Source organism: Yokenella regensburgei (assembly GCF_051486985.1).
Lineage (GTDB): Bacteria > Pseudomonadota > Gammaproteobacteria > Enterobacterales > Enterobacteriaceae > CBFFRJ01.
Map to the genome: position 1 here is coordinate 1 of NZ_JAHVDV010000035.1, position 55,133 is coordinate 55,133.

The window sequence follows — 55,133 nt, forward strand, 5'->3', positions numbered from 1 at the left end:
AGGAAAATCAGGGAAAGAGCAGGTCTGCGCGGGAATGAGAAAGCTGTTGCAACTGGCTTATGGCGTAGTGAAATCGGGTCGCATATTCGACGCTGAGATACCGCTTGCGGCCTGAACCGCAAGACGGTATCTCTCCCCAAAGGGGCGAGAGGACCGATCGTGCCCGCATTTTTTTCTGGGAATTTCTCAGCCTCTGGGAGAGAGGCGGGGTAAGGGAAAGGGTCCGGCTGAAAGTTGGTGAGCGTTGACGGCTGACCGGTCCGCCCGCCTGAATGGGACACCCCACCACATCACCTGCATTAACCCAGAAATTATACAACTTATATATTATTGATTATAAATAATAAATAAAAAATTATTCATAAAAACTTGGACAGATATTTTATTTTGTGTAAGTTCTAAGTAACCATATAGATCCGGATCTTTTTGCGCACGGGTGAAGGCCATGACCACAATCGGTTCCACCACTGACCACTATTTTGATTTCTATACCGCGCTGAACAGCCAGCCCCTGGCGGCCCCCCCTCAGCTCGGTCATGCCGGGGCCATCTTCATCGATCCTGTCGGTGAACATCGTGGTCTGCGTGCATCTCAACGCTATTGCTCTCTCCTGCCGGTAAACCTGGATCGCTGTCGGTTCGTTATCGATTCGCCGCTTCGCAATGCCGCTCGTTTCCTGGTGAGCTGGACGATGCACTGGTCCCACCCCCGCACGCAATATCCTGAACTGCGTGTACAGTTGATCAGAGAGACAACATGAAACGACTGTTGGCCCCCGGCTGGCACATTCGCCCCACCGCCAGCGATCGGTATAAAGGCACGGCGAGCGACATGGAAGGTGTGGCTCAGGGCCAGTCTGCAGGCAATACTTTCCACTGGCGCTACAGTATGAATGTGAAAAACGGGGGCAACACCAGGCAGCTCCATTTCGGCGACGGGATGTATCTGCGGGACGGCAGCCATCTGTTTACCAGAACGGCGATGAAGAAACCGGGCATTATCGTGGCAACGGTCGCCCTCTTCTTCACCAAAAAAGGGTATTTCGCAGGAGAAGAACAATGACAACGCAACCTGTACTCGGTATCAGCGCATGCCTGACGGGCTCAACGGTACGTTTTGACGGCGGGCATAAGCGCATGGATTTTGTCATGACTGCCCTGGCCCAGTGGGTCACCTTTAAACCTGTCTGCCCGGAGATGGCGATTGGCCTGCCGGTTCCCCGCCCTGCACTGCGGCTTATCAGGACCAAAGACGAGAGCATACAGATGCGTTTCACCCATGCGCCGTATGAGGATGTGACCGCCAGAATGACCGACTTCGCGGAAAGTTACCTGCCCGGCGTTGCGGAACTCGACGGTTTTATCGTCTGTGCAAAATCCCCCAGCTGTGGCATGGAGCGGGTGCGTCTGTACGATGAGAAGGGTAACCGGGGCCGCAAAGAGGGTCAGGGATTGTTCACCGCCGCCATGCAGGAAAAATATCCCTGGCTGCCGGTAGAAGAAGATGGACGGTTGCATGATCCGGTGCTTCGCGAGAATTTTGTTGAGCGGGTGTTTGCTCTGCATGAACTCAATACCCTTCGGGCGAAGGGCCTGACTCGCCACGCCCTGCTGGCATTTCATAGCCGCTATAAGTTACAACTGCTCGCGCACCATCAGGCAGGTTATCGCGAAATTGGCCCCTTCATTGCTCATCTGCATGAATGGGACGATCTGGAGGCGTTTTTCGTGGCCTACCGGGAGAAGCTGATGACGATTCTGAAGCACCCCGCCTCGCGTAAAAATCACACCAACGTGCTGATGCATATTCAGGGTTATTTCAATAAGAAACTCAATAGTCGCCAGCGGGCAGAGCTGCGCAAGGTGATTATCGATTATCGCGCTGGCCTTTTGCCTATTCTCGCCCCGCTCACCTTACTGAAACATTATCTGGCGGAACATCCGGATGACTATTTGCTGACCCAAAACTACTTTTCACCCTATCCGGAAAATCTGGGGCTGCGCCTGGCCGTGAGTTAATTTATTCCTCTATTCCTCTCCTGGTCAGGCCCGATTTTTATAAGGGCGACTATTCTCATCATAGACGGCAAAATTTGCCGTCTTTTTTTTCGTTATTCATGACGGCGAATTTCGGGTCTGGCAGAAGGCCTCCCGATAAATGTTATTGATACTTAAATAGAAAACAGAAGACAACGTCGGTTGCGACAGCGCATTATCGTGTAAACCTGCAATTTGCATTTAACCGGCTGACATAATGAAAAAACGCTGCGTTTTATCGCCCGGATGATGAAACGCACTATAGCCAGGGACGATAACTTCATTTTCATGACTATGCACAGACAACCCGGCGCGATAACGCGTGGCTTATGCTTACTTTTTTTTAGCGCGACCGTTTTTTTCAGCGGCCTGCTTCAGGCGCAGGAACCCCCGGTCGCCCTGAGCGAATATTTCGTTGAATCCTGGTCGACAAAAGAGGGCCTTCCGCATAACAGTATCAATGCCATAGCGCAGACCCGAGAAGGTTACCTGTGGTTTGGGACCTGGGAAGGCTTTGCCCGTTATAACGGTAAAAGCTTCCAGCTGTTTGAGCGTGGCGGAGAGGCGGGACTGCCCGATTCGGGTATTCTGGCTCTGCTTGCCGAGGAGGATGGCAGCCTGCTGGTTGCCGGTGCGCGTGGTGGTATCTCCTCCTGGAACAAGGGTCAATGGCATAACTCTGCACCCGCGCCAACCATGATCGCTTCCGTCACCCGGGACAGCAAAGGTAACCACTGGTTTGGTATGCCCGGTATGGGGCTTGTGTTTCGCCCGGCAAACGAGACCAGCGCACTGCATGATGAGCGGGTCATTGACAATGTCACGGTAAATAAAAGTGTGGAAGATGCGAGCGGAACGATATGGGCGGCCACCGACCAGGGCCTGTATCAGATTCGCCATCGCCAGGCGACACGGGTTTCCCCCGCTACCGGATTGCCGCCGGTACGCGTATTTAGTCTGCTGGTCACGGCTGACAATACCCTGCTGGTCGGCACGGAAAAAGGGGTCTGGAAACGTACAGGTGACGCCTTTGTTCCGTTGCACCCGCAACTCACCGGTGAAGTGGTCGCCACGCTGATGCAGGACAACCGCCAGGATATCTGGCTTGGTACCATCAACCACGGTATTTTCCGTCTAAGCCCCCTGGGGCTTGAGCACCTCAACATTGATAACGGTATTGTGCACAACCGGGTGCAAGCCATCCTGCAGGACAGAGAGCACAACATCTGGATTGGCACTAACTCTGGCTTACTGCGCCTGCGCCGTGCCCCTTTTATTACGGTCAGTCGCCGTCAGGGACTGAACGGAGACTATATTCGCACGGTGATGACCCATTCTGATGGCAGCATCTGGGTCGGCAGCAGTACCGGTCTGAACCGCATCCGGGGCGGTAAGGTCGAGCAAATCAACGACGGCCAGAGCATGCCCCCCTCGGTACTCAGCCTGAGTGAAGCGGCAGACGGCAGCGTATGGGTAGGCACTTACACCGATGGCCTTATGCACTGGAAAGACGGAAAGTTATCGGTGGTCCTGCAGCAAAAGGACGGGCTGCTTAGTAATGAGATCCGCGCCATTCTTCCCGACAGCCAGCAAAATCTCTGGATTGGCACCGCGTCCGGTCTGAGCGTGCTGCGTGCGGATGGCACGCTCCAGAGCTATGCCTCCGCCGACGGACTTCCCGCCGGTTTTATTATGGCCCTGCAGGAAGATGAAGCCCATCGTATCTGGGTAGGCACCGGGCTGGGAGCATCCTTTTTCGACGGTAAGACATTCACACCGGTTCCCCTTACCAATATGGAACATGCTGAGTATGTCTTCGGCTTTTATAACGAACCTGACGATATGTGGATGACGTCGGACCGGGGCCTCATTCGCTACCGTAAGCGTGACGGCGCTCTGGGTATGGTCGGGCGTAAAAACGGGCTTCCCATCGACAAGCTCTTTCAGGTCATACCGGACAAGGCGGGTTATCTCTGGCTCACCTCGAACCGGGGAGTGATTCGCATCAGCAAAGCTGACGCCATTGCGGTCGTTGAAGGACGTAAAAAACAGCTTACCGTGACCCACTTTGGCGAGAGCGATGGCATGATAAGCGCCCAGGCGAACGGGGGATCTATGCCTGCCGCCACGGTCGATAAGCAAGGCGGTATCTGGGTGGCGACGGCACGGGGCGCAGTAAGGGTTCTCCCGCAGCGTTTAAGTGAGTTTACTAAAACCCGTTTAAGGCCGATTGTGGAGTCGGTCAGCAGCAATAGTCCCTCTCCAGGCAATAATTACACCTGGCCTGCCGGAACGACCCGTATCCGTATTGACTATTCCGGGCTGGGATATGTTCTGCCGGAGCGTATTCTGTACCGCACGAAACTTGAGGGGTTTGATCCCCAGTGGGTCGATCGCGGCAATGCTACCTCAGCGGAATATACCAACCTGGCGCCGGGCACCTATCGGTTTAATGTCTCTGCGAGCTATCCGAACAGCGACTGGAATGGCGACACCACGTCCATTACCCTGACCATCAAACCCTTTATCTGGCAGCGTCCCCTTTTTCAGGCGCTGTTAGTGCTGCTCATTGGTCTGTCTGTCTTCCTGCTGTTCCGCTGGCGACTGAACCAGGCGCACCGTAATGAAGAGCGCCTGCGTAAGCTGGTGGCGGCTAAAACGCTGGCCTTGCAGGAACAGGCAGAGATTTTTGAGCGACAGGCCAGGGAAGATCAGTTGACCGGGCTTAATAACCGACGCGTGTTTGATGAACAGCTCACCCTCTGTTTTGACGATGCCCGTGATAATCACTACCCGCTGACGCTGGCGATCTTCGATATCGATAACTTTAAGCACATCAACGATCGCTGGTCGCACGTGGTGGGCGATCAGGTTCTGCAATGCGTTGCCAATATCCTGCGCGATACCCAGCAGTCATCCATGTTAAGCGCCCGCTGGGGCGGCGAAGAGTTTACCCTGCTCTTTCCCCGCATGGCCATCGCAGAGGCGGCCCGCATTTGTGAATCTCTGAGAGTACGCTTGTCACAAAGCGACAATCGGCATATTGCCGAAGGGTTGCAGGTCACGGCAAGCTTCGGACTTGCCGAGTCTTCTGCCGCAAGCGACAGCAACGCGCTCATCAAACATGCGGACCAGGCGCTCTACATCGCCAAGCAAACCGGCAGAAATAAAGTGATATGTTGGGCGGCTGAGAAAAATGGCGTCCCTGAAGAGGCCAGCGTCTAGTGTGGGAAACGCTATCGCCACCATGTTATCTTTTCAATCAGTGCAAAAGGAGGAGTAAAGGGTGACCGGAAAAGTTGACTACCATATTGAAAAATATCTCTTTTCGGAAGCCGGTGAGACGCCACGTATTACCGGTCAGTGGCGTGAAGTATTGGACGAATGCCGCCAGCGTAAAGCGGGTGCTGAGGAGCGTATGCGGCTCGCTTTACTGAATGTCGATTACGTTACCAGCTTCGAGCTCCCCTTCCGCTTGCTGCTTACGCGTGCGCCGCAGCTTATTGCCGGGTTGCGTGAAGCGCTCCAGTTGGCTCAGAAAAATGTCATCTTTAACGGAAAACGCTTTGGCTGCGTTTACAGTTTAAAAACTGACATGAGCCAGATCCCGGATGCATTCCAGTATCGGCTGGTAACGCGTATTCGTCGCGAAGATCCTACGGGCGTCACCGCCGCGCCGTTTCAGCAAATCGCCAGAGAGGTGAAGGCGCCGCGCGAGCGTTTAAAGCAGGCCCTTGACGCAGGACTTCAGGTGACAGCTCTGGACGGGCTATTCTGGTTCGGAATTCAGCGCATGGCTGCCGATATTCAGCGGCTTCGTAAATCAGGTATGAAGATTGCCACGGCGGAGGTAGAAATTTTCGACACTCTCACCGCCAGCACTCGTCGTGTGCCTGTTTATCAGCGCCCGCCGGCGTAACCAGGATTACCCATCACCAACAGAACAGGGAGGTAAGATGAATACCCACAGCGCGCTCCATACCCTATGCGTTCACGGCTATGGAGAACATGTCCAGACCGGGCGACTGACGCTGCGCCCCGTCGCCCCCGCTGACCTCGAAGACTTATTCAGAATTTATGGCGATCCGGCGACAAACATGTTTAATCCCGCCGGGCCTTACCCCGATATCGCTCATGCAAGAGCCGTCCTGACACGCTGGCTGCATCACTGGAATAAATACGCGTTTGGCCAGTGGGCAATAGCCCGCATTGATGCGCCAGAGAACGTGATAGGCTTTGGCGGGCTCAGCATTAGCACCTATGCCGACATCACCATCAACAATCTGGGTTATCGCTTTGCCACCGAGGCATGGGGTAATGGGCTGGCAACTGAATTTTCTCACGCTGCCGTGCGCTATGGTTTTGAAGTACTTAACCTGAATGCCATTTCGGGTGTGGTCAGGCCGGACCATCTGGCGTCGCAAAAGGTACTGACCAAAGCGGGATTCCATCACGCCGGAGAAGTGGATGATGTCGCGGATGAAGAACCCAGCCTGCTGTATACGATAAAGGCGCACGAGTGGCGTGCCAGCAGGTGAGGCTTTCAGGGCGGCGAGCGTAGCGCCAGAATAACGATACGCCACCGCCACCGCGTTCCTCCCTGGGTTGAGGCTTCGCAACAGGCACAACAGCAATTCTTGATGCCCCGATGCAGAGCACCAGAGAACGTATTCTCCTGGGTATATGACCAACGCCCATCGCTGGCAGACAGGATAATTATTTACAGCGGCAGCGTTTTGCATTCACGGTTATGCCACTCTCTTTTATGCCGGGAGTGCAGCCGGAAAAGAGCCGATAAAAATAATCTGCATTACCCTGTTCTATTTCCTGCCACCTGCACAGTTCAATTAACCTCTCTTGCGGATTTTCTCATATGAAATTGAAACGCGCTTTACACCACTGCTTTTTCTGAGCAACAGATAAATGTGAACTACTTCGCAAAAATAAGCCTCTAATTAATGCATTACAAGGTATTCGGCGAACTCTTTTTCGGTGCGCAGATGGCTGGTAATTAAACACAACGCCGTTTAAATGGAAAAACACCTGCCACGGCTACGGCTATTGCGCTACTCACCAAAAGCTGGACAGGAGGGCTATTTAAGCACACTGCTTCAAGGATCACAGGAGTAAAAAAACATAATTAATTAATATAAAAACGTAATAGATTCACACGATAAACTATGTCAGAAAGTACTCCACATTGACAAAACAGGCCGGAGATGTGATTAAATGAGTACAGAAATAATTCAAAATCGACATGATGAATATCATATATTATCTCGTGGTGAGCGTATTGGTTATGGCATGGGCGATTTCGCTCAAAACCTTGTTTTTGGTACGGTAGGTGGGTTTCTTGCTCTGCATATGCTCACGGTAAATACCATCAGCACTGCAACCGCTGGGTTTATTTTTCTGTTTGTCCGCATCATTAATGTTGTCTGGGATCCGATGGTAGGAACCTACGTTGATAAAAGAACCTCCAGCGCTGGAAAATATCGCCCCTGGCTTTTAAGGGCCGGTATTCCCCTCGTTATTCTTTCCGCTTTACTATTTGCCCCCATTCCCGGCGTCAGAGGCTCGGTTCCTTATGCTTTTATTATTTATCTGGCGCTGGATTTAGTGTACTCCGTGGTGAATATTCCATATGGCTCTCTTAATGCTTCCCTGACAAGGGACCCTGCATCTATTGATAAACTTACCAGTACCAGAATGATGCTGGCCAACAGTGCCAATCTTCTCGTCTACACGTTATTCCCCATGTTTGTGCAGATGGCCTCTCCTAAAGATCGCAGCCTCAAGGATACCGGATTTTTTGGGCTTGAGCTCAATATGGGGAACTATACTGACCCGTCTGCAAACCATGCCTGGTTTGGTGTGTACTCGATTTATATGGTTATTGGCGCTGTTGCACTTTTTCTCTGTTATAAATTAACAAAAGAACGCGTTGTGGCTACAGCAGAACAAACGGCCAACGTAAAAACTCTGGATCTTTTTCTTGAACTCAAAAACAATAAACCCCTTGTGATTTTGGGATTTTTCTTCATGCTGGCCTTTACATTCATGTTTGTCATGAACACGGCGAACGGCTTTTTCAACCAGTTTGTTGTCGGTCATTCAGAGTGGATGGGGGCAGTAGGACTTGTTGCCTCAGTTCCGGGTATTTTATTTCCCGTTTTCTGGCCAAAACTGAAAAAGTTTTTTGGTAAAAAGGGCTTCTTCCACCTTTTTTTAGGCATGTTTATCGTTGGTGAATTGTTGACTTATGTCTGGTCTCTTGACGGTATGCATGATGCACTCTGGCTGGCTTATATCGCAACCTTCATTAAACAGTGGGGTTTAACCTCAGCAACCGGATTTATGTGGGCTCTGGTTCCTGAAGTGATTGCTTATGGTGAATTAAAATCAGGCAAGCGAAATGCCGCAATTATTAACGCTATTATGGGTATTTTCTTCAAGATTGGGTTTACCCTTGGTGGGGCGCTTCCGCTTTGGTTGTTGGCCGGATATGGTTTTAACGAAACAAGCGTCTATCAACATGCAAATGCTATTGCGGGTATAAATATGACTGCAATTTGGATTCCCATTTTCTTAGCCGTTGTCTCAATGTTCGCTATTCATTTTTATCCCATCTCCGACAAAAACGTGGAAGATATTAACCGGCAACTCGATGAGATCCGCGTATAGTAAAAACACATTAACCACAACCCATTAAAAATCAAAATTAAAAAAGGATTGATGACATGTCATTTATTCAAAACCCTGTACTACCTGGATTTAACGCCGACCCCAGTATTATCCGTGTAAAAGATACTTACTACATCGCAAACTCGACATTTGAGTGGTTTCCTGGCGTTCGATTACATGAATCAAAAGATCTTGCGCACTGGAATCTTCTGCCTGCCCCGCTGTCAACCACAGCCCTTTTGGATATGAAAGGAAATCCTTCATCAGGCGAGATTTGGGCTCCCGACCTCTCTTATGCCGACGGAAAATTCTGGTTAGTTTATACCGATGTGAAAATCACTGAAGGCGCTTTTAAAGACATGACAAACTACCTGACCACCGCAACAGACATACGCGGCCCCTGGTCAGATCCCATCAAACTTAATGGCGTTGGTTTCGATGCCTCTCTTTTTCATGACGATGATGGCCGTAAATATTTAGTCCAGCAGACATGGGACCATCGAGAATACCATCACCCTTTTGACGGCATTACATTGACTGAATTTGATGTAAACACCCTGAAATTAAAACCAGAAACCGCGCGAACCATTTATCGAGGGACTGCCGTTGCGCTTGTTGAAGGGCCGCATCTCTACAAACTGAACGGATATTATTACCTTTTTGCCGCGCAGGGCGGAACCGTATTTACTCACCAGGAGGTTGTTGCGCGTTCAAAAACGTTAGACGCGCACAGTTTTGAAACCCAGCCAGGGGAAGTGTTCTTAACGAATGTTGATACGCCTGACAGTTACCTGCAAAAACAAGGACATGGCTCTTTGGTTTCTACGCCAAAAGGAGAATGGTACTACGCCTCGCTGTGCGCTCGTCCGTGGAATCATGCAGGTGAATCGGTTTATGACCCGCGCGGTTGGTCAACGCTGGGTAGAGAAACATCCATTCAGAAAGTGGTTTGGGATGAAGATGGCTGGCCCCGTATCGCAGGCGGTCACGGCGGAAAAACCTTTGTCGAAGGGCCAGAGGATGCCATCTTCACTGAAAGCCCCAACGATCATAGCCAGTACGATAAATTTACGACCCCAGTCCTTGATATTAACTGGAATACCCTTCGGGTTCCGTTTACAGAAAAAATGGGCGCTACCGGCGACGGAAAGTTGACGCTAATTGGTCAGGGCTCTTTGGCAAATACGCATGATCTGTCACTTATTGCTCGCCGTTGGCAGGCTTTTTATTTTGATGCGCAGGTTAAAGTTGAATTTAATCCATTCTCCTATCAACAAATGGCGGGACTGACGAATTACTATAATGACCGTCACTGGAGTTTTATTTTCATCACCTGGAATGAAATTAATGGCCCTGTTATTGAAATAGGTGAAAATAACCGTGGAAAATATACCTCGTATCTGAAAGATAAGGCAATCAAGATCCCGGAAGGTATGGAGTATGTTTGGTTCCGCACGAAGGTTCGTAAGGAAAGTTATACTTATGAATACAGCTTCGACGGAAGCAACTTTACTGAAATCCCGGTCAAATTAGATGCCGCCGTTTTATCGGATGATTATGTACTACAAAGTTACGGCGGGTTCTTTACCGGCGCGTTCGTAGGGCTTGCAGCCGTAGATTACGCTGGATACGGTACTGGGGCTGATTTTTATGACTTCAGCTATCATGAGCTTGGCGATTGGCTAGCGGCCAAGGACACCTATAGCTGGGATGCAAGTGAAACGCGCCAGCTCTGACATACATTATGACATGCGGGTAACTATACCCTCATTACATTAATGGAAGCCACACTCAGGGATGATTAAGAAGAACGGGTGTCTGAAACAATGAAGCGGGTGAAGGGAGATCACCCGACTTCAAATATAGCGTAATCCAATGGGTTTATTAACAAAAACTTGATGCACTGTAGGACGATTTAATAGGAGGAACTACAACGTTTTACAAATCGCTTCACTCCAGAAAGCTGATAAGTTTTCGCGCGTCATTTCTGACAGAATCTTGTATTCGCCCAGAGCCAGCGATCAATGTCAAAGCTTCAATAGTTAAACCATCCCTGATCACCTTTCGCGCTTTACTGAGACGACTCAGGCAACTTTTTTCTGTATACCCCTCACGTGAGTGCATTTGTTCTATGATGTCAGCGCTTGATAAATTTGGATCGGCAAAATGATGGAAGTATTTTACAAAACATTCCATCCCGATAGCCTTAAGGAGTCCGGCCAGCGTAACACTGCTCGTTATCTTCTCCGGTTGATTCAACACCTCTTCCATTGATTCGGGTGCAGGTATTTGCATTGACACTTTATTGGCCGAAGCTGAACTCCTGACAACCAACTCTTCTTTGATGGAACTAACACGAGGATCAGTAAGAATTGCGCCCTTGAGGTTAATGATATGTGCGTTAACGTGGACGCTATGCCGAGCGTAATCTCGTATTACTTCATGTGGGATTTTGTAGGCTTCAAAGATGTTGTAAGTTTCATCGAAAATAACGGCTATCAAATAATCAAAATCGGCTGCCTCATAGTTACGCAATGCGCTTAATAGCCGGGAAGTATTATCTGGCGTGACTCTTCTTGCTTTGATCTGCACTCTCTTACCATCAGTGTCGATGGCATCAGCACCAGCAGATGAATTGCTAAGAAGAGTCATACCGAATGCCTTAGAAACCAGCCATTCAGCATAGTCACCTACAGGATTGTTCTTGGTGCGAATGACGCCTCTAAAACGCAACTGGGTTAAAATTTCGGAATGAAGCGACAGTAATTCGAGATCACTCAGCGATGTCAGAAAACCATATGATATTAAATGATTATTTTTCAAAAGCACTCTCTACTACTGAAATGAAACGCTACCGTAACGACATCGTAAAGCACCCGCATTTTGATGTTTCAATGACGTTTATAGAAGAGTAATACTGACTCAATGGAAATTCTCATTCTACCGAAGAATACTCATTGATACAGCTGCCGGAATGTATGCGCTAACGTCTCTTTCCCGGTTTGTCCCATCGCACTGCCGGAACAATGCCCCGGTTACTGTCAATATGGGGCTTTGGCCAAATGGGCCATCGGCTGCGCCACTACGCTGTAGGGAGACCCTGAGTGCCGGAACAAAGAAATGAGAAAAATATCGAGGAATGAACAGGTCAGGGAAAAGCTGGAGCGGGTGAAGGGAATCGAACCCTCGTATAGAGCTTGGGAAGCTCTCGTTCTACCATTGAACTACACCCGCTTCGGTGTGTGACAGGCATTATAGACCTAACTCGCTGCCTGGCAAGACATTAAGCGACTAACTGACTATTAATTAGTCGCTTAACGTCAGGCGTTAGCATTTTGGCGGACTTCCCTGCGGCGGCAGATAACGCAGTGGGTCGATAGCCGTGGCCTTGTAGCGCAACTGGAAGTGCAGCCGGACTGAATCGCTATCGGTACTGCCCATCGTGGCAATTTTCTGACCAATCTTCACGCTTTCGCCATTATTTACCAGGATAGTGTCATTGTGTGCATAGGCCGTGATGTACTCTTCGCTATGCTTGATCATGATGAGATTTCCGTAACCACGGAGCTGATTGCCGGCGTAGACCACTTTTCCGGCCCCGGCAGCGTAGATGGCCTGCCCGCGTGGCCCTGCAATATCAATGCCTTTATTGCCCCCCTCCGAGGTGGTGTAGCCCATGACCACCTTACCCGCAGCTGGCCAGCGCCAGCAGCGTTGACCTACCGGAGGCCATGAGGATTGCGGCACCGCAGAGGACGGCACGACTTTGGCGGTTCGGGTCGAACCTTTCCCGGAGGACGATTTTGACGCCCCGTTGTATTTCAGCCGCTGCCCCACTTCGATGGTATAAGGCGGAGAGATGCCGTTCAGCCTCGCCAGCTCGCTGACGCTGGTACCGGTCTGTCGGGAAATTTTATACAGCGTGTCCCCACGTTTTACCGTATACACATCGCCGGACGATTTGCTACCGGAACACCCCGCAAGCAGCAGGGCAATAACCAGACAGCTGGCAATGTGAAAAGGGCTTCTCATCAGGCTTCCTGCACGCACAACCGATCCTCAGTGAAAATAAATGGCGTCTTAGTTTAGCAGCCCGCGACGGGATGCCAACCTTTCCGTGCTATTCAGCGCAAAGGAATAGCCCCGGTCGGTGATGCTCATTATTTCCCGCAGCCGGTCCCAGCAGCCACTGTTACCCTTGCCAGATGAAAACCGGCAGGCTGAAAACGAATGGTGGCTGGCGCTGCGGTTTCGGCCCTGTACGCCACACGCTTTACCCGGGAGTGGGATATAATGTTTTTGCCCGGTGGCGCTGGATTACCGGGCGTAGAGTTATTCAGGCACGTAGGCTGGCAACGCTCAGCGCCATTCGGTTTTTGGTACTGGAGCCATGATGAGCATTCAAGAACACGTTATTTTACTGAACGAGCAGGGACAGGAAATCGGCATACTGGAGAAGTACGCCGCCCACACCTCAGAGACGCCACTGCACTTCGCCTTCTCCTCATGGCTGTTCAACGCCAGGGGCGAGTGTCTGGTGACGCGGCGTGCAATGAGTAAAAAAGCCTGGCCTGGCGTCTGGACCAATTCCGTGTGCGGTCATCCCCAGCGTGGTGAAACCGTCGAGCAGGCGATGGTGCGCCGCTGCCGTTTCGAAGCCGGGGTGGAGATTGCGGGCATTACCCCTATCGCGCCGGGCTTTCGTTATCGCGAGACTGACCCCTCCGGCGTCATGGAAAATGAAATCTGCCCGGTCTTTGCCGCCCAGGTCATGACTCCTGTTGCGATAAACGCTGACGAGATCATGGAATACCAGTGGGTGGCCCTGGACGCTCTACTGACAGCGCTCGACAACACTCCCTGGGCCTTCAGCCCGTGGATGGCCCAGGAAGCGGCCAGTGCCGGAGAGGCGCTTCGCCAGTTCTCTTTACGCATCAGGCAATAAAAAAGCCCCGCGTTTTCACGCCGGGGCTTGTTCACATCAGAAGACTTATTTTACCGGGCGCATCGCCGGGAAGAGGATCACGTCACGGATGGTGTGGCTGTTGGTGAACAGCATAACCATACGGTCGATACCGATACCCAGACCGGCGGTCGGCGGCAGACCATGTTCCAGTGCGGTTACATAATCTTCGTCGTAGAACATTGCTTCGTCATCGCCCGCATCTTTCGCGTTAACCTGATCCTGGAAGCGCTGTGCCTGATCTTCTGCATCATTCAACTCGCTAAAGCCGTTACCGATTTCACGGCCACCGATGAAGAATTCGAAGCGGTCAGTGATTTCCGGATTGACGTCGTTACGGCGCGCCAGCGGAGAAACTTCTGCCGGATATTCGGTGATGAAGGTTGGCTGGATCAGATGCGCTTCAGCCACTTCTTCGAAGATCTCGGTCACGATACGGCCCAGACCCCAGCTCTTCTCAACCTTGATACCAATACTTTCAGCAATGGCTTTCGCTGAGTCGAAGTTATCCAGATCGGCCATGTTAGTTTCCGGGCGGTATTTCTGAATAGCTTCACGCATGGTCAGTTTTTCGAACGGCTTGCCGAAATCGAACACTTCATCACCATACGGAACTTCGGTTTTGCCCAGAATGTCCTGCGCCAGGGTGCGGAACAGAGATTCGGTCAGCTCGATCAGATCTTTGTAATCCGCATACGCCATATAGAGTTCCATCATGGTGAACTCAGGGTTGTGGCGCACAGAGATGCCTTCGTTACGGAAGTTACGGTTGATTTCGAACACACGATCGAACCCGCCGACCACCAGACGCTTGAGGTACAGTTCCGGCGCGATACGCAGGTACATGTCCAGATCCAGAGCGTTGTGATGGGTGATGAACGGACGCGCAGAGGCGCCGCCCGGGATCACCTGCATCATCGGCGTTTCCACTTCCATAAAGTCACGGTTCACCATGAACTGGCGGATGCCGGCCATGATTTTAGAGCGCACTTTAAAGGTATTGCGGGATTCATCGTTGGAGATGAGGTCAAGGTAGCGCTGACGGTAACGCGCTTCCTGATCCTGCAGGCCGTGGAATTTGTCCGGCAGCGGGCGCAGGGCTTTGGTCAGCAGGCGCAGCTCGGTGCAGTGAATGGAGAGTTCGCCGGTTTTCGTCTTGAACAGCTTACCTTTCGCGCCGAGGATATCGCCAAGATCCCACTTCTTGAACTGCTCGTTATAGATGCCTTCCGGCAGATCGTCACGCGCAACGTACAACTGAATACGGCCGCCGACATCCTGCAAGGTTACGAAAGAGGCTTTACCCATAATGCGGCGGGTCATCATGCGGCCCGCAACGGCCACTTCGATGTTCAGCGCTTCCAGCTCTTCGTTTTCTTTGGCGTCGAAGTCAGCGTGCAGTTGGTCAGAAGTGTGGTCACGACGAAAATCGTTCGGGAACGGCAGGCCCTGCTCACGCAGGTGTGCCAGCTTCTCGCGGCGGGTTTTCAGTTCATTATTGAGATCGACTGCCGCGTCGGCGCCCGGTGCGTGTTGTTCAGACATGTTGGTTCCTCATAACCCTGCTTTCAAACTTGCTTCGATAAATTGATCCAGGCTACCGTCCAGCACCGCCTGCGTATTACGGGTTTCAACACCGGTACGCAGATCTTTGATACGGGAGTCGTCCAGGACATACGAACGAATCTGGCTGCCCCAGCCGATGTCGGATTTGTTATCTTCCATCGCCTGCTTCTCGGCATTTTTCTTCTGCATTTCCAGCTCATAAAGCTTCGCTTTCATCTGCTTCATGGCCTGGTCTTTGTTTTTGTGCTGAGAACGGTCGTTCTGGCACTGCGTTACCGTGTTGGTCGGGATGTGCGTAATACGCACCGCCGACTCGGTACGGTTAACGTGCTGACCGCCCGCACCGGATGCGCGGTAGACGTCAATGCGCAGGTCCGCCGGGTTGATATCGATATCAATATCGTCATCCACTTCCGGGTAAACAAACGCGGAGCTGAATGAAGTATGACGACGACCACCTGAGTCAAACGGACTCTTACGTACCAGGCGATGAACGCCGGTTTCGGTACGCAGCCAGCCGTAGGCGTAATCGCCAATGATCTTAATGGTCACGGATTTAAGGCCCGCGACCTCACCTTCTGATTCTTCGATGATTTCGGTTTTGAAACCGCGGGCTTCGGCCCAGCGCAGATACATGCGGGTGAGCATACTCGCCCAGTCCTGCGCTTCGGTGCCGCCAGAACCGGCCTGAATATCCAGGTAGCAGTCGGCGTTATCGTACTGACCAGAGAACATACGACGAAACTCAAGCTGCGCCAGCTTCTCTTCCAGCACGTCGAGTTCGGCAACGGCTTCGTTGAAGGTCTCTTCATCTTCCGCTTCAACCGCGAGATCCAGCAGACCGGAAACATCTTCCAGCCCCTGACTCATCTGATCGAGGGTGTCTACAATAGCTTCGAGGGAGGAACGCTCTTTACCCAGCGCCTGTGCGCGTTCAGGTTCGTTCCAGACGTCCGGCTGCTCCAGCTCGGCGTTTACTTCTTCAAGACGCTCTTTCTTGGCATCGTAGTCAAAGATACCCCCTAAGAACGTCGGAGCGCTCTGTGAGGTCTTGAATGCGGTTTTTTACCGGATTGATTTCAAACATGGTCTGTTTTCTTTTAATGGACTTGTCAAAATGCGGTCATAAGGGCGGAATTGTAGCGGATCCACGCCCTTATTAGTAGAGATTACTGGCGCTAAATTGGCCAGAGATTTTCAATGATCAGTTGCACGCTGCGGTTGCCGCGAAACTCGTTCACGTCCAGTTTGTAAGCGGCTGTCACCTGTCGCACACCATTATCCGGCCAACAGGTGGTATCGACATTAAAAGCAATGCCATCAAGCAGTGGCCCACCGCCAACCGGCTCCAGCATCACTTTCAGATGGCGCTCGCCCACCAGCCGTTGTTGCAGAATACGAAATTCACCGTCGAAGGTCGGTTCGGGGAACATCTGACCCCACGGACCCGCCTCACGCAGCATCTCGGCTATCTCCAGCGTCATCTCCTGGGGTGCCAGCGGGCCGTCAGAGAGAATTTCACCCTGAAGCAACGATGGATCCAGCCACTCGGTGACCAGTTCACCAAAACAGCGCTGGAACTCTTCAAAACGCGATGTTTCCAGCGACAGGCCCGCCGCCATCGCATGACCACCAAACTTGATCATCAGGCCAGGGTAAAGGGTATCCAGACGCTCCAGCGCGTCCCGCATGTGCAAGCCCTGAATGGAGCGCCCTGACCCCTTTAGAGTGCCTTCACCGGCTGGCGCAAAGGCAATGACCGGGCGGTGAAAACGCTCTTTAATACGTGAGGCCAGAATACCCACCACGCCCTGGTGCCAGTCGGGATGGTACATCGCCAGGCCACCCGGCAGCGTGTCACGACTGCGCTCAAGTTTTTCACAAAGCATCAGCGCTTCCGCCTGCATCCCCTGCTCAATCTCTTTGCGGGTCTGGTTGAGGGCATCCAGTTCGCTTGCCAGCACGCGAGCTTCCCCGAGGTTTTCACTTAACAGCAGGGCTACGCCGACGGACATGTCATCCAGTCGCCCGGCGGCGTTCAGGCGCGGCCCCAGCGCAAAGCCTAAATCGCTGGCCGCCAGCTTTTGCGCATCGCGATTGGCAATTTCCAGCAGGGCTTTAATACCGGGGCGGCATTTTCCTGCACGGATGCGACTCAGGCCCTGCCAGGTGAGAATGCGGTTATTGGCATCGAGTGGCACCACATCGGCCACGGTACCGAGCGCTACCAGATCGAGCAGTTCGGCCAGGTTTGGAATTGCGATACCCCGGCTTTCAAACCAGCCGTTGTCGCGCAAAAAGGTACGAAGCGCCAGCATCAGATAAAACGCCACGCCCACCCCCGCCAGCGATTTCGACGGGAAATCACACTCGCGCAGGTTGGGGTTAATAATGGCCTCCGCCTCCGGCAGGGTGTCGCCTGGCAAGTGGTGATCGGTAACCAGCACCGGGATCCCCAGTTGATGGGCGCGATCAACACCCGCATGAGAGGAGATGCCGTTATCAACGGTTAGAATGAATTGCGCGCCGCGGGCATGGGCCTGATCCACCACTTCCGGGCTCAGGCCATAACCATCTTCAAAGCGGTTCGGCACCAGATAAGCGATGTTCTCGCCGCCCAGCGCACGTAACGCCAGTACGCTGAGCGCGGTGCTGGTCGCACCATCTGCGTCAAAATCCCCGACCACCATAATGCGCAGACCTTCACGCAGGGCGTTGTAGAGAACCTCAACGGCTTTGTCTATCCCGTGCAGGCGCTGCCAGGGCAGCATACCTTTTACGCTCCGCTCCAGATCGCTTGCCTGACATACGCCGCGACTGGCATATAAACGACGTAATAACGGGTGCAAATCCGCCGGAAGCGCCGTGGTATCATTCGCTTCGCGGCGGCGAAGATGTATTTCAGATTTCACTGGCGTTATTTACCGCTGGTCTGTTTCTGATGCTCATCGAGGAAGGCTTTAAGCTCTTTCGGCCCCTGGTAACCCGGTACGACATAGCCGTTACTTAACACCATCGCCGGCGTACCGTTTACGCCAAACTGCACGCCCAGCGCGTAATGGTCGGCAATGTCCACATCGCAGCTGGCCGGTTTTACCCCTTTGCCGCCCATTGCGTCATCGAAAGCTTTGTTGCGATCTTTAGCGCACCAGATGGCTTTCATATCCTGCTCAGCCTGGCTTTCCAGCCCCTGGCGCGGGAAGGCCAGGTAACGCACGGTGATCCCCAGCGCGTTATAGTCGGCCATCTCTTCATGCAGTTTGTGGCAATAGCCACAGGTGATGTCGGTGAAGACGGTGATAACGTGTTTTTCCTGCGGCGCTTTATAAACAATCATCTCTTTTTCGAGCGCGTTAAGATGCGTCATCAGCAGCTTGTTGGTCACGTTGACCGGCTGCGCGCCGCTCACGTCATACATCGGCCCCTGGATGATGTGTTTACCATCTTCAGTGACGTAAAGCACACCGCCGTTGGTAAGCACCGTTTTCAGCCCCGCCACTGGCGCGGGCTGAATATCTGAGCTCTGCACGCCCAGTTTTGCCAGTGACGCTTTGATTGCTGCATCATCAGCATGTGCAACCCCGGTCAGCGCGGCGGCCATCAGGGTCAATGCGATAAAACCTTTTTTCATAACAAATCCTTAGTAACCAGCCATCAGGCCCGAGGGTGATGCTGTTGATGAAGCTGTCGCAGTCGCTCTGTCGCAACGTGCGTATAAATCTGGGTGGTGGAGAGATCGCTGTGGCCAAGTAACATCTGTACCACACGTAAGTCTGCACCGTGATTGAGTAAATGCGTAGCGAACGCATGACGCAAAACGTGCGGTGAGAGCTTTTCGCTGTCAATACCCGCCAGTTGCGCATAATACTTAATGCGATGCCAGAAAGTTTGCCGCGTCATCTGCTGCGCGCGCTGGCTCGGAAACAGAACATCATTTGAGACCCCGTTGAGCAGCCAGGGGCGGCCGTGCTGGAGCCAGGTTTCAACCCAGTACACCGCCTCTTCGCCCAACGGCACCAGCCGCTCTTTGTTCCCTTTGCCGATCACGCGTACCACGCCCTGACGCAGGCTGATGTCACTCATGGTCAGCCCCACCAGTTCAGAAACACGCAAACCGGTGGCGTAAAGCACTTCCAGCATGGCTTTATCGCGTAACTCCAGTGGTTGGTCAATGGCTGGCGATGCTAACAAGCGATCAACCTGCGCTTCACTCAGATCCTTCGGAAGACGCTGGGGCAGTTTCGGTGATGCCAGCAGCGCGCTGGGATCGTCCTGACGAAATTTCTCCCGATATAAATGCTGGAAGAAACGACGCATCGCACTCAGCAAGCGCGCCGAGCTGGTCGCTTTGTAGCCTCCTGCCATTCTTTCAGCAAGTAATGCTTGTAAATCCTCTGCTTGCGCGTCTTGCAGACTCAGTTCACGATGATGCAGCCACTCGACCAGCCCCTGAAGATCGCGACGATATGCGCTGAGCGTATTTTCTGAGAGATTACGCTCAAGCCAGAGGGCATCAAGAAACTGTTCGATGCGTGCGAGATCCTCTTCCATCCCAACCTCTCCTTCATTCGTGTCGTTGCATTATGCCTGATTGCCACCTGATTCTGGTACACTGCTGGCAAAGACACATCCAGAATTGAGACGTTTACGTTATGAACATCGGTCTGTTTTATGGCTCCAGTACCTGCTATACCGAGATGGCGGCAGAGAAAATCCGCGACATCATTGGCCCAGAACTGGTGACCTTACACAACCTTAAAGATGACGGTCCTGAGCTGATGGAGCAGTATGACGCGTTAATCCTCGGCATTCCGACCTGGGATTTTGGCGAGCTGCAGGAAGACTGGGAAGCCATCTGGGACAAGCTCGATACCCTTAAACTGGAGGGTAAAATTATTGCGCTTTACGGTATGGGTGACCAGCTTGGATACGGGGAATGGTTCCTGGACGCGCTGGGCATGCTCCATGACAAACTGGCGCCACGCGGGGCAAAATTTGTCGGTTACTGGCCAACCGAGGGCTATGAGTTTACCAGTGCCAAGCCCGTCATTGCCGACGGTCAGCTTTTTGTTGGCCTGGCACTAGATGAAACTAATCAGTACGATCTCAGTGATGAGCGCCTGCAAAGCTGGTGCGAACAAATCCTGCTGGAGATGGCTGAACAGTTCGCCTGATGAAGGCTGTTAGTTCTGTCCCTGCGCCGACTGTTGCGAAATCATTCGGCGCAGATCGCGCCACTCCTGCGCATCCATACTGTCCGCTGCGAGCCATAAATGCTGCCGACGCCTCTCTTTACTTCCCCGCAAACGCACCATCATCCCGGTACTCAGCATCCAGGGCGTGCCGACAATCTCCCACTCCATACCCTGCCAGCGCAGACGGGAATCCATTAGCAGTTTAATTTCACCCTGACAGGCATTGATTCGGCGCTGACTTCGCACGCAGTCAAACACCACCAGCGACAGTAACAACAGCCAGAGTGGCGTGTAACTTAATGGCCAGGGGACCAGCAATACAAAGGCCGCCATCAGACCATGAAGGAGTAAGGAAAGCCATTGTGAGCGCCATGAGACGCGTAAATCAGATTGCCACAGGACCACGTTCCCGATTCCGTGTTTGAATTAACTGTACCATCCGTTGCAACTCGCTATCCTGCGGTTTGCCGTGATTCATAAGCCAATTAAATAAGTCTGGATCATCACTTTCGAGAAGACGTACAAAAACGCGCTTATCGTCGTCGCTTAGCGAATCATATTCATGCTCAAAAAAAGGCATGATAGAAATATCAAGTTCACGCATTCCGCGTCGGCATGCCCAGTGAATACGGGCTTTGTTGTTAATATCCATTTCTGATTCCTGCATAGCCGCGATGGGAATCCATTGTAACGTGTTTTTAATCATCCATTAGCGGAATATTTTGATTTACGAGGAGACTTCCGGAATAAGTCTTAGAGTTGTAAACCATTACCTCTTTTTACGTGGCACCTCGCAACGCGTTATTAGCGCACAAATCGCCTGTTTTTATCGCTTGCAATGATGGATGGCTCTTTTACCATTATGTGATGACACCGCGTCAGGCTAATCAGGATACTATTTATGGCTTTTACTCCGTTTCCTCCGCGTCAGCCGACCGCCTCTGCGCGTTTGCCGCTGACACTCATGACCCTTGATGACTGGTCCTTAGGCTCCATTACGGGTGCGGACAGTGAAAAATACCTGCAAGGGCAGGTAACCGCTGATGTGGCGGCTCTGGCTGAAGATCAGCATCTGCTGGCCGCGCACTGTGATGCGAAGGGCAAGATGTGGAGCAACCTGCGCCTGTTCCGTAAAGAAGACGGGTTTAACTGGATTTTGCGCCGGAGCATAGCAAGCGACCAACTGACCCAGTTAAAGAAATATGCTGTCTTCTCGAAGGTCGTCATCGCCCTTGATGATGAAAAAGTCCTGCTCGGCGTGGCCGGTTTTCAGGCACGGGCCGCTCTGGCAAATCTGTTCACACAGTTGCCGGATGCGGAAAAACAAGTCATTCGCGAAGGCGAGACCACCCTGCTTTGGTTTGCACATCCGGCTGAGCGTTTTCTGCTGGTTACCGATACCGCCACGGCTGAGCGCGTGACCGACGCGTTGCGCGGTGAAGCACAACTTAACAACAGCCAGCAATGGCTGGCGATGAACATTGAAGCCGGGCAACCCGTAATTGACGCCGCCAACAGCGCGCAGTTCATTCCACAGGCAACGAATATTCAGGCGCTGGGCGGCATTAGTTTTAAAAAGGGCTGCTACACCGGTCAGGAGATGGTCGCCAGAGCGAAATTCCGTGGTGCCAACAAGCGTGCGCTGTGGTATCTCGCGGGCAATGCCAGTCGCGTGCCCGACGCCGGGGAGGACCTGGAGATGAAAATGGGTGAGAACTGGCGACGTACCGGTACGGTGCTGGCAGCGGTACAGCTGGATGATGGGCGCGTTCTGGTGCAGGTGGTGATGAATAACGACATGGAGCCCGACAGCGTGTTCCGCGTGCGTGATGACGCCAACACCCTTGCTATCGAGCCACTGCCCTATTCACTGGACGAGTAAGTTTAGCTGCCGGGCGACGGCTTCGCCCTGCCCGGCCATCTTGCTTAAACCTGCCCCACGTACAGATATATCGCCAGAAAGTGGCACACGCAGCCTCCCAGCACAAAGCCATGCCAGATAGCATGATTATAGGGAATGCGTTTACAGACGTAGAAAATCACGCCCAGCGAATAGACCACACCGCCCAGGGCCAGCAGCGTGACTCCGCCAACAGAAAGTCGGGTTGCCAGCTCATAAATCACTATCAATGACAGCCAGCCCATCGCCAGATAGGTGACAAGCGACAGGACCTTGAAGCGATGCGCGATGGTCAGTTTAAACAGGATCCCAAGCAGGGCCATGCTCCAGATCACGACCATCAGTCCACGTGCTAACGGCGAATCCAGGCCAACAAGCAGAAAAGGGGTGTAGGTTCCGGCAATCAGTAAGTAAATGGCACAGTGGTCGAATTTTTTCAGCCACCCTTTCGCCCTTTGATGGGGAATGGCGTGATAAAGCGTTGAGGCCAGAAACAGCAAAATCATGCTGCCACCATAGAGACTGTAACTGGTGATCGCCAGCGTACTGGCATTGCTGTCTACCGCCTGCACCAGCAAAAGCACCAGTCCGACAATCCCAAACACCAGCCCGATGCCATGACTGATGCTGTTGGCTATTTCCTCAGCCAGTGTATATCCCTGCGCGATAAGTGGTTTATCCACCATGATTGACTCCGGGAAAACGCGAATGAAACATTGCGTCTATAGAGTAACTGAGAATGGTTTCAGTGCACACCTGTTCGCTTAAATAATTTTCATAAAAATACAAACCTTTTAAAATCAATATTTTATATTTGCAAATTAAACTTACACATGTAATTTATTTCAAAGGCATTCAAAATCAATGACATAAAAATTATTCTGCCCGGGGTAAATCTCACTAATCACCTGTTTAAGCTCTGCAAGTGTCATATTCTCTTGTTCAGCATGCTGCAGGGTGAGGGTATCAAGGGTGACAGAAGAGACCGCATTCACCCGGATAGTGCAAAAATAGACATTGTCTTCATAGCGCCCTACCCGCAGAACCTCTCCCACCTTAAAATGTGATTCCGTTTCATCACGAATCGTAATGGTTTTGCGTCCGGCCAGTATGTCGCGCTCAAAGCGTGTAAAAAAGGTAATGTCGTTCGACTGCATGGTATTATTCCCTGATGAGAAATCTGATAAGTGAGTACCAGACACCGTGAGTATGTTCTCCCACGCCGCCATTGCCAGTCTCAACAATCTTGAGATGATGGTCTACAACTATGTCGTCAAAAACCGTGACAAAGTGATGTACATGACTATCCGTGAACTGGCCGACGGCGCAGGCGTCTCCACCACCACGGTGCTGCGCTTCTGCCGCAAACTGCACTGCGAAGGTTATTCCGAATTTCGCGTGCGCTTTAAATTATATTTAGAGCAGAATGAACCTCAGCAACCTAATTTCGGCGCAAGCGAAATTATTAGTTTTTTTAAAAGCGTCAATAACGATGATTTTGATATTCTTTTGGATAAGGCCGTTGAAATAATATTATCATCAGAACGCATTATATTTGTTGGTGCAGGGACTTCCGGTGCGCTGGCTAAATATGGCGCGCGATTTTTTTCAAATATTGGAAAGTTTAGCAACCATATTGATGACCCTTATTTTCCGGTCACTAATGATATGGCAAGAAATGCGCTGGCTATTGTGCTTTCCGTCTCTGGCGAAACGGAAGAGATCCTGCGTTTCGCCAGCCAGTTCAGCCTTCACCACTGCAAAGTGTTGTCGATAACCAGCCACGAACACTCCCGTCTGGCGAAGCTCGCCGACTTCAATCTCTCCTGGCATGTCCCCCAAACCCGCATTGCCGGGGTGTATGATATTACGACTCAGATCCCGGTCATTTATATTCTTGAATCTCTTGGCCGCAAACTGGCGAGAAAAATAGCATAAAAAAACATGCTGTTTTTTTGATGTAACAAATTACCGCTGCGGTAATTTGTTATATCGTGACATTTTTATTCCCTTTGTTAGACTCGAGCGCAGAAATTAATTAAGCGGGACGAGCGATAATGAAAAAACTAACCTTACCAAAAGATTTTTTATGGGGCGGCGCGGTTGCTGCGCATCAGGTTGAAGGCGGCTGGGATAAAGGCGGTAAAGGCCCGAGTATCTGTGATGTACTGACCGGTGGCGCACACGGCGTACCGCGTGAAATTACTCAGGACGTCATCGAAGGGAAATACTATCCGAACCACGAAGCCGTCGACTTCTACAGCCACTACAAAGAAGACATCAAACTCTTCGCTGAGATGGGCTTCAAATGCTTCCGTACCTCCATCGCCTGGACCCGCATCTTCCCGAAAGGGGATGAACTGCAGCCGAATGAAGAAGGTCTGAAATTCTATGATGATATGTTTGACGAGCTGCTCAAATATAACATCGAACCGGTTATCACCCTCTCACACTTCGAGATGCCACTGCATCTGGTGCAGGAGTACGGCGGCTGGACTAACCGTAAAGTCGTTGATTTCTTTGTTCGCTTCGCTGAAGTGGTCTTTGAACGTTATAAAACCAAGGTCAAATACTGGATGACCTTTAACGAGATCAACAACCAGCGTAACTGGCGCGCACCGCTGTTTGGCTACTGCTGTTCCGGCGTGGTCTATACCGACCATGAAAATCCGGAAGAGACCATGTACCAGGTGCTGCACCACCAGTTTGTGGCAAGCGCGCTGGCGGTGAAAATTGGCCACCGCATCAACCCGGAGATGCAGATTGGCTGCATGCTGGCGATGGTGCCGTTGTATCCGTTCTCCTGCAAACCAGAAGATGTGATGTTTGCTCAGGAATCCATGCGTCAACGCTACGTCTTCACCGACGTGCAGTTGCGTGGTTACTACCCTTCCTACGTGCTGAATGAGTGGGAACGCCGTGGCTTCAACATTCGGATGGAAGCCGGTGACGAGCAGGCTCTGCGCGAAGGCACCTGCGATTACCTGGGCTTCAGCTACTACATGACCAACGCAGTGAAAGCTGAAGGCGGTACCGGTGATGCTATCTCTGGCTTCCAGGGCAGCGTGCCGAACCCGCACGTGAAAGCCTCTGACTGGGGCTGGCAGATTGACCCGGTAGGCCTGCGTTACGCACTTTGCGAACTTTACGAGCGTTACCAGAAACCGCTGTTCATCGTAGAAAACGGTTTTGGCGCTTACGATAAAGTGGAAGAAGATGGCAGCATCAACGACGACTATCGTATCGATTACCTGCGTGCTCACGTTAAAGAGATGGTGGAAGCGGTCACTTATGACGGCGTAGAGCTGATGGGTTATACCCCGTGGGGCTGCATCGACTGCGTCTCCTTCACCACCGGTCAGTACAGCAAACGCTACGGCTTCATCTATGTGAACAAGCACGACGACGGCACCGGCGACATGTCCCGTTCCCGTAAGAAGAGCTTTGACTGGTATAAAACCGTGATCGCCAGCAACGGCGAGAGTATCTGACCGGGATTTCCTCATTGTGACCTTCACCCGACAGGTTGAGGGATCCCCATAAAAAATACGAGCACGGGCAGTCCCCTCTCCCCTCTGGGGAGAGGGTCAGGGTGAGGGGAAACATGCGGCTCTGAGGGCATTCCGTTCATCTTATGTTCCTTGCTTCTCTGTCACACCAGAACCCGTGAACGTGCCAGGGCGATAACTGTTTTATTCTCATTGCACATAGATATCGCTGCAAAATCTCATATTACTCACGATTTCTCAGCCCCTTCGGAGGAGAAACCCTTCGGCGCGGTACTGGCTCAACCGATTTCCCCCTCGTTCGTTTGCAAGAAGGCCGGAGTGAGGCACTGCCGCTTACTTCCCGCCCGCCAGTTCAATAAAGCTTCCCGTTACATAGGACGCTTTCTCGCTTAGTAGCCATACAATGGCCTGCGCCACCTCTTCCGGCTGGCCGCCGCGCTGCATCGGCAAAGAGGCTTTAACCCGATCCACTCGACCCGGTTCACCGCCGGATGCATGCATATCCGTATAGATAAATCCCGGACGCACACTGTTCACGCGAATGCCCTGTGCCGCCACTTCAAGCGAAAGCCCGGTGGTAAGCGTGTCCATCGCCCCTTTTGAAGCCGCATAGTCGACATACTCCCCCGGCGATCCCAGCCTGGCACCAGCTGAGGAGACGTTCACAATCGCGCCGCCCTGCCCGCCATGCTGGCGCGTCATGCGTTTGATGGCTTCGCGGCAGCAGAGAAAAGTGCCCGTCACGTTGGTCCGCAATACCTGGTTGATACGCTCTGCCGACAGTGCTTCCACACGACTTTGGGTAAACAGAATGCCGGCGTTGTTCACCAGTGCGGTAAGGGGCTCTCCCTCTTGATCAAGACGCTGAAACATTGCCACAACCTGCGCTTCATCGCCAATATCCGCCTGCACTACAAACGCCCTGCCCCCTGCAGCCACAATTGCGTCTGCCACCGACTGCGCAGCCTGTGCATTCTGTTGATAATTCACCGCCACCGTATAACCTTCAGCGCCAAGTTGTAATGCCGTTGCTTTGCCAATCCCCCGACTTGCGCCGGTCACCAGTGCAATTGCCACTTTTCATTCTCCCAATAAAAAAGCCGGGTGCAGCAAACACTGACCCGGCCAGAAGTATAGTGTGATTTATTTACTGATAGTCACTCATCGGCACGCAGGAGCAGAACAGATTGCGGTCGCCGTAGACGTCATCCAGACGCTTCACCGTCGGCCAGTACTTGTTTGCCACGCCCGCAGGGAAGACCGCCAGTTCTCGGCTATACGCATGGCTCCACTCCGCCGCCAGTTCGTTCTGGGTATGCGGCGCATTGACCAGTGGGTTGTCTGTCAGCGACCACTCCCCTGCTTTCACACGCTCAATCTCTGCGCGGATCGCCAGCATCGCGTCGATAAACCGATCCAGTTCAGCTTTGCCTTCTGATTCCGTCGGTTCAACCATCAGGGTGCCGGCAACCGGGAAGGACATGGTTGGCGCATGGAAGCCGTAGTCGATGAGGCGCTTGGCGATATCCAGTTCGCTGATACCGGTCTCCTCTTTCAGCGGACGAATGTCGAGAATACATTCGTGAGCCACATGCCCGTCACGCCCCGTATAAAGTACCGGGAAGGCTGCTTTCAGGCGGGCGGCAATGTAGTTGGCATTCAGAATGGCAACGGAACTGGCTTGTTTGAGCCCTTCAGCCCCCATCATGCGGATGTACATCCAGCTGATCGGCAGAATAGAGGCGCTGCCAAAGGGGGCCGCAGAGACCGCGCCCTGGCGGGTCAGCATACCTTCTATCTGTACCACGCTGTGTCCTGGAACGAACGGAGCAAGGTGAGCTTTCACCCCGATTGGCCCCATACCCGGACCGCCACCGCCGTGTGGAATGCAGAAGGTTTTATGCAGGTTAAGGTGGGAAACGTCTGCGCCGATAAAGTCCGGTGACGTGATCCCCACCTGCGCGTTCATGTTCGCGCCGTCAAGATAAACCTGACCGCCATACTGATGCACGATGTCGCACACTTCACGGATGGTCTCTTCGTACACACCGTGTGTTGAGGGGTAGGTCACCATAATGCAGGAGAGGTTTGCCCCGGTCTGTTCCGCTTTCGCACGCAGGTCGGCCAGATCGATGTTGCCGTTTTTGTCGCACGCGACCACCACAACCTGCATGCCCGCCATCTGAGCAGAGGCCGGGTTGGTGCCGTGGGCAGAACTCGGTATCAGACAGATATCACGGTGGCCTTCGTTACGGCTTTCATGGTAGTGACGGATCGCCAGCAGGCCCGCGTATTCCCCCTGCGCGCCGGAGTTAGGCTGCATACAGAGCGCATCGTACCCGGTCAGTTTTACCAGCCAGTCGGAGAGCTGGTTGATCATCTGGTGATAACCTTCCGCCTGTTCTGGCGGGCAGAAGGGATGTAATTCCGCAAATTCCGGCCAGGTGATGGGGATCATTTCCGCTGCGGCGTTCAGCTTCATGGTGCAGGAGCCCAGGGGGATCATCGCCTGGTTGAGCGCCAGATCTTTGCGCTCCAGAGCGTGCATATAACGCATCATTTCAGTTTCGCTGTGATAGCGATTGAATACCGGGTGGCTCAGGATGGCATCGTCACGCAGCATGGCGGCAGGCACCGAGCGGCTGTCATGAGCGACGTCTTTGTCCAGCACATCGATGTCCAGTCCGTTTGCATCGCCCAGTACCACCGCGAACAGCGCCTGAATATCGGCACGCGTGGTGGTTTCATCCAGGGTGATACCCACGGCGTTGATAGTATCGCTGCGCAGGTTGATCTCTGCGGCTTGTGCACGTGCCAGTACGGCGGCTTTATCCGCCACCTCCACACACAGGGTGTCGAAGTAGTGAGCATGACGCAGCTTCAGCCCTTTTTGCTGCAGACCTGTCGCCAGAATGTCGGTGAGACGGTGGATACGACCGGCGATTCGCTTCAGGCCAATCGGGCCATGATAAACCGCATAGAGGCTGGCGATATTGGCCAGCAGCACCTGTGAAGTACAGATGTTGGAGTTCGCTTTTTCGCGACGGATATGCTGCTCGCGGGTTTGCATCGCCATGCGTAGCGCCGTATTACCCGCCGCATCTTTCGAGACACCGATGATACGGCCTGGCATCGAGCGTTTGAATTCATCTTTTGCCGCAAAGAAGGCCGCATGCGGGCCACCGTAGCCCATCGGCACGCCAAAGCGCTGTGCGGAGCCGAAGACGATATCGGCACCCTGTTTACCCGGCGCCGTTAACAGCACCAGCGCCATAATGTCGGCCGCCACGCTCACGACCACTTTGCGGGCTTTCAGTTCGGCAATCAGCGCGCTGTAGTCATGCACTTCCCCGGTGGTCCCCACCTGTTGCAGCAGCACGCCGAAGACATCCTGGTGATCCAGCACTTTGTTCGCCTCATCAACGATGACGTCAAAGCCAAAGGTTTCAGCGCGGGTGCGTACCACATCCAGGGTTTGCGGGTGAACATCGGCGGCAACGAAGAAGCGGGTGGCCCCCTTAAGCTTACTGACGCGTTTGGCCATCGCCATTGCTTCAGCAGCCGCAGTGGCTTCGTCCAGCAGTGAGGCAGAGGCGATATCCAGCCCGGTTAAATCTAAAGTCACCTGCTGGAAATTAAGCAGTGCTTCCAGACGACCTTGAGACACTTCCGGCTGATAAGGCGTATAGGCGGTATACCAGCCGGGATTCTCCAGCATATTGCGCAGGATAACCGGCGGTAACTGCACGGCGGTGTAGCCCATGCCAATATAAGACTTAAAGCGCTTGTTGCGACCGGCAATCGCTTTCAGCTCCGCAAGCGCCGCGAACTCGGTAGCGGCCTCTCCCACCTGTGGCGGCGTGGCAAGCTGGATGTCTTTCGGGACAATCTGGCCAATCAGATCCTGTAATGAATCCGCACCAATGGTGTTCAGCATCTCCTGCTGCTGCTGAGCATCCGGCCCGATGTGACGTTCAATAAAAGCGCCACGGTTTTCAAGCTGGCTTAAAGTCTGTGTCATGAGCGATGGTTCCTGAAACGTGCAGTGAATTAAGTGTTCCCTCGCCCTTTGGCAGAGGGTTAGGGTGAGGGGAAGGTTGGCACCTCACCCGGCCCTCTCCCAAAGGGAGAGGGCGAAAAGCGATTACTCGTCTTCTAACAGTGCGGCGTAGGCGGTTGCATCCAGCAGCGCATCAACTTCCGTTTCGTCACTGGCTTTGATTTTGAAAATCCAGCCTTCGCCATACGGCTCGCTATTCACCAGCTCCGGAGAATCACTCAGCGCATCGTTTACTGCAACAATCTCACCGCTTACTGGCGCATAGATGTCAGAGGCGGCTTTTACCGATTCGGCAACAGCACAGTCGTCGCCCGCGGCAACGGTCGCGCCCACTTCAGGCAGGTCGACAAACACCATATCGCCCAGTAACTCCTGCGCGTGCTCGGTAATACCGACGGTATAAGAACCGTCCGCTTCTTTGCGCAGCCACTCATGCTCTTTGCTGTATTTCAGTTCTGCAGGTACGTTGCTCATCACAAAATCTCCAAATAAGAATGAATCACGCGACGGCTTTGCCAGCGCGTACAAAAACAGGTTTGGTCACTTTGACAGGCATTTCACGGTTACGGATCTGGACGATGGCCGTATCACCAATCCCCGCCGGCACGCGCGCCAGTGCAATACTGTAGCCAAGGGTTGGCGAGAAGGTTCCGCTGGTTATCACACCTTCCTGCGCGTTACCGTGTACATCGGTAAAACGCACCGGGAGTTCGTTGCGCAGCACCCCTTTTTCGGTCATCACCAGGCCGACCAGCTGTTCGGTGCCCTTCTCGCGTTGGGCTTCAAGCGCTTCACGTCCGATAAAGTCACGCCCGGCTGGTTCCCATGCGATGGTCCAGCCCATATTGGCTGCCAGCGGTGAAACGCCTTCATCCATCTCCTGGCCGTACAGATTCATGCCCGCCTCCAGACGCAGTGTGTCGCGAGCCCCCAGACCACATGGCCTGACGCCAGCGGCAACCAGCGCCTGCCAGAAATCTGCGGCTTTCTCATTCGGCAGCGCAATTTCATAACCCGCTTCACCGGTATAGCCCGTGGTGGCAATAAACAGATCGCCGGTTTCAACGCCAAAGAAGGGCTTCATGCCTTCAACGGCGTGTCGCTGCTCGTCGCTGAACAGCGTGGCAGCTTTGGCCTGCGCATTTGGCCCCTGAACGGCAATCAGCGACAGATCATCACGGACGGTAAGGTCGATGGCAAAAGGTTCGGCGTGTTGGGTTATCCAGGAGAGATCTTTTTCGCGGGTGGCGGAGTTTACAACGAGGCGGAAATAATCTTCGGTAAAGTAATAAACGATGAGGTCATCAATAACGCCACCTGAGGCATTTAGCATTCCGCTGTAGAGCGCTTTGCCAGGTTGGGTAAGTTTTGCGACGTCGTTGGCCAACAGATAACGCAGGAATTCGCGGGTGCGGCTGCCCCGAAGATCGACAATTGTCATGTGCGAGACATCGAACATACCGGCATCGGTTCGCACCGTGTGGTGCTCATCTATCTGCGAACCATAATGCAGTGGCATCATCCAGCCGTGGAAATCCACCATGCGGGCGCCGCACAGCGTATGTTGTTCATATAAAGGTGTCTGCTGAGCCATCTTTTCCTCGTCGAATAAGCGGGGCTATAACGTTGTCCCGGGGCGAAAAAATCACCGCACGAGAGCGCATCAACACCACTTCAGGTTGCCGACGCAAACGTTCACTTTTGCCTGAACTTATCACCGAAAGCGGCGCTTAACCATAAGAGAAAATGGGTCATCAGATTAGCTTATGACCATTTTCGCCAGGAGCATCGACAGAATATTATTCCGTTAAAACAGGAATCATGAAGAATTAAGAAAGTCTGTCAGACTCGAAACCGCCAATAGGCAGTTGTTAGCGCTTTAAAAACGATATTTTTCCCGAATCCGAAAAAACAAGACATGAGAATATCTAATCTGAAAAATGCGGTGAAATTAGAATTTTTCAAATGAGGCGGTGGGTTCCCTTTCCGTTACCGGAAAGGGAAATGTGACGGAGTTAACGTAACCACTCCGGGAGATCGTTTAAGCCCATTGCCTGGCGCAACAGCTGCGGTTTAACACCCGGAAGCGTGTCGGCCATTTTGAGGCCGATATCGCGCAGCAACTTCTTCGCCGGATGGGTGCCGGTGAAAAGCTCACGAAAACCCTGCATTCCTGCGAGCATTACCGCCGCGCTGTGCTTGCGGCTACGCTCATAGCGACGCAGATACATATGCTGACCAATGTCTTTCCCCTGGCTATGCAAACGGCGCAACTCGGTAATCAGCTCCGCTGCATCCATGAAGCCAAGATTTACCCCCTGACCGGCAAGAGGATGAATGGTGTGAGCAGCATCGCCCACCAGCGCGAAGCGGTGACCGGCAAACTGGCGCGCGTAGCGACCGGTCAGCGGGTAAATCTGCCGCTCGCTCTCAACGCGGCACAACCCCAGACGATTATCAAATGCAACGCAAAGCGCCTGGTTAAACTCATCATCACTGAGCTTCTGCAGCCTGTCAGCCTGTTCGGGGGGAAGAGACCAGACAATCGAGCAGAGATGCGGGTCCGCCAGCGGCAAAAAAGCAAGAATACTTTTATCATGGAAGACCTGACGCGCCACCCCTTCATGAGATTCTACGGTGCGGATGGTCGCGACCATCGCGTGGTGGCCATAATCCCAGAAGGTGAGTGGAATGTCCGCTTTGTTGCGCAGCCAGGAGTTCGCGCCATCAGCGCCAACCACCAGACGAGCAGTAAGCATATTGCCGTCCTGAAGCGTGATAAAGGCTTCATTCTCGCCCCACGCTACCTGCTGCAATGCCGCCGGAACCGTCAGCGTGACGTCAGAACACTGCTGCGCCTTCTCCCAGAGTGCCTGCTGAATAATGCCGTTCTCGACGATATGCCCGAGATGACTGTAGCCCAGACTCGCATCGTCAAACGCAATACGCCCGAAGCTGTCTTTGTCCCACACTTCCATGCCGTGATAGCAGCTCACCCGACGAGCGGTAATAGCTGACCAGACACCCAGACGGGAGAGGAGTTTTTCACTGGCAGCGTTAATGGCTGACACGCGAAGCTGTGGCGCGTCTTCATCATGAACCGGCACGGGCGCCTGCTGCTCCAGTACGGCTACGCGCAGACCACTCCCCTGCAACCCACACGCCAGCGCCAGCCCGACCATGCCGCCGCCAACAATTGCCACATCAACACTTTGCACACTTCGCTCCAGAAGCCTGAGTCAGGCCTTAACGCGCCACCCAACCAAGGGTGCGCTGCGCCAGCGCATCACGCGCCGGGGTAAATAATTCCATTGCCATCAATCCCGCGTTACGCCCCACGACCAGGGGTGCCCATTGGTTAGCAAACAGATGCACTAATCCATCTGTCACCCCGATGGTCGCCAGCTTGTCGGCGTAACGGCGATCGCGGTAACGCGTAAGAACCGAATATCCGCCCACATCGTTTTGGGCACTCCAGGCTTCAGCCACCGTTTCTGCGAGCGTCATGACATCCCGCATACCCAGGTTGAACCCCTGCCCCGCGATGGGATGAAGCGTCTGGGCAGCATTACCGACCAGGACGGTACGGTGGGAAACAGGTGACGAGGCAGTCGTCAACGCCAGCGGATAAGCACTGCGTGCACCGGCATGCACGATTTTGCCGAGTCGCCAGCCAAAGGCCTTTTGCAGCTCGTGGCAAAATTTCTCATCACTCCAGCTCAATACGCTGTGCTCTTTTTCCAGAGGATGACACCACACCAGCGAAGAGCGGCCCTGAGACATAGGAAGCATAGCCAATGGCCCGTGAGAGGTGAAACGTTCGAACGCGCGCCCCTGATGCGCCAGCGCAGTGGTGACATTGGCAATAATGGCTACCTGCTGATAAGGCACCTGATGCCAGTGAATACCACACTGCGCCCCCAGCGCCGAACGGGAGCCGTCTGCCGCCACCAGCAAACTGCCGTTAATCACCTCGCCCTCATCCAGCGTTACGCTGACCTGCTGCTCGTCGCGCGTAAAGCTCCTGACCCGGGCCGGGCAGTGCAGCGTGACGCCAGGCGCACGCCGCAGAAGTGAAAACAGGGTCTGACCGACATCATGCAGCTCGACCACCTGTCCGAGAGCCTCGATACGATAATCCTGCGCGCTAAGGGTCACAAAACCCGCATGCCCGCGATCGCTGACGTGCACCGTGGTAATCGGTGTGGCGTTTTTCGCAATATGCGACCAGATCCCAACGCGCGCGAGCTGCTGGCAGGTGCCTGCCGCCAGCGCAATGGCGCGGGCGTCAAAACCAGGATGATGGTTGGCCTCGGGCGCACGAGCCTCCACCAGATGCACGGGCAGGCGCCCTTTGGTTAAGTGTGAGATGGCCAGCGCAAAGGTCGCGCCCGTCATGCCGCCACCGACAATAATCACGCTCATAAGTGACGTGCCGCCGCCATTAAGGCCTCAATATCATCCGCACGCTTGACGACACTGGCAGTGAGGTTTTCATTGCCGTCTTCGGTAATGACGATGTCATCTTCAATACGAATACCGATGCCTTTGTAGGCAGCAGGTACGTCAGCATCGGGTGAGATATAAAGGCCGGGTTCAACGGTGATAACCATACCGGGCTCAAGCACACGGGAGCGCTCCTGTCCGTAAACGCCGACATCATGGACATCCAGACCCAGCCAGTGGCTCAGGCCATGCATAAAGTAGGGACGATGGGCATTTTCTGCGATCAGGATTTCAATATCGCCGTGCAGAATCCCAAGCTTAACCAGCCCGCGAATCATGATGCGCACCACCTCGCCGGTCACCTCCTGAATGGAAGTACCGGGGCGAAACAGGCGTAGTGCTGTTTCAAGGGATTCCAGTACGATGTCATAGACTTCACGCTGCGCCGGGGTGAATTTGCCGTTCACCGGGAAAGTACGGGTGATGTCACCGGCGTAGCCCTGGTATTCACACCCGGCGTCAATCAACACCAGATCGCCATCGCGCATGACGCTCTCGTTTTCGGTGTAATGCAGAATACAGCCGTTTTCCCCGGCACCGACAATGGTGTTATAGGAGGGAAAACGCGCGCCGTGGCGGTTAAACTCGTGATGAATTTCACCTTCGAGCTGATATTCATACATGCCAGGCCTGCAGGCTTGCATCGCCCGCGTATGGGCCAGCGCAGAAATTTCACCGGCGCGGCGCATCACGGCGATTTCTTCGGGAGATTTAAACAGGCGCAAATTGTGCACAATGGGTCGCCAGTCTGTCAGCGTACCTGGCGCCGTCAGATTTTGTCGCGAGCCTTTACGCAATGTGTCGAGCGCGGCGAAGAGGATGTCATCAGCATAAGCATATTCGCCCTGAGCGTGGTAAACCGTATCCAGACCATTCAGCAGCGCAGGCAGGTGCTTACCGATTTCAGGGAACGGCAGCGCTCTGTCAACCGCCAGCTTTTCTGGCGCGGCCTCCTGGCCCAGACGGCGGCCAAACCAGATCTCCGCGTTTTTATCCCGAATACGGTTGAACACCACGCTGTGGTTGTGAGTGTCATCACTTTTGATCAGCACCAGCACCGCTTCCGGTTCGTTAAAGCCAGTGAAGTACCAAAAATCGCTGTTCTGCCGATAGGGATATTCACTATCGGCACTGCGGGTGGCTTCCGGTGCTGCAAAAACAAGCGCCGCGCTGGCGGGGGCCATTTGCGCAAGCAAGGCCTGACGGCGACGGAGAAACTCAGGCTGTGTCATGACACCTCCAGTAGACGAGACACATTAATGCAGGGTAGGTTTACGCACTTCAGGAGCCGTAGGTTGCTGGCGTGTGAATGAATCATGGCACAGCAGCGCGGCGACACGTACGTATTCAATTATCTCTTCCAGAGACATTTCCAGCTCTTCCTGATCTTCCTCTTCGTCGTAACCGAGTTGCGCGATGTTACGTAAATCATCAATCGCTTCGCCCGTTTCGCCGGTCACTTTATCCAGTTTTGGCTGCGTGACGCCAAGCCCCAGCAGGAAGTGGTTTACCCAACCGGCAAGGGCATCAGCACGATCGAACACGCTGACATCATCACCATTAGGTAAATAGAGCTGGAAGAGAAAACCATCATCTTCCAGTGAGTCGCTGGTCGCGGCATGCATATTGCGCAAGGCCTCGGCAAGCTCATGACCAAACGCCAGACCTTCGTTGGTGAGGTCATGTAACATCGGCTGCCAGCTGGCGTCGCCGTTGCCACCGCACAGCATGCCGGCAATCAGTCCATGCATCTCGGCGGGGATAAGTCCCACGCCCTGTTGGTTGAGTAACTTACCAACATCGTTGTAACCAGGTATTTCGTTCTGTATAGACATTCGCATTCGTCGCCGTTGGGGAGAATATTCATGGTATGCTACCACTTTGGACCCTGGTGATATACCCGTCGTACTTCACGTTACATGCGTTTGCATGTACTTAAAGGTATAGCAAAGAGCTTGAATCCTCTCTCCAGGGTGGCTATAGTGACGCCCCTTCGCAGCCTGGACTCGGTTGCGAAGGCAGAGCGCAGTCAAACAGCAGGAAGGTGGCATGTCTGCACAACCCGTCGATATCCAAATTTTTGGCCGTTCACTGCGAGTGAATTGCCCGCCTGAACAGCAAGATGCGTTAAATCAGGCCGCGGAGGATCTGAATCAGCGGTTGCAAGATCTGAAAGTTCGCACTAGAGTCACCAATACTGAGCAGTTAGTCTTTATCGCAGCGTTGAATATTAGCTACGAACTGGCTCAGGAAAAGACGAAAACCCGTGACTACGCCTCCAGCATGGAACAGCGTATTCGGATGCTTCAACAGACCATCGAACAGGCATTGCTTGATCAGGGTCGCATATCCGACAGACCGGGTCAGAAGTTTGAATAACACTTCAGGGTCTACTATGGTAGAGTGACCGTGAAGACAAAATTTCTCTGAGATGTTCGCAAGCGGGCCAGTCCCCTGAGCCGATATTTCATACCACAAGAATGTGGCGCTCCATGGTTGGTGAGCATGCTCGGTCCGTCCGAGAAGCCTTAAAACCATGACGACACATTCACCTTGAACCAAGGGTTCAAGGGTTACAGCCTGCGGCGGCATCTCGGAGATCCCCTTCTTTCTTGCACTACCATGACTCAACTCGTTGAAACGCTCACCTCCCGACAGAACATCCGCAAAGAGATACGGCAACGTCGCCGGGCACTGACCTCTGAGCAACAAACGCAGCTTTCTGAACAAGCCGCAGCACGCATGATGGCTTACCCACCGGTACTGATGGCGCATACCATTGCCCTCTTTCTCTCATTTGACGGAGAACTGGATACGCGGCCTTTGATAGCGCAGCTATGGCGCAGCGGCAAACGCGTCTATCTTCCGGTATTGCACCCGTTCAGTCCGGGGAATTTGCTGTTCCTGCACTACCACCCACATAGTGAACTGGTAGTGAATCGTCTGAAAATTCAGGAGCCGAAGCTGGATGTGCGCGACGTGCTGCCGCTCGACAAGCTCGATGTGTTAGTCACCCCGCTCGTCGCCTTCGACGAACAGGGGCAGCGGCTGGGTATGGGCGGCGGCTTTTACGATCGTACGCTGCAACACTGGCAGCGTTACAACGTGCAGCCAGTAGGATTTGCTCATGACTGTCAGCAGGTGGACGCGTTGCCCGTCGAAGAGTGGGATATTCCACTCCCTGCGGTCGTCACGCCATCAAGGGTGTGGGAATGGCCGCGCGGGTAACGCGCAGCCATGTTTTATTGAGCAGGAAGTTGGCGAATCTGCCGGTTATGCCAGCGTGCCAGCACGAACACCGTCGTGAGCGCGCCGAGTAACGCGCACAGCATGTCTGATTGCGTATCCCAGGGATCGCCCTGCGTACCCAGGAAATCATCCGCGCCCTGCCCCATTGCCAGCGCCGCCCACCATTCAATCAGCTCATAGAAGGCGCTAATCGCCAGCGCAATGCAGCACACCACAAACGCGACCATTTTACGTCCCTGCACATAGCCGCCACGGATGAGGATCTCCCGCGCTGCCAGCGCAGGCACCAGCCCCTGGAAAAAGTGGCCCAGTTTATCGTAGGGGTTGCGGCTCAGCCCCAGCCACGCCTGCACATCAAAACCAACAGGCACTTTGGCGTAGGTATACATTCCGCCCACGATCAGTATCAGCGCATGGAAAAAAATCAGGGTATAAAGCAAGGGCGTCAGTGGATAACGCACCCGGGTCAATAGCAGTAACGGGACCACCACACAGACCGGGATGACCTCCATAAGCCAGGTCATTTTATCGGCAGTGTTGATACCGGTATAAATGAGAATAAGCAGCAGGATAAATGCGCCGCCTCTTAGCATGGTACTTGTCATAACACCCGCCACAGAACAAGAAGTATGCGCATAAGACAACAGGCCGGACGGGGATCTCCGTCCGGCAGAAGTGGATTAGTACAGCATACGGGCGCGAATGGTGCCAGGAATGGCCTTCATGCTCTGTAGCGCTTTCTGCGCTACATCTTCTTCCGCTTCAATATCAATAACTACATACCCCATCATCGGCGTGGTTTGCAGGTACTGGGCGGCAATGTTGATGCCTTCGGCCGCAAAGATTTGGTTGATGGCGGTCAGGACACCCGGGCGGTTTTCGTGAATGTGCAGCAGGCGGCGACCACCATGCAGTGGCAGAGAAACTTCCGGGAAGTTAACCGCAGACAGCGTCGAGCCGTTGTCGGAATACTTGATAAGCTTACCCGCCACTTCCAGGCCGATATTTTCCTGCGCTTCCTGGGTTGAACCACCAATGTGTGGCGTCAGAATCACGTTGTCGAATTCACACAGCGGTGAATTGAACGGATCGCTGTTGGTCGCCGGCTCCGTCGGGAAGACGTCAATCGCCGCACCGGCCAGATGCTTACGCTTAAGGGCATCACACAGCGCCGGAATATCCACTACCGTGCCGCGCGCGGCGTTAATCAGCAGCGAGCCGGGTTTCATCAGGGCAATCTCTTCAGCACCCATCATGTTTTTGGTCGATGCATTTTCCGGAACGTGCAGACTGACCACATCACTCATGTTCAGAAGATCGGAGAGGTGCTGTACCTGAGTGGCGTTGCCCAGCGGCAGTTTGCTTTCAATGTCATAGAAAAAGACATGCATTCCGAGGGATTCCGCCAGGATGCCTAACTGCGTACCAATGTGGCCGTAACCGATAATACCCAGCTTCTTACCACGCGCTTCGTAAGAGCCCGCAGCGAGCTTGTTCCAGATACCACGGTGCGCTTTGGCATTCGCTTCCGGAATACCGCGCATCAGCAGCAGCAGTTCACCGATCACCAGCTCTGCGACAGAACGGGTGTTCGAGAACGGGGCGTTGAACACCGGAATCCCGCGTTTCGCCGCGGCGTCGAGGTCAACCTGGTTGGTACCGATACAGAAGCAGCCGACCGCGACCAGTTTTTCCGCCGCCGCAATAATCTCTTCAGTGAGGTTGGTACGGGAACGTAAACCGATAAAGTGGGCATCACGGATAGACTCTTTGAGCTGCTCGCTGTCCAGCGCGCCTTTGTGATACTCAATGTTGGTGTAACCTGCAGCACGAAGGCTATCGAGTGCTTTCTGATGCACTCCTTCGACGAGCAGAAACTTAATTTTGTCTTTCTCCAGTGATACCTTTGCCATTTACCCGACCCTGTTTTTTGTCATAACTGATGTTGTGTGGAATATCATCCGCTGCAGTCAACATATCAAAAAAAACTATTGCAGCAATATGAACGTTTGCGTCGCCGTTGTGAGGAAAAGTCATACAGCCATAAATGGCAGATGAATATGCTAAAAATGGCTTAAGGTACGGCAGGAAGATAAGGAGGGGCAGGTAAATGTGACAGAAGTCACCAAATTCCGGCATCAAATTTTTTTCAGAGGGGGGAAGTGCTCCCCCACTCAGATCATTTCACAATGGTTTTGACGCCGTCGGCGCTACCAATCAGGGCAACATCCGCACCACGATTAGCGAACAGGCCGACCGTGACCACGCCCGGAAGACCGTTGATCGTATTCTCCAGCGCAACCGGATCAATAATTTCCAGACCGAATACATCGAGAATGACGTTACCGTTGTCCGTCACCACGCCCTGACGGTACTCAGGACGACCGCCCAGCTTAACCAGCTCCCTGGCGACCGCACTGCGCGCCATAGGAATGACTTCAACCGGCAGCGGGAACGCCCCCAGAATATCGACCTGTTTGGATGCATCCGCAATGCAGATAAACTTGTCAGCAACGGACGCGATGATCTTCTCACGCGTCAGCGCGGCACCGCCGCCTTTGATCATCTGCATGTTGCCGTTGATCTCATCGGCGCCATCAACGTAGATCCCAAGACGATCGACTTCGTTAAGATCAAAGACAGTAATACCCAGTTTTTTAAGTTTTTCTGTGGAAGCATCGGAGCTGGATACCGCCCCCTCAATCTGCCCTTTCATTGTTCCGAGTGCATCAATAAAGTGTGCGGCGGTGGAACCTGTCCCCACACCTACGATAGTGCCCGGTTCAACATAGTCGAGTGCTGCCCAGCCTACTGCTTTTTTCAGTTCGTCCTGCGTCATGGTCGTTCGCCTGTGATATGAAATTCAGGCCGCATTATAAAGCACAGGCAGGCTAAAAGTCCCTGTGAGCCTCGTCACATAACTGGCAGACGTATTTTCGTCTGCCAGTGACAAATTTTTATGTCATAGTGCTGAGTAATTATTTTGCAGGAGTAACTCGAAGCAATGAAACGTCCGGACTACAGAACGTTACAGGCACTTGATGCGGTCATTCGTGAACGCGGGTTTGAGCGCGCCGCGCAAAAGCTGTGTATCACTCAGTCCGCCGTATCGCAGCGTATTAAGCAACTGGAAAATATGTTCGGTCAACCGCTGCTGGTGCGCACCGTACCGCCTCGTCCGACCGAACAGGGGCAAAAATTGCTGGCGTTGTTGCGCCAGGTTGAGTTACTGGAAGATGAGTGGCTGGGCGATGAGCAGACGGGGTCGACTCCCCTGCTGCTTTCTCTGGCGGTCAACGCCGACAGCCTGGCCACCTGGCTGCTACCGGCTCTGGCCCCGGTACTGGCAGACTCCCCCATACGTCTGAACCTGCAAGTGGAAGATGAAACACGTACCCAGGAACGCCTGCGTCGCGGGGAAGTGGTGGGTGCGGTGAGTATTCAGCCGCAGGCGCTGCCGAGCTGTCTTGTCGATCAACTGGGTGCGCTCGATTACCTGTTCGTGGGTTCCAAAGCCTTTGCAGAACGTTACTTCCCGAACGGTGTGACCCGTTCTGCGCTGCTCAAAGCGCCCGCCGTGGCTTTCGATCATCTCGACGATATGCATCAGGCCTTTTTACAGCAGAACTTTGACCTGCCGCCGGGCAGCGTACCTTGCCATATCGTTAACTCATCAGAAGCCTTTGTCCAGCTGGCGCGCCAGGGCACGACCTGCTGCATGATCCCGCATCTGCAGATTGAAAGAGAGTTGAATGCCGGTGAGTTAATCGACCTGACGCCAGGGCTGCTTCAGCGTCGCATGCTCTACTGGCACCGCTTTGCGCCGGAAAGCCGCATGATGCGCAACGTGACGGATGCTCTTCTGGAATACGGGCATAAGGTTTTAAGGCAGGATGTGTCATGAAACCCTCTCCCGAAAGAGAGGGTAAAAAGTATTATTTTGCTGCGGCCTGCGGTTCGCCCTGGGCGGCGGCAGGCTCAAGCTGGAACACCACGTCAACCTGATCGGCGAACTGAATGGTTGGCTGTTCGTAGGTCTCCTGCGCGGAAACCGGTGCAGCTTCCGCTTTCATCATCCGCACCATCGGCGTCGGCTGGTAATTAGAGACGTGGTAACGGACGCTGTACACCGGGCCGACTTTGGCATTAAAGCCCGCTGCCAGCTGTTCTGCCTGATGAACAGCGTCATCAATCGCGGCTTTACGCGCTTTATCTTTATACGATTCGGGTTGCGCAACGCCCAGGGAAACAGAGCGAATTTCATTCAACCCCGCTTTTAACGCGCCGTCTAACAGTGAGTTTAGCTTTTCTAAATCACGCAGCGTCACTTCCACGGTGCGCACTGCACGCCAGCCTTTGAGCACACTCTTACCGTTCTGATAATCGTAATCCGGCTGGGTGCGCAGGTTCGCTGAATCGATATCCTTCTTCACCACGCCATTCTGATCGAGGAAGCTCAGGTACTGGGCCACGCGCTCATCGGCTTGTTTCTTAGCAGATGCGGCGTCTTTCGCTGCGATATTCACCTCAATCGCCAGAGTCGCGATATCCGGCACTGCATCCACGCTTGATGTGCCTGAAGTGACAATATGAGGTCCGTCAGGCAGTTCACTTGCCTGAACCGACATTGCACTTACTCCTACTAATGCCGCCAGGGCCATCATTTTGAATTTCACAGTTGCTCCTCCATGTTGCTTTTCACGCCCGTAAGAAACGGCACGCCTCGCAGCAAGAGTAGCGGGCTATGCCGGTTTGTCCATCAGACTACACCGAGTTAAATAGCGCATGAACATGCGCAAGGCCCTCTTTTGCCAGTTGAGCTGCAATTACCCACATCACCAGACCGACAATCGTATTAATAATACGCTGGGCTTTGGCGGTGCGCAGTCGGGGAGCAAACCAGGCAGCCAGCAGCGCCAGACCAAAAAACCAGATAACCGACGCGCTGACAGTCCCCATCGCAAACCAGCGCTTCGGCACGGCGTCAAGTTGCCCCCCAAGGCTCCCGAGTACGACAAAAGTATCCAGATACACATGCGGGTTAAGCCAGGTCACCGCCAGCATGGTGGCAACAATTTTCCACCGTCCCTGCTTCATGGCTCCTGCGGTAGTGAGTTCAATGTTGCGACTTACCGCCGTTTTGAATGCACCGAAGCCATACCAGAGCAGGAAAGCGACGCCACCCCAGGTCACCAGCGCCAGCAGCCAGGGTGACTGCATAAGCAGTGCGCTGCCACCAAAAATGCCCGCACAAATAAGCAGCAAATCGCTGAAGGTACAAAGAAAAGCGGTCATAAGATGGTATTGCCGCCGGATCCCCTGATTCATCACAAATGCATTTTGCGGACCCAGAGGCAGAATAAGCGCCGCCCCAAGGATAAGCCCTTGAAAATAATAAGATACCACGTTCATTTCCCCGTCATTTATTTCAGCAGGCTGACTATACCTGCTAAAAATTATTAGAGGAAATTGAAAAAATTAATCCTTGATAAGTACTACTGATAATGCCGTTTTCAGAATTTGACCGCCGATAACTACCGACGAGAAGTGGAATTTTTTTATGGTTGTGACCTGATAAAGACGAGACGCTTTCCATTAAAAAAGGACTTACTATGCTACACAACGCCCTCCTTTCCCGCTGCCTCCCACTTGTGATGATTTTACTGAGTATTCCAGCCCAGGCCTTAAGTGAGACAGTGTTGCGTTACACCGACCATGAACCCTATGGCGGCATGCGCACACTGCTTATCAAGACGGTCTTCTTTGCCGCCATCGAAAAAGAGTCACAGGGGCGGCTAAAAATTGATGCCCACTGGAACGGCGAGCTCGCTACAAGTTACGCCGCGCTGAAAACGCTTGGGGAAGGAAAGAAAGCCGATATAGGCATTGTGGTGCCGGAATACACCCCTGAAGCACTGCCGTTACATCAGATTTTCAAAAGCTTTCCGGTAGGACCAGGCCTGGGAGGCAAACAAGTCGAATTTTTTCGACGCGTATTCAGTGAACTACCCGCATTCAGCGAGGAGTTGAAGAAAAATAACCTCGTTAACCTGCAATTTTTCCTCGGCTACCCGGCCGGTTTCTTTAGTGCCAAACCTCTGCAAACCTTAGCCGATCTGAAGGGAGAAACCTGGCGCACCGCCAGCTTCTGGCACAAGGGTTTTCTGAAGAATGCGGGCGCAACCCCGGTCACGATGCCCTGGACACCCGCCATCGCTGAGGCATTAGGCAACAGTAAACTCTCAGGGTTGATTGTGAATCTCGACAGTGGATATGACCTGAAGGCACATCATGTCGCTCCCCACCTTTTATTCTCACCTTCACTGTGGCTCGGGCATGTTTACCTCCTGGTCATGAATCAGGAGACCTGGAATGGTCTTGAAAAACAGGATCAACAAGCCATACAGCGCGCCGCTGCCAGCACGCTAACCAACATGGGAACAGTGCTGGACAGTAGCGTGGTCTCTTTGGTGAAAAAGATGGAGGACGAAGGGGTGACGGTACGGTATTTGAGTCATGAAGAACAAATGGCCTGGCAGGCTGACAGCCATTACTCAGAGGTGCAAACAACCTGGGCTGCGGAACAAAAAAAACAGGGAGTTAAAGGGGCTGCGGAAACCATACGCGCAGTAACGCCGATACTGGATTCTGTCATGCGCTAACCCCGGTGAGAACCGATGCCCGCGCCGTTAGGCGCGGGCGAACAGATTATTCCGCGTGCGCGGCTTTATTATCCGCGTCTTTGACACGCTTAAAATTCACGTCCATCTGCGGGTAAGGGAAGCTGATGCCATGCTCGTCGAAGCTGCGTTTCACGCGCTCCAGCACATCCCAGTAAACGTTTTGCAGGTCACTGCTGTTGCTCCAGACGCGCACCACAAAATTGATTGATGACGCACCCAGTTCATTCAGACGTACTGTCATTTCGCGATCTTTCAGAATGCGCTCGTCAGATTCAATAATGTCCGTGAGCAATTTTCTGACCAGATCGATATCCGAGTCGTAAGCCACGCCAATAATAAACTCGTTACGACGCACCGGCTCGCGGGAGAAGTTAATAATGTTACCGGCAATAATCTTGCCGTTAGGGATAACAATGATGCGGCCATCGGCACTGCGCAGCGTAGTAGAGAAGATCTGCACCTGCAGCACCGTACCCGCCACCCCGCCCAGGTCAACGTATTCACCAGAACGGAACGGGCGGAAGGTGACCAGCAACACCCCTGCAGCAAGGTTAGACAGCGACCCCTGTAAAGCAAGGCCAATAGCCAGACCCGCCGCACCCAGCACCGCAATTACCGATGCGGTTTGTACGCCGACGCGTCCCAGAGCGGCAATCAATGTAAAGGCAATAACGCCGTAGCGCACCAGTGCAGAAAGGAAATCCGCCACGGTGGCATCAATATGCCGTGCGCGCATCAATTTGTTTACGGTGTTGGAAATCATCCGGGCAATGATCATACCCACGATGATGATGGCGATGGCGGCGACGATGTTAACAGCGTAACTTAGCAGCAACGCCTGGTTTGTCACTAACCAGGACCCCGCGCTGTTGATGCTGTCGACGACGTTGAGATCTTCCATTCTTCATTCCTTATGTTGATTCGTACGAGATTACTCCAACCCGACGGTGGCGGACAGACTTCTAAAGGGTAAACAAAAGAGGGAATTTTGCCAAATGGATCACATTTAATATCGGTGCATGCCATTGAAGAGACAATAAAAAAGCCCGCACTGAAGGCGGGCTTTTAAGCGTAAAGACTCGCTCAGATTACAGAACGTCTACTGCGTTCAGCTCTTTGAAAGCCTGCTCCAGACGAGTGATCATGGAAGTCTGAGCGGAACGCAGCCATACGCGCGGATCGTAGTATTTCTTGTTCGGCTGGTCTTCGCCTTTCGGGTTGCCCAGCTGACCCTGCAGATACGCTTCGTTGGTTTTGTAGTAGTTCAGAATACCTTCCCAGGTCGCCCATTGGGTGTCGGTATCGATGTTCATTTTGATAACACCGTAGCTTACGGAGTCTTTGATTTCCTGAGCAGTAGAACCGGAACCGCCGTGGAATACGAAGTTCAGGCTGTTGTGCGGCAGGTTATGTTTTTTGGAAACATATTCCTGAGAGTCGCGCAGGATAGTCGGGGTCAGTTTAACGTTACCTGGTTTGTAAACGCCATGAACGTTACCGAAAGAAGCCGCGATGGTGAAACGTGGGCTGATGGCATTCAGTTTAGTGTATGCGTAATCAACGTCTTCCGGCTGGGTGTAAAGTGCAGAAGCGTCCATGTGGCTGTTGTCCACGCCGTCTTCTTCACCACCGGTGCAACCCAGTTCAATTTCCAGGGTCATGCCGATTTTCGCCATGCGCGCCAGGTACTTAGAGCTGATTTCGATATTCTCTTCCAGAGACTCTTCAGACAGGTCAATCATGTGAGAAGAGAACAGCGGTTTACCGGTAGCGGCGAAGTGTTTTTCACCGGCGTCCAGCAGGCCGTCGATCCACGGCAGCAGTTTCTTCGCGCAGTGGTCGGTGTGCAGAATAACCGGAACACCGTAGTGCTCAGCCATCTGATGCACATGATGAGCACCAGAGATAGCACCCAGGATAGCAGCACCCTGAGGAATGTCGGTCTTCACGCCTTTACCAGCGATGAATGCAGCGCCACCGTTGGAGAACTGAACGATAACCGGCGCTTTCACTTTTGCAGCGGTTTCCAGAACGGCGTTAATGGAATCGGTGCCCACGCAGTTAACGGCTGGCAGCGCAAAGTTGTTTTCTTTAGCTACCTGGAACACTTTCTGAACGTCATCACCGGTGACGACGCCCGGTTTTACGAAATCAAAAATTTTAGACATGTTTTCGAGTCCTGTTTCTGTATCTTCGACCGTTGGAAAAATAGTTCGCGAGCTTTACGCGCGCTGAAAAATGGGCAGGTTACCCTGCCCTTTTGAATACTTACTGCTTAGCGCGCTCTTCGAGCATGGCGACTGCTGGCAGCACTTTGCCTTCCACGAATTCGAGGAACGCACCGCCACCTGTAGAGATGTAGGAAATTTTGTCAGCAATACCGAACAGGTCGATTGCTGCCAGGGTATCACCACCACCTGCGATGGAGAACGCTTCGCTGTCAGCGATAGCGTTAGCAACAATTTCAGTACCTTTACGGAAGTTCGGGAATTCGAACACGCCGACCGGGCCATTCCACAGAATGGTCTTCGCATTTTTCAGGATTTCAGCGAGTTTCTCAGCAGAGGCGTCGCCCAGATCCAGAATCTGCTCTTCGTCTTTAATGTCGCTGACGGATTTCAGCGTTGCGGTTGCGGTTTCAGAGAACTCGGTCGCCACGCGAACGTCAGTAGGGACCGGGATATCGCATGTGGTCAGCAGACGTTTAGCTTCGCTAACCAGATCCGCTTCATACAGGGATTTACCCACGTTGTGGCCTTGAGCGGCAACGAAGGTGTTCGCGATGCCGCCGCCGACGATCAGTTGGTCAGCAATTTTAGACAGTGAGTCCAGTACAGTCAGTTTAGTGGAAACTTTAGAACCACCAACGATAGCCACCATCGGACGGGCAGGCTCTTTCAGCGCTTTACCCAGTGCTTCCAGCTCATCTGCCAGCAGCGGGCCAGCACAAGCAACGTCAGCAAATTTGCCGATACCGTGCGTGGACGCCTGCGCGCGGTGCGCGGTACCGAAAGCATCCATTACGAATACGTCGCACAGCGCTGCGTATTTTTTGGACAGCGCTTCGTCGTCTTTCTTCTCGCCTTTGTTAAAGCGAACGTTTTCCAGAACAACGAGCTCGCCTGCTGCGACTTCAACACCGTCCAGGTAGTCTTTAACCAGACGTACTGGGCTCGACAGCTTGTCTTTCAGGTAATTAACAACCGGCAGCAGAGAGAATTCTTCATTGTACTCGCCTTCGGTTGGACGGCCCAGGTGGGAGGTAACCATTACTTTTGCACCCTGCTTCAGCGCCAGTTCGATGGTCGGCAGAGAAGCACGAATACGTGCATCGCTGGTCACTTTGCCATCTTTAACCGGTACGTTCAGATCCGCACGAATGAAAACGCGTTTACCTGCCAAATCCAGATCGGTCATCTTAATTACAGACATGGTGAATCCTCTCAATGATTCATAAAGTTTTGCGGGTGCAACTTACACCCTACCTGAAACCTTTCGCGGCCATCGCTAACGTCGTGTCGAGCATTCGGTTAGCAAAGCCCCATTCGTTATCGCACCACACCAGGGTTTTAATAAGGTGCGAACCACTGACCCGCGTCTGCGTGCCGTCGACAATGGCACTGTGGGGATCGTGGTTAAAATCAACTGAAACCAACGGTAATTCCGTATAGTCAACTATACCATGAAAAGTCCCACGTGCTGCTTTTTGCAGCAACGCATTGACTTCACTGGCTTTTACCGGACTTTTGACCGTTACGCTCAGATCTATTGCCGTCACGTTAATGGTCGGTACACGGACCGCAATTGCCTCAAAACGATCATGGAATTGCGGAAAAATACGGGTAATTCCTGCGGCCAGTTTGGTATCCACCGGGATAATGGACTGGCTGGCGGCGCGCGTGCGACGCAAATCCGGGTGGTAAGCATCAATAACTTGCTGGTCGTGCATGGCGGAGTGAATGGTGGTTACCGTTCCCCACTCAATGCTAAACGCATCATCAAGCAGCTTAATGACCGGAATAATACAGTTTGTCGTGCAGGAGGCATTTGACACAATCCGGTCTTCGACACGAAGTAGCGCTTCGTTTACGCCAAAAACCACCGTCGCGTCGAGATCGTTGCTACCAGGATGGGAGAAAAGCACTTTTTTGGCACCAGCGGCAAGATGGGCTTCCCCATGTTCACGGTTGCCAAACACGCCCGTGCAATCAAGCACAACATCAACGCCCAGTTCTCGCCAGGGCAGTTGTGCGAGCTCAGATTCATGCAGAATGCGGATAACATCATCGCCGATGAATAGCTGCTCACGTTCCTGATGCACATCCCATGCAAACCGCCCGTGGCTGGTGTCGTATTTTAATAAATGGGCCATGCCTGCGGCATCGGCCAGTTCATTAATCGCCACCACGGTGATTTCCGCTCGTCGCCCGGATTCATATAAAGCACGAACCACATTGCGCCCGATGCGACCGAAGCCATTTATCGCTATGCGTACGGTCATAGATCTCCTGCAAGGCTAACCTGTCCTGAAGTGGCTAACAGAGTAATGCAGCAACCTTCAGAGGGGAATCCTCGCCTGTCACAAACGACAACTGATTGATTATTTGTCGAACATTTAAACAACTGAAACGCTTCAGCTAGAATAAGCGAATCATGGAATAAAAGGAACGGCTGTCCCGCCAGACTGAACAATTATCTGACCTGCGTCACATTTTAAGGCCAATCCAGCGGGCAATTATTCCACTCTGTCGCCTTCCAGCTGACTCACAGGGTTGGCTGCCTTTCAGGCAATGTTATAGCGCCCATCGCTGGACATAAACAGTGTCAGGTCAGGCACGCAGCTGCACGTCAGTACGCGTTCAACGTTGGGACCATCAGTCTGGATATAGAATGCTTCCGCCTCCGACAACGTTAATCCTCCCGTCTGCTTCCGGGCAATAAGCCGCTCCCGAAGAACCTCAGCAGGCGCGTTGATGAAGAGCGAAAAATCGCAGTACCGGGCTAACGCCCGCCAGCGGATATCATCCAGTAACAGCCAGTTACCCTCTACAATAACCATCGGCGCCGTCACAATAACGGCCTCTTCGACCGGATCGTGCTTTTGTCTGTCGTACTGCGGCCATGTACCATCTCTCTCGCGAATCTGTTGCAGGTTTTGCTCAAGCTTCGCCACATCAAACGTCTCCGGTGCGCCTTTGTAAGGCCGCAAACCCTGCGCATCCAGCCAGCTGTTGTAATGATGAAAACCGTCCATGGGTAACGTCTGGATCTCGGGCAGGTCGGCATCCCGGCGACAGAGATATTCCCAGAAGGTCGTAAGCGTTGATTTTCCCGTGCCGGGCGGGGCGCTGAGAAAGACGATGGTCCGTCGCGCAGAATGCGCGGCATGTACTTGTGCCAGTTTTCGCAGCAAGGGCTTATGAACATGTTCTATTTCATCATCATGGTAATGGGCCTCTGTCTGTAGCCCATTCACCGTCAGTGCGATTTTCACGGCGAGAGTTCCTTTAATATTGCCGTTACCGCAAGCGTGAGTGCCGTCTTGACCATATCGCTAAAGCGAACCGCAGACCAGGCGGCAAAGTCGGCAAATTTCATCGACTTTAGCGCACCATACAGAGTGGTATTACGGGTTATACAATTCACGTTACTGATGAAATCCCAGGTGATATCGTCAGCAAAACCTGGGATCTCAGTCTGGTCTTTCAGATACTGATAAAACTGAGTGAAATGGGTGATATCGGCATAGAGCCATTTATCCATTTTCCCCAGCGCATAGATCAGTCGTAACGCCACATCAATGTCGTCAAGCGGCCCGCTTTGCGCGAGCAAAGGCTTCACTGCATATTCCACGATCTCTTCATCGTTATCGACGAACAGCGACGGCAGAAAGCGCTTAATCCCCAGTAGCAAGATGTCATGTGCCACCGTCATAAACGCAAATAAGTCCTCCTGAGCGTCCAGTTGCTCAAGCACATCATCTTCTGTCAGCGTCGTCATTCGTCTCTCGATAAATCACCATGAATGCAGGGAGTTTATTATATTACACGTCCGATCCGCGCCGCCGATCAGTAAAGTTTGCGTGCGCACACCGTTCGCTACCTGTTGAATGCCATTAACCAGATCGCCGCCAGTCACACCGGTCGCGCTAAAGAGGATGTCACGCCCCCCTGCCAACTCCTCCAGCGAATAGACACGGTTGACCTCTACACCCATTTCCGTGCAACGCTGGCGTTCCTGCTGCGCGATCGTGCGATTTTCGGCGCTGTCGTCTTTTGCCTGGCAAAAGTCAATCAACTCCGCCTGCATATCACCGCCCAGCGCCTTGACCGCGCAAGCAGAGATCACCCCTTCCGGCGCGCCACCGATGGTGAACATCAGGTCATAAGGATTATCCTGCTGACAGGTCAATACGCTGGCTGCGACGTCGCCGTCCGGCAGGGCAAACACTTTCACCCCGAGGCGTGTGGCTTCGGCAATCATGGGCTGTAAGCGTAGTTTGTCCAAGGTAACCATCCGCAGGCTCTCCAGAGGTTTACCCAGCGCGCTGGCGATGTTGCGTAAATTTTCCGCCAGCGGCAACGCCAGATCGATAGCCCCGGCAGCCCGTCCATTAACGACCAGTTTCTTCATATACATATCAGGGGCATGGAGTAGACTGCCGCGCGGTGCAAACGCCATGACTGCCAGGGCATTACTCTGCCCCATCGCCACCATCCGTGTGCCTTCAATAGGGTCGACCGCAATATCCACTTCCGGCCCGACACCACGACCAACCTCTTCGCCAATCCACAGCATTGGCGCTTGGTCAATCTCCCCCTCGCCAATCACGATGCGCCCGCGAATAGCGATATCATTCAACGCCTGACGCATGGCGGTGACCGCCAGCCCATCGATTCGGTTCTTATCGCCACACCCGGTTTGCGGCCAGGCAGCCAGCGCTGCCTGTTCCGTAATGCGAAAGAGCGGCCATGCCAGAGACATCATGCCGCAGCCTCCCCGATATCCACGCCGAAATGGGCCAGCAGGTATTTCTCCGCCTTCTCATTCCAGATGCCGTGCGTCTCTTCAACCAGCCGTGCCAGTTCACTGAACAGCGGATCGGTTTTCCCTTTTTCAGCAAAATCGGTAATTGCCGTCAGCGGCATCGTCACGCCGTTATAGATGAGCTTTTTACCGCCAGGAATATCCGGTAGGTTAAGAACGGTATCAGGCACCGCATCCAGTCCGCCAATATGGGTCACCATAAAGGATGGCTGGAGCTGACCGGTCGCACTGAGAGCAATCGCCTCTTTCATGTCATCCGTTGAACCACCGGATGTGCCCACCACATGCGTGCTGTTGTAATGCACGTTGTAGAAGTTAAAGGGAACCTTAAACTGGCTGTCGGTCGGCCCGGCAAAGAAATTCAGGCAACCATCTTCGGCGAGAAGCTCGTCGGCCATCTCAATCACGGACGGTACGGCGGCGTAGACAAAAACGTCATCAAAACCGGCATCACCGGTGAGCGCCCGCAGCTGCGTTGCGGGGTTGTCCATGTCACGGGTATTCACATAGATAAGCTCGATGCCTTTTGCCGACGCCAGCGCAACCGGTAACAGCTTTTTCGCCTGCGCCAGGCGGGCTTCATCGATATCCACCACCACCACGCGCGAGGGTTGAATACCACCGTTTATCGCGTAATCAATGGCACCAATCCCCATTGGCCCGGCGCAGGCCAGCAGTGCGATATTCCCGCCAGGTTTAATCCCCATCCGGTGCTCATAAACATACGGCGTGGTGTGATAATTGGCGTTATAGGCACCGATAATGCAACACATTGGCTCCGCCAGCGATGCCGCCGCAAAATAGGAGCCGTGATACGGTAATACGCACCCCAGATTGATGGCGATTTCGGGAATGATCATATAGGTTGCATTCCCGCCAAAATATTCATAGCTATATCCGGCAGAATAACCACTGGGCAAACCCATTGCGGGTTGCAAAACAAAACGCTGCCCTTTTTTATACCTGTCGACCAGGTTTTTACCTACCTCAACAATAATTCCTGCGCATTCATGTCCGGTAATGACCGGATGGTTTTCCAGATCATTCGGAACGCGTTTATGTTCGCTTCCCAGACAGGCGGCTTTCCATGTTGATAAACACACGCTGTCGGAGATAACGCTGACCAATAATTCATTTTCAGTTATTTCTGGCAATTCAAATTCACGGATGCGAACATCCCGCTTGCCATAAATAGCAGCCACTTTGGTTTTCATAACGACTCCAGAAAATAATACTAGTTGGCGGTAAGATGTTTAAAGAGCCCATCCAGGTTCGGGTCGCCAATATAGTTATTAATGAGGACCAGGGGTTTATTCGTAACGCGTTTTACTCGCCCCTCAAGGCTGGCATGAGTCACAATCATATCGGCATCGTCTGGTACATTTTCGATAGCGTAATGATGAACCTCGATTGTCAGTCCCGCCTTTTCAAGACGCTTACGGAATGTGGTTGCGCCCATTGCGCTTGAACCCATTCCGGCGTCACAAACAAAAGCAATGCGTTTTATAGTGCGATATGAAAACGCCCCTTCCTGTTTCATAACCTTCACTGCTTTAGCAGAGTCACTGAATGAATCTTCGTCTGCCGCTTCGCTATTTTTCTCCATTTTCAAAATGAAAGAAGTAATAAGAAAGGTAATCAGGGTTCCTGCGGTGACGCCGGCAATGGTCGCGAGGAAACAACCTTTCGGGGTCAACGCGAGATAAGCAAAAATAGAGCCTGGGCTTGGACCTGCTACCAGCCCGCCACCTAACAGATTAAATACCCATGTTCCGCTCATGCCCCCTGCAATCATGGCGATAAGCGTCAGCGGCTTCATCAGCACATACGGGAAGTAGAGTTCATGGATGCCGCCGAGGAAGTGGATAATCATCGCCCCTGGCGCTGACTTCTTCGCCATACCTTTGCCAAAAAAGGAGAAGGCCAGCAGCAGACCTAAGCCCGGCCCGGGGTTAGAGGCAACCATGAAGAAAATAGACTTTCCGGTTTCCGAAGCCTGTTGCATCCCCAGCGGATAATAAACCCCCTGATCGATGGCATTGTTTAAGAAGAGAATTTTCGCCGGTTCGTTGATCAATGACAGCAGAGGCAGATAGCCCGCGTGGACCAGCGCTTCGATACACTCTTTGACGAAATTATTCGCGATAAGCACGGCCGGACCGATAACCTCAAACCCCAGCAGGCAGAGGATCATCCCGGCAATACCGAGCGAAAAGTTATTAATGACCATCTCAAAACCGGCAGGAATACGCTTTTCCAGCGCCCGATCAATATATTTAATGATCACGCCACCGAGCGGACCGATGATCATCGAGCCGAGGAACATTGGAATATCCGCCCCCACAATGACGCCAATGGTGCCGATTCCTCCCATTACTCCGCCGCGTTTACCTCCAACCAGAAACCCGCCGGTGGAACCGATCATGACTGGTAATAAATAGGTAATCATCGGCCCGACGATTTTGGCGAAATGCTCATCTGGCAGCCAACCGGTCGGGATAAATAGCGCGGTGATAAAACCCCAGGCAATAAAAGCGCCAATATTGGGGATAACCATTGCGGTTAAAAATCCCCCAAAAGCCTGGACCTTCGCACGAGCAGACTTGTGTTCCATAATAATATCCTGAAATGAGAAAATAATTATGCGCGAGCAATAATATCCGCCAGCTGTTTTTCTGACTTTGCCGCTAACAACTCGGTAAGTGATTCCTCCTCACATAATAGTTCGCTTAATGCCTGTATAGCACCGATATGTGAATCTGCATCTGCGGCGGATAATCCGATAAGCAATTTAACGGGTTCATTAGCCTCACCAAAATTAACGGTTTCTTTAAGTAGCGTTAATGACATTCCAGTTTTTAACGCGCCACACTCCGGGCGAGCATGCGGCATTGCAACGCCTGGCGCGAGAATATAATAAGGCCCATTTTTTAACGTCGAATCTTTAATAGCTTGTATATAGTCGGGGGTAACATAATGATTAAACAGCAGCGCAGACATGGAAGTATCAATAGCTTCCTGCCAATCATTCACCGAATTTATTATTGATACGGATTTCTCCGGAAAATAATCAATCAGTCGCATGAATTATCCTTATTTTATTTTCGGGTATAAAGTGCGGTCAAAAATAAAATACGCTTGCCTAAGAATGAGATCAATCTCTGGACAAAAGCGACGATAAGAATAAGTCCTGTTTTAGATGCGATATAAATCAATGCGTTGTAAATCAAAATAAATTTTGCAATAGCATTTACGCGATCACCATAGCAAAATTACAACTAACTTATTTTATGATTTTGTAATGAATATCACACTAAAGCACTTGCCTCTGACAAAAATAAAAAACTACAGGCATAAAAAAAGGGTCGCCTGAGCGACCCTTTGTCATGTTTCTCGCAATTACAGCAGTGCTTTTGCTTTGGCAACAACGTTCTCAACGGTGAAACCAAACTCTTCAAACAGCAGCTCCGCCGGGGCAGACTCACCGAAAGTGGTCATGCCAATGACCGCGCCGTTCAGGCCCACGTATTTGTACCAGTAGTCCGCAATGCCCGCTTCAATGGCAACACGCGCGGACACCGCTTTTGGCAGCACAGATTCACGGTAAGCTGCATCCTGCCTGTCGAACGCGTCGGTGGACGGCATGGACACCACGCGCGCCTTCACGCCTTCGGCAGTCAGTTTCTCCCATGCCGCAACCGCCAGCTCCACTTCAGAACCGGTGGCGATGAAGAT

The 55,133-nt window shown here is 52.9% G+C and carries 52 protein-coding genes, 1 tRNA gene, 1 other RNA gene and 1 pseudogene; 18 read left to right on the forward strand and 37 right to left on the reverse strand.

Features of this window, described 5'->3' with window-relative positions:
- Positions 1-445 precede the first annotated feature (445 nt).
- The 8 genes and pseudogenes from KXR87_RS19810 to KXR87_RS19845 all read left to right on the forward strand — a co-directional run bounded on the left by KXR87_RS19810 (position 446) and on the right by KXR87_RS19845 (position 10,456).
- Complete coding sequence (locus tag KXR87_RS19810) at positions 446-760, forward strand: nuclear transport factor 2 family protein (protein WP_437433931.1); 315 nt, start codon at positions 446-448, stop codon at positions 758-760.
- Between the two features lie 20 nt (positions 761-780).
- Positions 781-1,062 (forward strand): annotated as a pseudogene (locus KXR87_RS19815) (DUF3833 family protein); the annotation flags it as partial.
- Complete coding sequence (locus KXR87_RS19820; protein WP_437433932.1) at positions 1,059-2,018, forward strand: YbgA family protein; 960 nt, start codon at positions 1,059-1,061, stop codon at positions 2,016-2,018. The pseudogene KXR87_RS19815 and the gene KXR87_RS19820, both read left to right, overlap by 4 nt.
- Positions 2,019-2,324: 306 nt before the next feature.
- Positions 2,325-5,261, forward strand: a complete 2,937-nt coding sequence (locus tag KXR87_RS19825) for a ligand-binding sensor domain-containing diguanylate cyclase (protein ID WP_437433933.1) — start codon at positions 2,325-2,327, stop codon at positions 5,259-5,261.
- Between the two features lie 61 nt (positions 5,262-5,322).
- The gene (locus KXR87_RS19830) at positions 5,323-5,955 is read left to right on the forward strand and encodes a DNA-binding protein (RefSeq protein WP_437433934.1); all 633 of its coding nucleotides are present in this window, start codon (positions 5,323-5,325) and stop codon (positions 5,953-5,955) included.
- 37 nt (positions 5,956-5,992) lie between these two features.
- The gene (locus KXR87_RS19835) at positions 5,993-6,574 is read left to right on the forward strand and encodes a GNAT family N-acetyltransferase (protein WP_437433935.1); all 582 of its coding nucleotides are present in this window, start codon (positions 5,993-5,995) and stop codon (positions 6,572-6,574) included.
- A 706-nt stretch (positions 6,575-7,280) separates the two neighbouring features.
- On the forward strand, positions 7,281-8,720 hold the full coding sequence (locus tag KXR87_RS19840) for an MFS transporter (protein ID WP_437433979.1): 1,440 nt from the start codon (positions 7,281-7,283) through the stop codon (positions 8,718-8,720).
- Between the two features lie 56 nt (positions 8,721-8,776).
- Entirely contained in the window at positions 8,777-10,456 is a 1,680-nt protein-coding gene (locus KXR87_RS19845) for a glycoside hydrolase family 43 protein (RefSeq protein WP_437433936.1), read from the forward strand.
- A 214-nt stretch (positions 10,457-10,670) separates the two neighbouring features.
- On the opposite strand, the gene KXR87_RS19850 is transcribed toward KXR87_RS19845, so the two are convergent.
- The 3 genes from KXR87_RS19850 to actS all read right to left on the reverse strand — a co-directional run bounded on the left by KXR87_RS19850 (position 10,671) and on the right by actS (position 12,752).
- Positions 10,671-11,543, reverse strand: a complete 873-nt coding sequence (locus tag KXR87_RS19850) for a DUF6998 domain-containing protein (RefSeq protein WP_437433937.1) — start codon at positions 11,541-11,543, stop codon at positions 10,671-10,673.
- A gap of 337 nt (positions 11,544-11,880) precedes the next feature.
- Positions 11,881-11,954, reverse strand: a tRNA-Gly gene (locus KXR87_RS19855).
- Positions 11,955-12,047: 93 nt separating this feature from the next.
- Positions 12,048-12,752, reverse strand: a complete 705-nt coding sequence (actS, locus tag KXR87_RS19860) for an amidase activator ActS (RefSeq protein ID WP_437433938.1) — start codon at positions 12,750-12,752, stop codon at positions 12,048-12,050.
- 361 nt (positions 12,753-13,113) lie between these two features.
- On the opposite strand from actS, the gene idi reads away from it, so the two are divergent.
- Positions 13,114-13,665, forward strand: a complete 552-nt coding sequence (gene idi, locus KXR87_RS19865) for an isopentenyl-diphosphate Delta-isomerase (RefSeq protein ID WP_437433980.1) — start codon at positions 13,114-13,116, stop codon at positions 13,663-13,665.
- Positions 13,666-13,710: 45 nt separating this feature from the next.
- Here idi and lysS read toward each other — a convergent pair whose 3' ends face one another.
- The 5 genes from lysS to xerD form a co-directional block, all read right to left on the reverse strand.
- On the reverse strand, positions 13,711-15,228 hold the full coding sequence (lysS, locus tag KXR87_RS19870; protein WP_437433939.1) for a lysine--tRNA ligase: 1,518 nt from the start codon (positions 15,226-15,228) through the stop codon (positions 13,711-13,713).
- Between the two features lie 9 nt (positions 15,229-15,237).
- Positions 15,238-16,336 (reverse strand): peptide chain release factor 2 gene (gene prfB, locus KXR87_RS19875; RefSeq protein ID WP_437433940.1). Its coding sequence is split into 2 segments (ribosomal slippage): positions 15,238-16,260 and positions 16,262-16,336, totalling 1,098 coding nucleotides; the frame shifts between segments, so codons are not numbered across the junction.
- Positions 16,337-16,427: 91 nt separating this feature from the next.
- Complete coding sequence (gene recJ / locus KXR87_RS19880; protein WP_437433941.1) at positions 16,428-18,161, reverse strand: single-stranded-DNA-specific exonuclease RecJ; 1,734 nt, start codon at positions 18,159-18,161, stop codon at positions 16,428-16,430.
- A gap of 5 nt (positions 18,162-18,166) precedes the next feature.
- Positions 18,167-18,880, reverse strand: coding sequence for a bifunctional protein-disulfide isomerase/oxidoreductase DsbC (gene dsbC / locus KXR87_RS19885; protein WP_437433942.1), 714 nt, complete (start codon positions 18,878-18,880; stop codon positions 18,167-18,169).
- Positions 18,881-18,903: 23 nt separating this feature from the next.
- Positions 18,904-19,800 carry a site-specific tyrosine recombinase XerD gene (xerD, locus tag KXR87_RS19890; RefSeq protein ID WP_437433943.1) on the reverse strand — a complete coding sequence of 299 codons (897 nt, stop codon included), beginning with the start codon at positions 19,798-19,800 and terminating at the stop codon, positions 18,904-18,906.
- Between the two features lie 101 nt (positions 19,801-19,901).
- Here xerD and fldB point away from each other — a divergent pair, with 101 nt between their 5' ends.
- Positions 19,902-20,423, forward strand: coding sequence for a flavodoxin FldB (gene fldB, locus KXR87_RS19895; RefSeq protein WP_437433944.1), 522 nt, complete (start codon positions 19,902-19,904; stop codon positions 20,421-20,423).
- Between the two features lie 9 nt (positions 20,424-20,432).
- On the opposite strand, the gene KXR87_RS19900 is transcribed toward fldB, so the two are convergent.
- Together KXR87_RS19900 and sdhE are read right to left on the reverse strand one after the other, a co-directional pair.
- Positions 20,433-20,849: a protein YgfX gene (locus KXR87_RS19900; protein WP_437433945.1), complete on the reverse strand. Its 417-nt coding sequence runs from the start codon at positions 20,847-20,849 to the stop codon at positions 20,433-20,435.
- The gene (gene sdhE / locus KXR87_RS19905) at positions 20,830-21,096 is read right to left on the reverse strand and encodes an FAD assembly factor SdhE (protein WP_437433946.1); all 267 of its coding nucleotides are present in this window, start codon (positions 21,094-21,096) and stop codon (positions 20,830-20,832) included. The genes KXR87_RS19900 and sdhE overlap by 20 nt, the downstream gene beginning before the upstream one ends.
- 249 nt (positions 21,097-21,345) lie before the next feature.
- On the opposite strand from sdhE, the gene ygfZ reads away from it, so the two are divergent.
- On the forward strand, positions 21,346-22,326 hold the full coding sequence (ygfZ, locus tag KXR87_RS19910; protein ID WP_437433947.1) for a tRNA-modifying protein YgfZ: 981 nt from the start codon (positions 21,346-21,348) through the stop codon (positions 22,324-22,326).
- A 44-nt stretch (positions 22,327-22,370) separates the two neighbouring features.
- Here the strand turns inward: ygfZ and trhA are convergent, their stop codons facing one another.
- Together trhA and yqfB are read right to left on the reverse strand one after the other, a co-directional pair.
- Positions 22,371-23,030 carry a PAQR family membrane homeostasis protein TrhA gene (gene trhA / locus KXR87_RS19915; RefSeq protein ID WP_437433948.1) on the reverse strand — a complete coding sequence of 220 codons (660 nt, stop codon included), beginning with the start codon at positions 23,028-23,030 and terminating at the stop codon, positions 22,371-22,373.
- 159 nt (positions 23,031-23,189) lie between these two features.
- A complete protein-coding gene (yqfB, locus tag KXR87_RS19920; RefSeq protein ID WP_437433949.1) occupies positions 23,190-23,501 on the reverse strand; it encodes a N(4)-acetylcytidine aminohydrolase in 312 nt (103 codons plus the stop codon).
- A 52-nt stretch (positions 23,502-23,553) separates the two neighbouring features.
- On the opposite strand from yqfB, the gene KXR87_RS19925 reads away from it, so the two are divergent.
- On the forward strand, positions 23,554-24,282 hold the full coding sequence (locus KXR87_RS19925) for a MurR/RpiR family transcriptional regulator (RefSeq protein WP_437433981.1): 729 nt from the start codon (positions 23,554-23,556) through the stop codon (positions 24,280-24,282).
- 119 nt (positions 24,283-24,401) lie between these two features.
- Positions 24,402-25,835: a 6-phospho-beta-glucosidase gene (locus KXR87_RS19930; protein WP_437433950.1), complete on the forward strand. Its 1,434-nt coding sequence runs from the start codon at positions 24,402-24,404 to the stop codon at positions 25,833-25,835.
- A 351-nt stretch (positions 25,836-26,186) separates the two neighbouring features.
- Here the strand turns inward: KXR87_RS19930 and KXR87_RS19935 are convergent, their stop codons facing one another.
- From KXR87_RS19935 to KXR87_RS19970, 8 genes are all read right to left on the reverse strand, one after another.
- Complete coding sequence (locus KXR87_RS19935) at positions 26,187-26,930, reverse strand: SDR family oxidoreductase (protein WP_437433951.1); 744 nt, start codon at positions 26,928-26,930, stop codon at positions 26,187-26,189.
- 70 nt (positions 26,931-27,000) lie between these two features.
- Positions 27,001-29,874, reverse strand: coding sequence for an aminomethyl-transferring glycine dehydrogenase (gene gcvP / locus KXR87_RS19940; protein WP_437433952.1), 2,874 nt, complete (start codon positions 29,872-29,874; stop codon positions 27,001-27,003).
- Positions 29,875-29,997: 123 nt separating this feature from the next.
- Positions 29,998-30,387 (reverse strand): glycine cleavage system protein GcvH, encoded by a 390-nt coding sequence (gcvH, locus tag KXR87_RS19945; RefSeq protein WP_437433953.1) that lies wholly within the window; start codon positions 30,385-30,387, stop codon positions 29,998-30,000.
- 25 nt (positions 30,388-30,412) lie between these two features.
- A complete protein-coding gene (gene gcvT, locus KXR87_RS19950; protein ID WP_437433954.1) occupies positions 30,413-31,507 on the reverse strand; it encodes a glycine cleavage system aminomethyltransferase GcvT in 1,095 nt (364 codons plus the stop codon).
- A 421-nt stretch (positions 31,508-31,928) separates the two neighbouring features.
- Positions 31,929-33,131: an FAD-dependent 2-octaprenylphenol hydroxylase gene (gene ubiI, locus KXR87_RS19955; RefSeq protein WP_437433955.1), complete on the reverse strand. Its 1,203-nt coding sequence runs from the start codon at positions 33,129-33,131 to the stop codon at positions 31,929-31,931.
- Between the two features lie 28 nt (positions 33,132-33,159).
- The gene (ubiH, locus tag KXR87_RS19960) at positions 33,160-34,338 is read right to left on the reverse strand and encodes a 2-octaprenyl-6-methoxyphenyl hydroxylase (protein WP_437433956.1); all 1,179 of its coding nucleotides are present in this window, start codon (positions 34,336-34,338) and stop codon (positions 33,160-33,162) included.
- Entirely contained in the window at positions 34,335-35,651 is a 1,317-nt protein-coding gene (gene pepP / locus KXR87_RS19965; protein WP_437433957.1) for a Xaa-Pro aminopeptidase, read from the reverse strand. Before pepP ends, ubiH begins: the two co-directional genes overlap by 4 nt.
- Positions 35,652-35,675: 24 nt before the next feature.
- Entirely contained in the window at positions 35,676-36,254 is a 579-nt protein-coding gene (locus KXR87_RS19970) for a YecA family protein (protein ID WP_437433958.1), read from the reverse strand.
- A gap of 214 nt (positions 36,255-36,468) precedes the next feature.
- Here KXR87_RS19970 and zapA point away from each other — a divergent pair, with 214 nt between their 5' ends.
- From zapA to KXR87_RS19985, 3 genes are all read left to right on the forward strand, one after another.
- A complete protein-coding gene (gene zapA / locus KXR87_RS19975; protein WP_437433959.1) occupies positions 36,469-36,798 on the forward strand; it encodes a cell division protein ZapA in 330 nt (109 codons plus the stop codon).
- Between the two features lie 41 nt (positions 36,799-36,839).
- Positions 36,840-37,023: non-coding RNA, 6S RNA (gene ssrS / locus KXR87_RS19980), on the forward strand.
- Positions 37,024-37,041: 18 nt separating this feature from the next.
- Positions 37,042-37,647 (forward strand): 5-formyltetrahydrofolate cyclo-ligase, encoded by a 606-nt coding sequence (locus KXR87_RS19985; protein WP_437433960.1) that lies wholly within the window; start codon positions 37,042-37,044, stop codon positions 37,645-37,647.
- Positions 37,648-37,661: 14 nt separating this feature from the next.
- On the opposite strand, the gene KXR87_RS19990 is transcribed toward KXR87_RS19985, so the two are convergent.
- The 4 genes from KXR87_RS19990 to rpiA form a co-directional block, all read right to left on the reverse strand.
- Entirely contained in the window at positions 37,662-38,273 is a 612-nt protein-coding gene (locus KXR87_RS19990; RefSeq protein ID WP_437433961.1) for a DUF2238 domain-containing protein, read from the reverse strand.
- Between the two features lie 75 nt (positions 38,274-38,348).
- Positions 38,349-39,581 (reverse strand): phosphoglycerate dehydrogenase, encoded by a 1,233-nt coding sequence (gene serA / locus KXR87_RS19995; protein ID WP_437433962.1) that lies wholly within the window; start codon positions 39,579-39,581, stop codon positions 38,349-38,351.
- On the reverse strand, positions 39,547-39,807 hold the full coding sequence (locus tag KXR87_RS20000) for a hypothetical protein (protein ID WP_437433963.1): 261 nt from the start codon (positions 39,805-39,807) through the stop codon (positions 39,547-39,549). Before KXR87_RS20000 ends, serA begins: the two co-directional genes overlap by 35 nt.
- Positions 39,808-39,847: 40 nt before the next feature.
- Positions 39,848-40,507 carry a ribose-5-phosphate isomerase RpiA gene (gene rpiA / locus KXR87_RS20005; RefSeq protein WP_437433964.1) on the reverse strand — a complete coding sequence of 220 codons (660 nt, stop codon included), beginning with the start codon at positions 40,505-40,507 and terminating at the stop codon, positions 39,848-39,850.
- A 165-nt stretch (positions 40,508-40,672) separates the two neighbouring features.
- Here rpiA and argP point away from each other — a divergent pair, with 165 nt between their 5' ends.
- Complete coding sequence (argP, locus tag KXR87_RS20010) at positions 40,673-41,572, forward strand: DNA-binding transcriptional regulator ArgP (protein ID WP_437433965.1); 900 nt, start codon at positions 40,673-40,675, stop codon at positions 41,570-41,572.
- A gap of 31 nt (positions 41,573-41,603) precedes the next feature.
- Here the strand turns inward: argP and KXR87_RS20015 are convergent, their stop codons facing one another.
- Both KXR87_RS20015 and argO read right to left on the reverse strand, forming a co-directional pair.
- On the reverse strand, positions 41,604-42,344 hold the full coding sequence (locus tag KXR87_RS20015; RefSeq protein ID WP_437433966.1) for an oxidative stress defense protein: 741 nt from the start codon (positions 42,342-42,344) through the stop codon (positions 41,604-41,606).
- 88 nt (positions 42,345-42,432) lie between these two features.
- On the reverse strand, positions 42,433-43,074 hold the full coding sequence (argO, locus tag KXR87_RS20020; protein WP_437433982.1) for an arginine exporter ArgO: 642 nt from the start codon (positions 43,072-43,074) through the stop codon (positions 42,433-42,435).
- A 206-nt stretch (positions 43,075-43,280) separates the two neighbouring features.
- Here argO and dctP point away from each other — a divergent pair, with 206 nt between their 5' ends.
- On the forward strand, positions 43,281-44,330 hold the full coding sequence (gene dctP / locus KXR87_RS20025; protein WP_437433967.1) for a TRAP transporter substrate-binding protein DctP: 1,050 nt from the start codon (positions 43,281-43,283) through the stop codon (positions 44,328-44,330).
- Positions 44,331-44,376: 46 nt separating this feature from the next.
- On the opposite strand, the gene mscS is transcribed toward dctP, so the two are convergent.
- From mscS to KXR87_RS20080, 11 genes are all read right to left on the reverse strand, one after another.
- A complete protein-coding gene (gene mscS / locus KXR87_RS20030) occupies positions 44,377-45,252 on the reverse strand; it encodes a small-conductance mechanosensitive channel MscS (RefSeq protein WP_437433968.1) in 876 nt (291 codons plus the stop codon).
- Positions 45,253-45,439: 187 nt separating this feature from the next.
- Complete coding sequence (gene fbaA / locus KXR87_RS20035; RefSeq protein ID WP_437433969.1) at positions 45,440-46,519, reverse strand: class II fructose-bisphosphate aldolase; 1,080 nt, start codon at positions 46,517-46,519, stop codon at positions 45,440-45,442.
- A 100-nt stretch (positions 46,520-46,619) separates the two neighbouring features.
- Positions 46,620-47,783 carry a phosphoglycerate kinase gene (gene pgk / locus KXR87_RS20040; protein WP_437433970.1) on the reverse strand — a complete coding sequence of 388 codons (1,164 nt, stop codon included), beginning with the start codon at positions 47,781-47,783 and terminating at the stop codon, positions 46,620-46,622.
- Positions 47,784-47,832: 49 nt separating this feature from the next.
- Entirely contained in the window at positions 47,833-48,852 is a 1,020-nt protein-coding gene (gene epd, locus KXR87_RS20045) for an erythrose-4-phosphate dehydrogenase (protein WP_437433971.1), read from the reverse strand.
- A 282-nt stretch (positions 48,853-49,134) separates the two neighbouring features.
- A complete protein-coding gene (locus tag KXR87_RS20050) occupies positions 49,135-49,845 on the reverse strand; it encodes a nucleoside/nucleotide kinase family protein (RefSeq protein ID WP_437433972.1) in 711 nt (236 codons plus the stop codon).
- The gene (locus KXR87_RS20055) at positions 49,842-50,351 is read right to left on the reverse strand and encodes an MltR family transcriptional regulator (protein WP_437433973.1); all 510 of its coding nucleotides are present in this window, start codon (positions 50,349-50,351) and stop codon (positions 49,842-49,844) included. The genes KXR87_RS20050 and KXR87_RS20055 overlap by 4 nt, the downstream gene beginning before the upstream one ends.
- Before the next feature lie 15 nt (positions 50,352-50,366).
- The gene (gene glpX, locus KXR87_RS20060; protein ID WP_437433974.1) at positions 50,367-51,338 is read right to left on the reverse strand and encodes a class II fructose-bisphosphatase; all 972 of its coding nucleotides are present in this window, start codon (positions 51,336-51,338) and stop codon (positions 50,367-50,369) included.
- The gene (locus KXR87_RS20065) at positions 51,335-52,612 is read right to left on the reverse strand and encodes a zinc-binding dehydrogenase (RefSeq protein WP_437433975.1); all 1,278 of its coding nucleotides are present in this window, start codon (positions 52,610-52,612) and stop codon (positions 51,335-51,337) included. Before KXR87_RS20065 ends, glpX begins: the two co-directional genes overlap by 4 nt.
- A gap of 20 nt (positions 52,613-52,632) precedes the next feature.
- A complete protein-coding gene (locus tag KXR87_RS20070; protein WP_437433976.1) occupies positions 52,633-54,012 on the reverse strand; it encodes a PTS mannitol transporter subunit IICB in 1,380 nt (459 codons plus the stop codon).
- Between the two features lie 26 nt (positions 54,013-54,038).
- A complete protein-coding gene (cmtB, locus tag KXR87_RS20075; protein ID WP_437433977.1) occupies positions 54,039-54,482 on the reverse strand; it encodes a PTS mannitol transporter subunit IIA in 444 nt (147 codons plus the stop codon).
- A gap of 315 nt (positions 54,483-54,797) precedes the next feature.
- Positions 54,798-55,133 (reverse strand): transketolase-like TK C-terminal-containing protein (locus KXR87_RS20080; protein WP_437433978.1); only part of this gene is annotated, 336 nt, incomplete at its 5' end.

Coding starts and splice junctions, on each gene's coding strand:
- KXR87_RS19810 (WP_437433931.1), top strand. CDS start 446: ATGACCACAATCGGTTCCACCACTGACCACTATTTTGATTTCTATACC.
- KXR87_RS19820 (WP_437433932.1), top strand. CDS start 1,059: ATGACAACGCAACCTGTACTCGGTATCAGCGCATGCCTGACGGGCTCA.
- KXR87_RS19825 (WP_437433933.1), top strand. CDS start 2,325: ATGACTATGCACAGACAACCCGGCGCGATAACGCGTGGCTTATGCTTA.
- KXR87_RS19835 (WP_437433935.1), top strand. CDS start 5,993: ATGAATACCCACAGCGCGCTCCATACCCTATGCGTTCACGGCTATGGA.
- KXR87_RS19845 (WP_437433936.1), top strand. CDS start 8,777: ATGTCATTTATTCAAAACCCTGTACTACCTGGATTTAACGCCGACCCC.
- actS (WP_437433938.1), bottom strand. CDS start 12,752: ATGAGAAGCCCTTTTCACATTGCCAGCTGTCTGGTTATTGCCCTGCTG.
- idi (WP_437433980.1), top strand. CDS start 13,114: ATGAGCATTCAAGAACACGTTATTTTACTGAACGAGCAGGGACAGGAA.
- lysS (WP_437433939.1), bottom strand. CDS start 15,228: ATGTCTGAACAACACGCACCGGGCGCCGACGCGGCAGTCGATCTCAAT.
- dsbC (WP_437433942.1), bottom strand. CDS start 18,880: ATGAAAAAAGGTTTTATCGCATTGACCCTGATGGCCGCCGCGCTGACC.
- xerD (WP_437433943.1), bottom strand. CDS start 19,800: ATGGAAGAGGATCTCGCACGCATCGAACAGTTTCTTGATGCCCTCTGG.
- fldB (WP_437433944.1), top strand. CDS start 19,902: ATGAACATCGGTCTGTTTTATGGCTCCAGTACCTGCTATACCGAGATG.
- sdhE (WP_437433946.1), bottom strand. CDS start 21,096: ATGGATATTAACAACAAAGCCCGTATTCACTGGGCATGCCGACGCGGA.
- ygfZ (WP_437433947.1), top strand. CDS start 21,346: ATGGCTTTTACTCCGTTTCCTCCGCGTCAGCCGACCGCCTCTGCGCGT.
- trhA (WP_437433948.1), bottom strand. CDS start 23,030: ATGGTGGATAAACCACTTATCGCGCAGGGATATACACTGGCTGAGGAA.
- yqfB (WP_437433949.1), bottom strand. CDS start 23,501: ATGCAGTCGAACGACATTACCTTTTTTACACGCTTTGAGCGCGACATA.
- KXR87_RS19925 (WP_437433981.1), top strand. CDS start 23,554: ATGTTCTCCCACGCCGCCATTGCCAGTCTCAACAATCTTGAGATGATG.
- KXR87_RS19930 (WP_437433950.1), top strand. CDS start 24,402: ATGAAAAAACTAACCTTACCAAAAGATTTTTTATGGGGCGGCGCGGTT.
- gcvP (WP_437433952.1), bottom strand. CDS start 29,874: ATGACACAGACTTTAAGCCAGCTTGAAAACCGTGGCGCTTTTATTGAA.
- gcvH (WP_437433953.1), bottom strand. CDS start 30,387: ATGAGCAACGTACCTGCAGAACTGAAATACAGCAAAGAGCATGAGTGG.
- gcvT (WP_437433954.1), bottom strand. CDS start 31,507: ATGGCTCAGCAGACACCTTTATATGAACAACATACGCTGTGCGGCGCC.
- ubiH (WP_437433956.1), bottom strand. CDS start 34,338: ATGAGCGTGATTATTGTCGGTGGCGGCATGACGGGCGCGACCTTTGCG.
- pepP (WP_437433957.1), bottom strand. CDS start 35,651: ATGACACAGCCTGAGTTTCTCCGTCGCCGTCAGGCCTTGCTTGCGCAA.
- KXR87_RS19970 (WP_437433958.1), bottom strand. CDS start 36,254: ATGTCTATACAGAACGAAATACCTGGTTACAACGATGTTGGTAAGTTA.
- zapA (WP_437433959.1), top strand. CDS start 36,469: ATGTCTGCACAACCCGTCGATATCCAAATTTTTGGCCGTTCACTGCGA.
- KXR87_RS19985 (WP_437433960.1), top strand. CDS start 37,042: ATGACTCAACTCGTTGAAACGCTCACCTCCCGACAGAACATCCGCAAA.
- KXR87_RS19990 (WP_437433961.1), bottom strand. CDS start 38,273: ATGACAAGTACCATGCTAAGAGGCGGCGCATTTATCCTGCTGCTTATT.
- serA (WP_437433962.1), bottom strand. CDS start 39,581: ATGGCAAAGGTATCACTGGAGAAAGACAAAATTAAGTTTCTGCTCGTC.
- KXR87_RS20000 (WP_437433963.1), bottom strand. CDS start 39,807: ATGCCGGAATTTGGTGACTTCTGTCACATTTACCTGCCCCTCCTTATC.
- rpiA (WP_437433964.1), bottom strand. CDS start 40,507: ATGACGCAGGACGAACTGAAAAAAGCAGTAGGCTGGGCAGCACTCGAC.
- argP (WP_437433965.1), top strand. CDS start 40,673: ATGAAACGTCCGGACTACAGAACGTTACAGGCACTTGATGCGGTCATT.
- dctP (WP_437433967.1), top strand. CDS start 43,281: ATGCTACACAACGCCCTCCTTTCCCGCTGCCTCCCACTTGTGATGATT.
- mscS (WP_437433968.1), bottom strand. CDS start 45,252: ATGGAAGATCTCAACGTCGTCGACAGCATCAACAGCGCGGGGTCCTGG.
- fbaA (WP_437433969.1), bottom strand. CDS start 46,519: ATGTCTAAAATTTTTGATTTCGTAAAACCGGGCGTCGTCACCGGTGAT.
- pgk (WP_437433970.1), bottom strand. CDS start 47,783: ATGTCTGTAATTAAGATGACCGATCTGGATTTGGCAGGTAAACGCGTT.
- epd (WP_437433971.1), bottom strand. CDS start 48,852: ATGACCGTACGCATAGCGATAAATGGCTTCGGTCGCATCGGGCGCAAT.
- KXR87_RS20055 (WP_437433973.1), bottom strand. CDS start 50,351: ATGACGACGCTGACAGAAGATGATGTGCTTGAGCAACTGGACGCTCAG.
- glpX (WP_437433974.1), bottom strand. CDS start 51,338: ATGATGTCTCTGGCATGGCCGCTCTTTCGCATTACGGAACAGGCAGCG.
- KXR87_RS20065 (WP_437433975.1), bottom strand. CDS start 52,612: ATGAAAACCAAAGTGGCTGCTATTTATGGCAAGCGGGATGTTCGCATC.
- KXR87_RS20070 (WP_437433976.1), bottom strand. CDS start 54,012: ATGGAACACAAGTCTGCTCGTGCGAAGGTCCAGGCTTTTGGGGGATTT.
- cmtB (WP_437433977.1), bottom strand. CDS start 54,482: ATGCGACTGATTGATTATTTTCCGGAGAAATCCGTATCAATAATAAAT.